This window comes from Streptomyces sp. NPDC049887, assembly GCF_040656535.1.
Classification (GTDB): domain Bacteria; phylum Actinomycetota; class Actinomycetes; order Streptomycetales; family Streptomycetaceae; genus Streptomyces.
The window spans coordinates 1-57,053 of record NZ_JBFAMM010000010.1 but is presented as its reverse complement, the minus strand read 5'-3'; the positions used below and the strand labels follow the sequence as shown (position 1 = coordinate 57,053).

Annotated in this window: 48 protein-coding genes (1 of these 48 running past the window's edge); 29 read left to right on the top strand and 19 right to left on the bottom strand. The window is 72.7% G+C overall.

All coding sequences use genetic code 11. The features are described 5' to 3' along the window. Positions 1-944 carry the 3' portion of a hypothetical protein gene (locus tag AB0J10_RS14750; protein ID WP_363061478.1) on the top strand. It extends 130 nt beyond the left edge of the window, so only the last 944 of its 1,074 coding nucleotides appear in the window; the start codon falls outside the window, past its left edge; the stop codon is at positions 942-944. A 317-nt stretch (positions 945-1,261) separates the two neighbouring features. Here AB0J10_RS14750 and AB0J10_RS14745 read toward each other — a convergent pair whose 3' ends face one another. Both AB0J10_RS14745 and AB0J10_RS14740 read right to left on the bottom strand, forming a co-directional pair. Next, a complete protein-coding gene (locus AB0J10_RS14745; protein WP_363061476.1) occupies positions 1,262-2,404 on the bottom strand; it encodes an NADH-quinone oxidoreductase subunit D in 1,143 nt (380 codons plus the stop codon). Positions 2,405-3,076: 672 nt separating this feature from the next. Continuing rightward, the gene (locus tag AB0J10_RS14740) at positions 3,077-4,072 is read right to left on the bottom strand and encodes an SAM-dependent methyltransferase (RefSeq protein ID WP_363061474.1); all 996 of its coding nucleotides are present in this window, start codon (positions 4,070-4,072) and stop codon (positions 3,077-3,079) included. 122 nt (positions 4,073-4,194) lie between these two features. On the opposite strand from AB0J10_RS14740, the gene AB0J10_RS14735 reads away from it, so the two are divergent. After that, complete coding sequence (locus AB0J10_RS14735) at positions 4,195-5,394, top strand: sensor histidine kinase (protein WP_363061472.1); 1,200 nt, start codon at positions 4,195-4,197, stop codon at positions 5,392-5,394. Positions 5,395-5,475: 81 nt separating this feature from the next. Continuing rightward, the gene (locus AB0J10_RS14730) at positions 5,476-6,153 is read left to right on the top strand and encodes a response regulator transcription factor (RefSeq protein ID WP_363061470.1); all 678 of its coding nucleotides are present in this window, start codon (positions 5,476-5,478) and stop codon (positions 6,151-6,153) included. Positions 6,154-6,412: 259 nt separating this feature from the next. Here AB0J10_RS14730 and AB0J10_RS14725 read toward each other — a convergent pair whose 3' ends face one another. Together AB0J10_RS14725 and AB0J10_RS14720 are read right to left on the bottom strand one after the other, a co-directional pair. Then, positions 6,413-7,513 carry a DUF5937 family protein gene (locus AB0J10_RS14725; protein WP_363061468.1) on the bottom strand — a complete coding sequence of 367 codons (1,101 nt, stop codon included), beginning with the start codon at positions 7,511-7,513 and terminating at the stop codon, positions 6,413-6,415. Further along, positions 7,510-8,778 carry a beta-eliminating lyase-related protein gene (locus AB0J10_RS14720; RefSeq protein WP_363061466.1) on the bottom strand — a complete coding sequence of 423 codons (1,269 nt, stop codon included), beginning with the start codon at positions 8,776-8,778 and terminating at the stop codon, positions 7,510-7,512. The genes AB0J10_RS14725 and AB0J10_RS14720 overlap by 4 nt, the downstream gene beginning before the upstream one ends. Before the next feature lie 123 nt (positions 8,779-8,901). On the opposite strand from AB0J10_RS14720, the gene AB0J10_RS14715 reads away from it, so the two are divergent. The 10 genes from AB0J10_RS14715 (at position 8,902) to AB0J10_RS14670 (ending at position 17,240) form a co-directional block, all read left to right on the top strand. Further along, positions 8,902-9,945, top strand: coding sequence for a DUF2520 domain-containing protein (locus tag AB0J10_RS14715; RefSeq protein ID WP_363061464.1), 1,044 nt, complete (start codon positions 8,902-8,904; stop codon positions 9,943-9,945). Further along, positions 9,942-10,940: a pantoate--beta-alanine ligase gene (gene panC / locus AB0J10_RS14710; protein WP_363061462.1), complete on the top strand. Its 999-nt coding sequence runs from the start codon at positions 9,942-9,944 to the stop codon at positions 10,938-10,940. The genes AB0J10_RS14715 and panC overlap by 4 nt, the downstream gene beginning before the upstream one ends. Next, entirely contained in the window at positions 10,937-12,745 is a 1,809-nt protein-coding gene (locus AB0J10_RS14705; protein WP_363061460.1) for an L-aspartate oxidase, read from the top strand. Before panC ends, AB0J10_RS14705 begins: the two co-directional genes overlap by 4 nt. Then, positions 12,742-13,767, top strand: a complete 1,026-nt coding sequence (gene nadC, locus AB0J10_RS14700; protein ID WP_363061458.1) for a carboxylating nicotinate-nucleotide diphosphorylase — start codon at positions 12,742-12,744, stop codon at positions 13,765-13,767. The genes AB0J10_RS14705 and nadC overlap by 4 nt, the downstream gene beginning before the upstream one ends. Positions 13,768-13,771: 4 nt before the next feature. Then, on the top strand, positions 13,772-14,569 hold the full coding sequence (locus AB0J10_RS14695) for a type III pantothenate kinase (RefSeq protein ID WP_017949716.1): 798 nt from the start codon (positions 13,772-13,774) through the stop codon (positions 14,567-14,569). Positions 14,570-14,740: 171 nt separating this feature from the next. Then, on the top strand, positions 14,741-15,388 hold the full coding sequence (locus AB0J10_RS14690; protein ID WP_363061455.1) for a hypothetical protein: 648 nt from the start codon (positions 14,741-14,743) through the stop codon (positions 15,386-15,388). Between the two features lie 14 nt (positions 15,389-15,402). Continuing rightward, a complete protein-coding gene (locus tag AB0J10_RS14685) occupies positions 15,403-15,591 on the top strand; it encodes a hypothetical protein (protein WP_363061453.1) in 189 nt (62 codons plus the stop codon). 115 nt (positions 15,592-15,706) lie between these two features. Further along, on the top strand, positions 15,707-16,180 hold the full coding sequence (locus tag AB0J10_RS14680; protein WP_363061451.1) for a BlaI/MecI/CopY family transcriptional regulator: 474 nt from the start codon (positions 15,707-15,709) through the stop codon (positions 16,178-16,180). 9 nt (positions 16,181-16,189) lie between these two features. Beyond that, entirely contained in the window at positions 16,190-16,729 is a 540-nt protein-coding gene (locus AB0J10_RS14675; RefSeq protein WP_363061449.1) for an amino-acid N-acetyltransferase, read from the top strand. A gap of 172 nt (positions 16,730-16,901) precedes the next feature. Then, on the top strand, positions 16,902-17,240 hold the full coding sequence (locus tag AB0J10_RS14670) for an Lsr2 family protein (RefSeq protein WP_269729046.1): 339 nt from the start codon (positions 16,902-16,904) through the stop codon (positions 17,238-17,240). Here the strand turns inward: AB0J10_RS14670 and AB0J10_RS14665 are convergent. Next, on the bottom strand, positions 17,219-17,821 hold the full coding sequence (locus AB0J10_RS14665; RefSeq protein ID WP_363061447.1) for an SCO3374 family protein: 603 nt from the start codon (positions 17,819-17,821) through the stop codon (positions 17,219-17,221). The two genes, AB0J10_RS14670 and AB0J10_RS14665, sit on opposite strands and share 22 nt — an antisense overlap. 429 nt (positions 17,822-18,250) lie before the next feature. Between AB0J10_RS14665 and AB0J10_RS14660 the strand changes: the two genes are divergently transcribed. After that, positions 18,251-20,776, top strand: coding sequence for an ATP-dependent Clp protease ATP-binding subunit (locus AB0J10_RS14660; RefSeq protein ID WP_018892500.1), 2,526 nt, complete (start codon positions 18,251-18,253; stop codon positions 20,774-20,776). Between the two features lie 177 nt (positions 20,777-20,953). Here AB0J10_RS14660 and dacB read toward each other — a convergent pair whose 3' ends face one another. Beyond that, positions 20,954-22,582 (bottom strand): D-alanyl-D-alanine carboxypeptidase/D-alanyl-D-alanine-endopeptidase, encoded by a 1,629-nt coding sequence (gene dacB / locus AB0J10_RS14655; RefSeq protein ID WP_363061761.1) that lies wholly within the window; start codon positions 22,580-22,582, stop codon positions 20,954-20,956. A gap of 78 nt (positions 22,583-22,660) precedes the next feature. Continuing rightward, positions 22,661-25,672 carry an NACHT domain-containing protein gene (locus tag AB0J10_RS14650; RefSeq protein ID WP_363061759.1) on the bottom strand — a complete coding sequence of 1,004 codons (3,012 nt, stop codon included), beginning with the start codon at positions 25,670-25,672 and terminating at the stop codon, positions 22,661-22,663. A 504-nt stretch (positions 25,673-26,176) separates the two neighbouring features. Here AB0J10_RS14650 and AB0J10_RS14645 point away from each other — a divergent pair. Further along, the gene (locus tag AB0J10_RS14645; RefSeq protein WP_363061444.1) at positions 26,177-26,782 is read left to right on the top strand and encodes a M23 family metallopeptidase; all 606 of its coding nucleotides are present in this window, start codon (positions 26,177-26,179) and stop codon (positions 26,780-26,782) included. 28 nt (positions 26,783-26,810) lie between these two features. On the opposite strand, the gene AB0J10_RS14640 is transcribed toward AB0J10_RS14645, so the two are convergent. Then, positions 26,811-27,374, bottom strand: coding sequence for a helix-turn-helix domain-containing protein (locus tag AB0J10_RS14640; RefSeq protein WP_363061442.1), 564 nt, complete (start codon positions 27,372-27,374; stop codon positions 26,811-26,813). A 229-nt stretch (positions 27,375-27,603) separates the two neighbouring features. Here AB0J10_RS14640 and AB0J10_RS14635 point away from each other — a divergent pair, with 229 nt between their 5' ends. Further along, complete coding sequence (locus AB0J10_RS14635; RefSeq protein WP_363061757.1) at positions 27,604-29,121, top strand: MDR family MFS transporter; 1,518 nt, start codon at positions 27,604-27,606, stop codon at positions 29,119-29,121. Between the two features lie 238 nt (positions 29,122-29,359). On the opposite strand, the gene cseC is transcribed toward AB0J10_RS14635, so the two are convergent. From cseC to AB0J10_RS14610, 5 genes are all read right to left on the bottom strand, one after another. Further along, positions 29,360-30,679 carry a two-component system sensor histidine kinase CseC gene (cseC, locus tag AB0J10_RS14630; RefSeq protein ID WP_363061440.1) on the bottom strand — a complete coding sequence of 440 codons (1,320 nt, stop codon included), beginning with the start codon at positions 30,677-30,679 and terminating at the stop codon, positions 29,360-29,362. Continuing rightward, complete coding sequence (cseB, locus tag AB0J10_RS14625) at positions 30,676-31,380, bottom strand: two-component system response regulator CseB (protein ID WP_363061438.1); 705 nt, start codon at positions 31,378-31,380, stop codon at positions 30,676-30,678. Before cseB ends, cseC begins: the two co-directional genes overlap by 4 nt. A 132-nt stretch (positions 31,381-31,512) precedes the next feature. Beyond that, a complete protein-coding gene (locus AB0J10_RS14620; protein ID WP_363061755.1) occupies positions 31,513-32,214 on the bottom strand; it encodes a hypothetical protein in 702 nt (233 codons plus the stop codon). Next, complete coding sequence (locus AB0J10_RS14615; protein WP_363061436.1) at positions 32,214-32,789, bottom strand: SigE family RNA polymerase sigma factor; 576 nt, start codon at positions 32,787-32,789, stop codon at positions 32,214-32,216. Before AB0J10_RS14615 ends, AB0J10_RS14620 begins: the two co-directional genes overlap by 1 nt. A 171-nt stretch (positions 32,790-32,960) precedes the next feature. Next, positions 32,961-33,896, bottom strand: a complete 936-nt coding sequence (locus AB0J10_RS14610; protein ID WP_363061753.1) for an A/G-specific adenine glycosylase — start codon at positions 33,894-33,896, stop codon at positions 32,961-32,963. A 775-nt stretch (positions 33,897-34,671) separates the two neighbouring features. Here AB0J10_RS14610 and AB0J10_RS14605 point away from each other — a divergent pair. Next, on the top strand, positions 34,672-35,490 hold the full coding sequence (locus tag AB0J10_RS14605) for a hypothetical protein (RefSeq protein WP_363061434.1): 819 nt from the start codon (positions 34,672-34,674) through the stop codon (positions 35,488-35,490). Between the two features lie 278 nt (positions 35,491-35,768). Here AB0J10_RS14605 and disA read toward each other — a convergent pair whose 3' ends face one another. Together disA and radA are read right to left on the bottom strand one after the other, a co-directional pair. Further along, positions 35,769-36,902, bottom strand: coding sequence for a DNA integrity scanning diadenylate cyclase DisA (gene disA, locus AB0J10_RS14600; protein ID WP_269729036.1), 1,134 nt, complete (start codon positions 36,900-36,902; stop codon positions 35,769-35,771). 44 nt (positions 36,903-36,946) lie between these two features. Then, complete coding sequence (radA, locus tag AB0J10_RS14595; protein ID WP_363061431.1) at positions 36,947-38,356, bottom strand: DNA repair protein RadA; 1,410 nt, start codon at positions 38,354-38,356, stop codon at positions 36,947-36,949. A gap of 260 nt (positions 38,357-38,616) precedes the next feature. On the opposite strand from radA, the gene AB0J10_RS14590 reads away from it, so the two are divergent. Next, a complete protein-coding gene (locus tag AB0J10_RS14590) occupies positions 38,617-40,374 on the top strand; it encodes a hypothetical protein (protein ID WP_363061751.1) in 1,758 nt (585 codons plus the stop codon). Positions 40,375-40,554: 180 nt separating this feature from the next. Here the strand turns inward: AB0J10_RS14590 and AB0J10_RS14585 are convergent, their stop codons facing one another. Beyond that, the gene (locus AB0J10_RS14585; protein WP_363061429.1) at positions 40,555-41,430 is read right to left on the bottom strand and encodes a hypothetical protein; all 876 of its coding nucleotides are present in this window, start codon (positions 41,428-41,430) and stop codon (positions 40,555-40,557) included. Between the two features lie 40 nt (positions 41,431-41,470). Here AB0J10_RS14585 and AB0J10_RS14580 point away from each other — a divergent pair, with 40 nt between their 5' ends. The 4 genes from AB0J10_RS14580 to ilvD all read left to right on the top strand — a co-directional run bounded on the left by AB0J10_RS14580 (position 41,471) and on the right by ilvD (position 46,021). Beyond that, positions 41,471-42,403 (top strand): Ppx/GppA phosphatase family protein, encoded by a 933-nt coding sequence (locus AB0J10_RS14580; RefSeq protein WP_363061427.1) that lies wholly within the window; start codon positions 41,471-41,473, stop codon positions 42,401-42,403. Between the two features lie 23 nt (positions 42,404-42,426). Then, positions 42,427-43,284 (top strand): sugar phosphate isomerase/epimerase, encoded by an 858-nt coding sequence (locus AB0J10_RS14575; protein WP_363061425.1) that lies wholly within the window; start codon positions 42,427-42,429, stop codon positions 43,282-43,284. Further along, positions 43,281-43,892 (top strand): TetR family transcriptional regulator, encoded by a 612-nt coding sequence (locus tag AB0J10_RS14570; RefSeq protein WP_363061423.1) that lies wholly within the window; start codon positions 43,281-43,283, stop codon positions 43,890-43,892. The genes AB0J10_RS14575 and AB0J10_RS14570 overlap by 4 nt, the downstream gene beginning before the upstream one ends. 278 nt (positions 43,893-44,170) lie before the next feature. Further along, the gene (gene ilvD / locus AB0J10_RS14565; RefSeq protein ID WP_363061421.1) at positions 44,171-46,021 is read left to right on the top strand and encodes a dihydroxy-acid dehydratase; all 1,851 of its coding nucleotides are present in this window, start codon (positions 44,171-44,173) and stop codon (positions 46,019-46,021) included. A gap of 66 nt (positions 46,022-46,087) precedes the next feature. On the opposite strand, the gene AB0J10_RS14560 is transcribed toward ilvD, so the two are convergent. Further along, entirely contained in the window at positions 46,088-48,244 is a 2,157-nt protein-coding gene (locus AB0J10_RS14560; protein ID WP_363061419.1) for a PQQ-binding-like beta-propeller repeat protein, read from the bottom strand. A gap of 125 nt (positions 48,245-48,369) precedes the next feature. On the opposite strand from AB0J10_RS14560, the gene AB0J10_RS14555 reads away from it, so the two are divergent. The 6 genes from AB0J10_RS14555 to proC all read left to right on the top strand — a co-directional run bounded on the left by AB0J10_RS14555 (position 48,370) and on the right by proC (position 53,598). Beyond that, a complete protein-coding gene (locus tag AB0J10_RS14555; protein ID WP_363061417.1) occupies positions 48,370-48,684 on the top strand; it encodes an SH3 domain-containing protein in 315 nt (104 codons plus the stop codon). Positions 48,685-48,979: 295 nt separating this feature from the next. Then, positions 48,980-49,429: a hypothetical protein gene (locus AB0J10_RS14550; protein ID WP_363061749.1), complete on the top strand. Its 450-nt coding sequence runs from the start codon at positions 48,980-48,982 to the stop codon at positions 49,427-49,429. A gap of 483 nt (positions 49,430-49,912) precedes the next feature. Next, a complete protein-coding gene (locus tag AB0J10_RS14545) occupies positions 49,913-51,016 on the top strand; it encodes an FAD-dependent oxidoreductase (protein WP_363061415.1) in 1,104 nt (367 codons plus the stop codon). Positions 51,017-51,071: 55 nt separating this feature from the next. Beyond that, positions 51,072-51,851 (top strand): ABC transporter ATP-binding protein, encoded by a 780-nt coding sequence (locus AB0J10_RS14540; protein ID WP_363061747.1) that lies wholly within the window; start codon positions 51,072-51,074, stop codon positions 51,849-51,851. After that, positions 51,848-52,651, top strand: a complete 804-nt coding sequence (locus AB0J10_RS14535) for an ABC transporter permease (protein ID WP_363061413.1) — start codon at positions 51,848-51,850, stop codon at positions 52,649-52,651. The genes AB0J10_RS14540 and AB0J10_RS14535 overlap by 4 nt, the downstream gene beginning before the upstream one ends. Before the next feature lie 137 nt (positions 52,652-52,788). Continuing rightward, positions 52,789-53,598 carry a pyrroline-5-carboxylate reductase gene (gene proC, locus AB0J10_RS14530; protein ID WP_363061411.1) on the top strand — a complete coding sequence of 270 codons (810 nt, stop codon included), beginning with the start codon at positions 52,789-52,791 and terminating at the stop codon, positions 53,596-53,598. A gap of 160 nt (positions 53,599-53,758) precedes the next feature. Here proC and AB0J10_RS14525 read toward each other — a convergent pair whose 3' ends face one another. Further along, a complete protein-coding gene (locus AB0J10_RS14525; protein ID WP_363061409.1) occupies positions 53,759-54,346 on the bottom strand; it encodes a cysteine hydrolase family protein in 588 nt (195 codons plus the stop codon). A 76-nt stretch (positions 54,347-54,422) separates the two neighbouring features. On the opposite strand from AB0J10_RS14525, the gene AB0J10_RS14520 reads away from it, so the two are divergent. Further along, positions 54,423-55,424, top strand: a complete 1,002-nt coding sequence (locus tag AB0J10_RS14520; RefSeq protein WP_363061406.1) for a helix-turn-helix domain-containing protein — start codon at positions 54,423-54,425, stop codon at positions 55,422-55,424. On the opposite strand, the gene trpS is transcribed toward AB0J10_RS14520, so the two are convergent. After that, the gene (gene trpS, locus AB0J10_RS14515; RefSeq protein WP_363061404.1) at positions 55,391-56,389 is read right to left on the bottom strand and encodes a tryptophan--tRNA ligase; all 999 of its coding nucleotides are present in this window, start codon (positions 56,387-56,389) and stop codon (positions 55,391-55,393) included. The two genes, AB0J10_RS14520 and trpS, sit on opposite strands and share 34 nt — an antisense overlap. Positions 56,390-57,053 lie beyond the last annotated feature (664 nt).

Sequence of the window (57,053 nt, the reverse complement as noted above, 5' to 3'; positions counted from 1 at the left end):
TGGTCGCGGCGGCCGCCGCCGCGGCGGTCACCGGCGCGGTCCTCATGCGCAGTTGGGACCGGTACGCGGGCCGCCGCGTCGCCGAACTCACCCGTCTCCGCGCCAGTGACGCGTGGAAGACGGAGGAGCGCATCGCCGAGCTGGAAGCCGATCTCGACGAGTCCCGCGAACTGCGGACCAGGCTCGACGCCAAGCTGCGCGCCAAGCGGGTCGAGCTGGCCGGACTGCGCAATGAGCACGCCGCCCTGCTCCGCCGGTACGCGAACGCGGAGACGGAGCGCGCCAGCGCGCTCGAGGGACGCAGGCAGCTCGCGATCGAGGCGGGCTCGCCCAAGGAGCTTCCCGCGGCGGGCTCCACGCCGACACCGTCGGCGTACCTGCGTGCGGCCAAGGCGCTGGAGGACCTGCCGCGCCGGGCCGCCGAGCAACAGGCCAGGCGCACCGTCGAGGAGGCCCGCAGGCGCGACATCGCCGAGCGCGCCCGAGAGGCGGACGAGCCGCAGGGGAAGCACGCGGCGGCCGCCGGGGGAGCACAGCACGCCCGCCCGTCGTCCGCCGTCTCCGCTGCGCGCGTGCCGGTCGCCTCGGCGATAGTCCCCTACTCCGGGCAACGCCGGCCCGCGCGCCCGCAGGGCGGTTTCGACTTCTTCGGCACCCAGGGGGCGAAGGCCCCGGAGGACGGCGCACAGGGCGCGGAAGCCGCCGGGTCCACCGGACCGGCCGTGACCGCAGGAGGCGGCAGCCGGAAGAGGCCCGTCGCGGCCCTCGAACCCGCTCAGCTCGCCTCCGTCCAGGACGAGGATCTCGCCGACGTGGTGGGCGAGGAGGCCCTGGCCCAGAGCAGGCGCACCGATGAACGCGCCGTGGGCCAAGTCATCGATCTGACCGCGCACGACGAGACGGAGCAGCTCGACGTCGCGCAGCTGCGCAGCGCGATCTCCTGATCCGGCGCGGGCCGCGCCGCCGCGCGGCCCCGGCTGCGGAAACGCCGGGCGGCTCATGCTGCCCGGCGTTCGTGGTGTCAGCGCCCCGCGGGCCGTTCGCCGTCCGGAACCGGATGCCGCGCCCGTGCCGCCGTGGCCCGGTCGCGCCCCGCCGCCGCCCGGCGACGGGTCGCGTCGGTCCGGTCCCGGCATCGGACCCGCGCCTGCGGCTCCCCGCCGAACCGCTCCGTGCGCCGGTCCCGGGGGTCTGCTTCGGCTCCGCCCCTTCGGCCGTCCGCGCCGAACTCGCCCGCTCGCCCGGCCTCGCTCTGCTCCGCCTACTTGTCGATGTCCCCGACCACGAAGAACATCGATCCCAGGATCGCGACCATGTCCGCGACCAGGGTGCCGGGCAGCAGTTCGGTGAGCGCCTGGATGTTGTTGTACGACGCCGAGCGGAGCTTGAGGCGGTACGGGGTCTTCTCCCCCTTGGACACCAGGTAGTAGCCGTTGATGCCGAGCGGGTTCTCGGTCCAGGCGTACGTGTGGCCCTCGGGTGCCTTGAGCACCTTCGGCAGCCGCTGGTTGACCGGTCCCGGCGGCAGCTGCGCGAGCCGGTCCAGGCAGGCGTCCGCCAACTCCAGCGAGTTGTGCACCTGCCACAGCAGGCACTCGAAACGGGCCAGGCAGTCGCCCTCGGTGCGGGTGACCACCTTCAGCGTCTCCTGGAGTTCGCCGTAGGCCAGGTACGGCTCGTCGCGGCGAAGATCGAAGTCGACGCCGGAGGCACGGGCGATGGGGCCGGAGACGCCGTAGGCGTGCGCCGTCCGCCCCGTCATCACACCGACCCCTCGGGTACGGCCGCGGAAGATCTCGTTACCGAGGACGAGCCGGTCGTAGACGTCCATCCGCGAACGGACCTCGGCGATCGCGCTCCTCGCCCGGCCGGTCCAGCCCGCGGGCAGGTCCTCCTTGAGTCCGCCGACGCGGTTGAACATGTAGTGCATCCGGCCGCCGGAGATCTCCTCCATCACGTGCTGGAGGTCCTCCCGCTCGCGGAAGGCGTGGAAGATCGCGGTGATTCCGCCGAGTTCGAGGGGATACGACCCCAGGAACATGAGGTGGTTGAGCACCCGGTTCAGCTCCGCGAGGAGCGTGCGCAGCCATACGGCGCGCTCCGGGACCTCCATGCCGAGCATGCGCTCGACGGCCATCACGACGCCCAGCTCGTTCGAGAACGCGGACAGCCAGTCGTGGCGGTTGGCCAGCATGACGATCTGCCGGTAGTCACGCGCCTCGAAGAGCTTCTCCGCCCCCCGGTGCATATAGCCGATCACCGGCTCCGCGCGCTCGATGCGCTCCCCGTCCAGGACGAGACGGAGGCGCAGCACGCCGTGCGTCGAGGGATGCTGCGGTCCGATGTTCAGCACCATGTCGGTGCTCTCCGCCGCGCCGCCGATGCCGATCGTCGTCTCCGTCATGGGCGACAGTATCCCTCGCGTGGGCGAGTGGTACGGAGCCCCGCCCGCGGACCGGACGGGCATGCGGCCGGTCCGCCGGCGGGAGCCCGGTCCGGCCACCGGCGGGGCCCGGTCCGAGCGGTTCGCGCCCGCTCGCCTGTCCGTCCGGTAGGAGGGGCCGGCCCGCCCTGGCCTCGAACCGTCAGGCGCGAGAGGCCGCACCCACCCGTCCGGGCGGCGTTCGAACCGTGGGGGCAGGAAGCCGGGGCATGGCCGAGATCCGGTTCCGGACCTCGGCGGATCCGTGTGGGAAGCGCGTGAGTTGTCGGGCACCTGTGGCGGTGGCGTGTCGTTGTCCGACGCCTGCGCGCCTGTGGCGGTGGCGTGTCGTTGTCCGACGCCTGCGCGCCTGTGGCGGTGGCGTGTCGTTGCCCGACGCCTGCGCGCCTGCGCCACGGCCCCCGCCGCGCTCGCCGTGTGCCCGCCCGCGTATGAGTGCTGTCCTCAGCGGCCGGGGGCCGGGGGCCGGGAGCGAGAGGCGGTTCGGTGTGAGCCGCACGGGTCGGGACGGCGCCGGTGCCATGCGTGGTCGATCCGCGGCCCGCGCACGCGCCGCCGCCGTGCGCGCGGACTCCGGCCGCGGTGTCCGGCCCGATCGCCGGAAGGGCCTTCGCCGTGCGCGCCGACCGTGCCTCAGCAGGCCGGGACCGGCTGGAGGAGCCAGGTGAAGTCGCCGAGGCCGCCCCGGGCGGTGAGCTCGGCGGCCTCTCCCGCGGAGGCCAGGGCGCGGACGTAGGCCGTGGGATCGGACGAGGCCAGGGCCAGCGGCGGCCGGGAGCCGGAGACGCCGAGACGGCGCAGGGCCTCGCGCTGGCTCACCAGCTCGGCCCCGGGACCGGCGCAGGCGTCGAGGGCCACGTGCGCCGTGATGTCGCAGCCGCCGTCCGGAACGGGACGTACCTCGCGCCCGCCGCTGAACCCGGTCAGCGTCCCGAAGGGCGGACGGTCGCCCGCGCGGTGGGCGTAGTCCACGGCGACCGCGAGTCCCGCGTCCAGCCCCGCGACCGCCGCAGCCCAGGCCTCGTCGCGCGGCCGCCCGATCTCGGCCCGCGTGCCCGGACCGGTGTTCGGCCACCAGCGGTCCAGCCAGGCCGCGTCGGCCCCGGCGACCGGGTCCCCGAGGCGTTCCTCGCCGTCAGCCCTGACCAGCACGTAGCGGCGGACGCCCGCGTCGTCCGCCTCGGCGACGTCCACCGGGACGTTGTCCAGCCACTCGTTCGCGAACAGCAGCCCGGAGACCCCGGACGGCGGCCGCTCGACCCACTCGATCCGAGGGTCGAGCCCCGCCGGACGAACGGCCCGCTCGACGGCGTAGGCCCGCACCGGGAAGCCGTCCGGCAGCGCCGCCAGCACCCCGGTCAGCAGTTCCCCGCGTCCGGCGCCGACGTCGACCAGCGAGACCTCCGCGACCCGCGTCGGCAGGCCCTCCGCCGTCTCCCGCAGCAGCCGCGCCACAGCGGCGGCGTACAGCGGGGACGCGTGCACGGAGGTGCGGAAGTGCCCTGCGGGTCCCTCCGGCCTCCGGTAGAAGCCCCGCGGACCGTACAGCGCGCGTTCCGTGGCCTCCCGCCAGGGGACCCACTGCGTGCCTTCCGCGTCCTCCGCCTCGTTCGTCGCTGGGTACGTCACGCGCCCCAGTCTCCACCTCGGGGAGCGTGCACCGGTCTCCACCTTGCGGAGTAGGCGTCCGCGGGCCGGATCGACCCTCCGGTTGACCCGGGCGCCTTTCGCACGTGCCTACGCTGGGTTACGTGCAGCGCCTCTATGATTTTCTCCGCAGGCACCCGACGGGCGTCGACGGCTTCTGGGCCGTGATGCTCTTCGGGTTCTCCATGCTGTGGGTCTTCCAGGAGCACGTCGGGGCCGAGCCGCGCATCGCACCCGCCCTCGTCGTACTCCTCCTCTGCCTGGCCGTCGCGCTGCGCCGCCGCGCGCCGGAGAAGATGCTGCTGCTGGTGGCCGGGATCGGCGTCGCGCAGCTTGCGCTGGACGTGGGGCCGAACCCGGCGGACTTCGCGATGCTCGTGCTCATCTACACCGTCGCCGCGCACGACGGACCGCGCTGGGCCTCCCACCTCGCGCTCGCCGGCGGTCTGTGCGCCGCGACGCTCGCCCAGATCCGTTGGCCCGAGCCGAGTATGAGCGCGGGCGCGAAGATCTTCTTCACGGTCGTCATGACCGTTCCGTTCGTCCTCGCCTGGGTGCTCGGCGACTCCCTGCGCACCCGCCGCGCCTACTTCGCCCAGCTCGAGGAGCGTGCCCGCCGGCTGGAGAAGGAGCGCGAGGCCCAGTCGAAGGTGGCTGTCGCCGCCGAGCGCGCCCGGATCGCGCGCGAGCTCCACGACGTCGTCGCACACAACGTATCGGTGATGGTCGTCCAGGCCGACGGTGCCGCCTACGTGCTGGACGCCGCACCGGACCAGGCCCGGCAGGCCCTGGAGACGATCTCCTCCACGGGCCGTCAGGCGCTCGCCGAGATGCGCCGGCTGCTGGGCGTCCTGCGCACCGGTGACGCCCCGGAGAGCGGTGAGTACGTACCGCAGCCGGACGTCGAGCAGATCAAGGAACTGGTGGAACAGGTCCGCGGCTCGGGCCTGACCGTCGACTTCCGGATCGAGGGCACCCCGAGGCCGCTGCCGAGCGGGGTGGAGCTCACCGCGTACCGGATCGTCCAGGAAGCCCTCACCAACACGCGCAAGCACGGCGGACCGGACGCCGGGGCGAGCGTCCGGTTGGTCTACTTCGACGACGGCCTCGGGCTGCTCGTCGAGGACGACGGCCGGGGCGCGGCCCACGAGCTGTACGAGGACGGCGGCGCGGACGGCAAGGGCCACGGCCTCATCGGCATGCGGGAGCGCGTGGGCATGGTCGGCGGCACCCTCGACGCCGGTCCGCGGCCGGGCGGCGGATTCCGGATCAGTGTGCTGCTGCCGCTCAAGTCCGCCCACTAGCCTGCCGTCACCGCCCCGTCGCCCGTCGCCCCGAGTCCCCCGTATCCGTCCCGCCCGGCCCACAAGACAAGGACCCCGCCCATGCCGATCCGCGTGATGCTCGTCGACGACCAGGTGCTGCTGCGCACCGGCTTCCGGATGGTGCTCGCAGCCCAGCCCGACATGGAGGTCGTCGCGGAGGCCGGCGACGGGGCGGAGGCCATCGAGATCCTCCGCTCCACGGCGGTCGACGTGGTGCTGATGGACGTCCGAATGCCCCGGCTCGACGGGGTGGAGGCGACCGGCAGGATCTGCGCCCAGTCCGACCCGCCGAAGGTGCTCATCCTGACGACCTTCGACCTCGACGAATACGCGTTCTCGGGGCTCAAGGCGGGAGCCAGCGGCTTCATGCTGAAGGACGTGCCGCCGGCCGAACTGCTCGGCGCCATCCGTTCCGTGCACAGCGGTGACGCGGTGGTCGCCCCGTCCACGACGCGCCGGCTGCTCGACCGCTTCTCGCCGATGCTGCCCTCCCATGGCAAGGAGCCGGAGCAGGAGGAGCTGGAGCGCCTCACCGAGCGCGAGCGCGAGGTGATGATGCTCGTCGCCCAGGGCCTGTCGAACGGCGAGATCGCCGCCCGGCTGGTGCTGTCGGAGGCCACGGTGAAGACCCATGTGGGCCGCATCCTCACCAAGCTCGGGCTGCGCGACCGGGTGCAGGTCGTGGTGCTCGCGTACGAGAGCGGCCTGGTCCGCGCGGGCGGCGGCGCCGCGTCCTGACCGGCGTGCTCCCGTGGATTGCACGGCTCGTTCGGCGGCGGCAGGACCCGGCCGTCGAACGGGTCGCCTCGGCGGCCGCCCGGCGGAGCATGCGGCGATCCCGAGGGCGTCGGCAGGGGACCGCACCGGGCGGATGCCTCCGTCTCCTCCGCTCCTGCCGACGGAGAGGCCGTGCCCCGGCGACGGCGGTGGTTGCCGAGCCGTGCCCTGACCGCCGCACTGGTCGGCCGCGTCCCCGAGCTCACCGGGCTGCGCAGCTTCAGCGCAGTACCGCCTCCAGGAAGTCGCTTCCCAGCCGTGCCACCACCCCCACGTCCAGCTGGTGCAGGACGTATCTGCCGCGCCGCCGCGTCGTGACCAGTCCGGCCCGCTTCAGCACCGACAGATGCCGGGACACCTCCGGCGCGGTGATGCCGTGGGCCTCGGCGAGCTCGCCGGTCGTGTACGGGGCCCGGCCGAGGTTCCGGCACAGCCGCATGCGCATGGGGTGGGCCAGCGCCTCCATCCGGTGCTTGAGGATGTCGACGGACGCCGGGCCGGGCAGCTCGGGCGCCCCCACCGGGTAGGCGATGACGGGCCGCCAGCCCCGGGCGTACAGCACGGTCAGGTGCGGCCAGCCGAAGTGGGACGGTACGAGCGTCAGCCCGGGCCCCACGGCGGGGTCGACCGCGGTGGTCCTTCCCACGCTCAGCTTGTCCGCGAGGACCAGTCCGCGCTCCTCGTCGTAGGAGAGTGCCGGCGAGACGTCGCGCAGCGCCTCCCCGAGGCCCTTGCGGCGCAGCAGCTCCGTCTTGCCCCGGGCGTCGGCGGCCAACCCCGGACCGACCCGGCGCCAGGTGTCCGCGAAGAAGGCCTCGTCGCAGTCCTCGAACAGGCGCCGCAGCCATGCCCGCACGGCTCCGGGGTCGTCGAGGATGCGCCGTGCGAAGCCCAGCTGCCCGGGTCCTCGGGTGGCGGCGAGTTCGAGGGCGCGCCGGGATTCGATCATGACGCCGGTGGAGTACGAGGGGGAGCAGGTGAACGCCATCGCCGCCGTCAGGAACCGCTCCTCGTCGAGTCGGTCCAGCAGGTCCAGTTCCTCGGCCAGGGTGGCACCGGTGCGGCCGTCCCCGCCGCGGATCCCGGAGAACGGCATGAACACGTCGGAGAAGGTCGACGTCCAGAGGAAGCCGGCCTCGTGCAGCCGGTCGGCGAGGTCCTGCTTCAGGCCCGCGGCGGTCGCCGTCGCCCAGCCGCGCAGTCCCGGGTGGTGCCCCGGTTCGGCCAGTACGTGCAGGGCCACGCCCAGTTCGGCGAGCGGCGAGGGCTCGAAGACGATGCACTCGGGCGGCAGGCCGGCGGTGTCGATGGTGACGGTCACGCCCGTCCGCCCCCGGCCCGTACCCGCGTCATGAAGTCGGCGAGGGCCGCCCTGACGTCGTCGGCGGTCCACGCAAGACCCGGGGAGGAGACCGTGACCTCCGTGGCGCAGACGCCGGGCGGGCCGCCAGGGGCCGGGAACCAGCGGCGGAACAGGGTCACGCCGGTCTCCTCCGCCTGCCGTACGCCCGCCTCGTCGAGCAGTTCGGCGCCGAAGGGGAGCCACACCTGGAACTGGTGGGTGTGCGGCGGATCGGGATGCACCCGGAACCAGGGCACGCCGGGTTCCTCCGCGAGTCCGGCCGCCAACGCCGCGGCGACGGTCCGCGCATGAGCCACGTACGAAGGCAGCCTCGGCAGCTCCCGCTCCAGGCCCAGCAGCGCCGACAGCGCCGCCGGGTACTGCTGGAAGACCAGGCCGCCGTAGCGGTGGCGCCAGGCTCGCGCCTCCTCCACCAGGAACTCCGGCCCGGCCAGTACCGCGCCGGACAGGCCCGCGAGGGACTTGTAGAACGACACGTACACGCTGTCCGCGAGTCCGGCGATCTCGTCCAGCTCTCGGCCGAAATGAGGGGCGCACTCCCAAAGGCGCGCGCCGTCGAAGTGCACCACCGCATCCATTTCGCGCGCCGCCTCGACGACTTCCACCAGTTCGTCCCACTCGGGCAGCACGAATCCGGCGTCCCGCAGCGGCAGTTCCAGCATCAGCGTGCCGAACGGCTCGTCCAGGCCGCGTATCTCGTCCGCCGTCGGCAACCGCGGTTCCCGGGTCGGGTGGACCGTGCGCAGCCCGCAGACCGCACCCAGCGCGCCCCGTTCGTGGACCTCGGGGTGGGCGAGCGGATGCAGCGCGACGGTCCGGTTCCCCGTGCGCCCCGCCCAGCAGCGCAGCGCCACCTGCTGCGCCATCGTGCCGGTGGGGAAGAACGCCGCGGCCGGGAGGCCGAGCAGTGCCGCCACGCGCCCCTCCAGCTCGGCGACGACCCCGTCGCCGTAGAGGTCCACGTGCTCGTCGAGGTCGTGGACGGCACCCGCGTCGGCGGCCAGGGCCGCGAGCCGTTCGCCGAGCCGGCCGTCCGCGGAGCCGTGCCACAGCAGCCGTTCGGAAGCGCGCCAGGCCGTCAGCCTGCGGCGGCGCCCGGCCCCCTCGCCGCCGTCCCCGCGTCGCTCCGGGGCGGCGGTCGGATCGGCGCCGGCCGCACCCGCCGTGCCGGCCCCCGGTCCGCCGGAGTCGAGGGGCGGCGTCCCCTCCGTGTTCTGAGTCATGCTGCGATGATCGCCCACACCGGGCGGTCCCGTGCCGTTGTCCACAGGCCCCGTCCGTCCGGCGCCGGTGCCGCCTCCACAGCCTGTGGACGAGCGGAAGCCCGGTCGAAACGCTGGCGTAGCATGGCGAGGAATCGTCCGGTACCCCCCGCGGACTGGAACGGAAGGCCGCGCGTGAACGCACCATCGCCAGCAACACCACCGGCACGGGAGCCGGTCGACCCCAGGGACCGCCCGGCCCGACTCACCGTGGGTGTCGTCGGCGCTGGCCGCGTCGGCCCCGCGCTGGCCGCATCCCTCCAGCTCGCCGGCCACCGGCCCGTGGCCGTCTCCGGGGTCTCCGACGCGTCCGTGCGCCGGGCCGCCGTGATGCTGCCCGACGTGCCGCTGGTCCCCCCGGCGGAGGTGCTCGCGCGCGCCGAGCTGGTGCTGCTGACCGTTCCCGACGACGTGCTCCCCGGACTGGTCGAAGGGCTCGCCGAGACCGGCGCCGTGCGCCCCGGCCAACTGCTGGTGCACACCTCCGGGCGGTACGGCGCGGCGGTCCTCGACCCCGCCAGGCGGGCCGGGGCGCTCCCGCTCGCCCTGCACCCCGCCATGACCTTCACCGGCACCTCCGTGGACGTCCAGCGGCTGGCCGGCTGCTCCTTCGGCGTCACCGCGCCCGAGGAGCTGAGGCTCGCCGCGGAGGCCCTCGTCATCGAGATGGGCGGGGAGCCCGAGTGGATCGAGGAGACCGCCCGCCCGCTGTACCACGCGGGCCTCGCCCTCGGCGCGAACCACCTGGTCACCCTGGTCGCCCAGGCCATGGAACTGCTGCGCACCGCCGGGGTCTCGGCCCCGGACCGGATGCTCGGCCCGCTGCTCGGCGCCGCGCTGGACAACGCCCTGCGATCGGGCGACGCCGCGCTGACCGGGCCGGTGTCCCGCGGTGACGCCGGGACCGTGGCGGCCCATGTGTCCGAGTTGCGCGAGCACGCCCCGGGCATGGTCGCCGGCTATCTGGCCATGGCACGGGCGACCGCGGACCGCGCCCTCGCACACGGCCTGCTCAAGCCCGAACTCGCCGAGGACCTGTTGGTGGTCCTCGCGGACGGCCACGACGCCGCGGACGGCCGGGGCCGCACGGACGGCCCTGACGCCGCGGACGGAGAGAACGACCGATGATCAACCCCCTGCGCACCGCGGCGGAGCTGGACGCCCTCGCCCCTGCGGCACCCGCCCGCCGGGCCGTCGTGATGACCATGGGCGCCCTCCACGACGGCCACGCCACCCTGATCCGCACGGCCCGGTCATTGGCCGGGCCGGAAGGCCAGGTCGTGGTCACGGTCTTCGTGAACCCGCTGCAGTTCGGCGCCGGCGAGGATCTCGACCGCTATCCGCGCACCCTCGAAGCGGACCTCAAGACCGCGGCGGAGGCGGGCGCCGACGCAGTCTTCGCGCCCTCGGCCGACGAGGTGTACCCGGGCGGCGAGCCCCAGGTCCGGATCACCGCCGGCCCCATGGGCGAGCTCCTCGAGGGCGCCTCCAGGCCCGGCCACTTCGACGGCATGCTGACCGTCGTCGCCAAGCTGCTGCACCTCACCCGCCCCGACACCGCGCTGTACGGGCAGAAGGACGCACAGCAGCTGGCCCTGATCCGCCGCATGGTCCAGGACCTGAACTTCCCCGTGGAGATCGTCGGCGTGCCCACCGTGCGGGAGCCGGACGGCCTCGCCCTCTCCAGCCGCAACCGCTACCTCTCGCCCGAGGAGCGCCACACCGCCCTCGCACTGTCCCGGGCACTGTTCGCCGCCCGCGACCGGCTCGCCGCGCAGGTCGCCCTGCGCGCCCGGGCCGAGTCGGCGCCCGCGTCCAACGCCCGGGCCGCCGCGTTGTCCGCGCTCGGCGAGGCCAGGGCCGCCGCCGACGCCCACGCGGTCGCCGCCGCCCAGCCCGGCGGCGGAGCCGACGCCGTGCGGGCCGCGGCACGAGCCGTTCTCGACGACGCCGCCAAGTCCTCGTCGCCCCTCGTCCTCGACTACCTCGCGCTGGTCGACCCGGCCGACTTCTCCGAGGTCGCCGACGGCCACACCGGCGAGGCGATCATGGCCGTCGCCGCACGGGTCGGCACCACCCGGCTGATCGACAACATCCCCCTGACCTTCGGAGCCGCCTCGTGACGAGCACCGGTATACGGCTGAACGCCCCGGCCCCCGGCTGGGCCATCGACGCGGACGTCGTCGTGGTCGGATCGGGCGTCGCGGGCCTCACGGCGGCGCTCCGCTGCAGGGCCGAGGGCCTGCGCACCGTCGTGGTCACGAAGGCGCTCCTGGACGACGGATCCACCCGCTGGGCCCAGGGCGGCATCGCCGCGGCGCTCGGCGAGGGCGACACCCCCGGGCAGCACCTCGACGACACCCTCGTGGCGGGCGCCGGGCTGTGCGACGGGGAGGCGGTGCGCACGCTCGTCACCGAGGGCCCGGACGCCGTGCGACGGCTGATCGCGACCGGCGCGCGGTTCGACACCGACGACTCCGGCGGTATCGCGCTGACCCGCGAGGGCGGCCACCACCGCCGCCGCATCGCCCACGCGGGAGGCGACGCCACGGGTGCGGAGATCTCCCGCGCGCTGGTCACGGCGATACGTGAGGGCGCCGTCCGCGTCATCGAGCACGCGCTGGTGCTCGATCTGCTGGCCGACGCGGCGGGCCGTACGGCCGGCATCACCCTGCACGTCATGGGCGAGGGCCAGCACGACGGCGTCGGCGCGGTGCGCGCCCCCGCGGTGGTCCTGGCGACCGGTGGCATGGGCCAGGTCTTCTCCGCCACCACCAACCCGCCGGTGTCCACCGGCGACGGCGTGGCGCTCGCGCTGCGTGCCGGCGCCGAGGTGAGCGACCTCGAGTTCGTCCAGTTCCACCCGACGGTGCTCTGGCTCGGCCCGGACTCCGAGGGCCAGCAGCCGCTGGTCTCCGAGGCGGTGCGGGGCGAGGGGGCCCATCTCGTCGACTCGTCCGGCACCCGCTTCATGGTGGGGCAGCACGAACTCGCCGAGCTCGCCCCCCGGGACATCGTGGCCAAGGGCATCATGCGCCGCATGCAGGAGCAGGGCGTGGACCACATGTTCCTGGACGCCCGCCACTTCGGCGCCGAGATGTGGGAGAGCCGGTTCCCCACCATCCTCGCCGCCTGCCGCGCCCACGGCATCGACCCGGTCACCGAGCCGATCCCGGTAGCCCCGGCCGCCCACTACGCCTCCGGCGGCGTCCGCACCGACCTCCACGGCCGTACGACCGTACCCGGCCTGTACGCCTGCGGCGAGGTCGCCTGCACCGGCGTCCACGGCGCGAACCGGCTGGCCTCCAACTCCCTCCTGGAGGGGCTCGTCTTCGCGGAGCGCATCGCGAGGACGATCGCGGAGACCCACGCGGCCGGGCCCGTCCCGCCGGCCGATTCGGACGCCCCCGCGCCCGCTGCGCCCGCATCGCCCGCCGCGGACGGCCGGCCGGGGACGGCGTCCCGTGCTCCGGCGGAGGGGGGCTCCCACGGGCCCGTACCGCTCCTGGTGCCCGAGGCCCGGCGCGAGATCCAGCGGATCATGACGAACGGCGCCGGGGTGCTGCGTTCCGCGGCGAGCCTGGACGACGCGGCGGACGCCCTGGAGGCGCTGCACCTGTCCGCGCTGCACGACGCCGAGGAGTTCGACAAGGCCGCCGAACCAGGGGTCGAGTCCTGGGAGGCCACCAATCTGCTGCTCGTCGCCCGGGTGCTGGTCGCCGCCGCCCACGAGCGGACGGAGACGCGCGGCTGCCACTGGCGCGAGGACCACCCCGGGCGGGACGACGCCGGGTGGCGCCGCCATATCGTCGTGCGCCTCACCCCCGAACGCAGCCTCGCGGTCCGCCGCACGGCGACCGAGGCTTTCCCACCCGCCCGTCCCCCCTTCGTCCCCACCCCCACCGCCGACAGGGAGCCGCAACAGTGAGCACGCCCGAAGAACGTCCGGAGCCCGTGGACGTCCCGCTGATCCAGATCGGCGCCCGCGCCGCCGAAGAGCAGGGCTGCGGCGACGACTGCGGCTGCGGCGACGAGGTGTACGAGTGCGGCCTGGACCCCGACCTCGCGGCGCTGCTGGCGCAGTCCGGCCTCGACCCCGTGCAGGTCGAGGACATCGCGCACCTCGCCATCGAGGAGGACCTCGACGGCGGCGTGGACGTGACGACCGTCGCCACCGTCCCCGAGGACGCGGTCGCCACCGGCGACTTCACCGCCCGCGAGGCGGGCGTCGTCGCGGGTCTGCGCATCGCCGAGGCGGTCCTCTCGATCGTCTGCACCGACGAGTTCGAGGTCGAGCGCCACGTCGAGGACGGGGACCGCGTCGAGCCGGGCCAGAGGCTCCTCTCCGTCACCGCCCGCACCCGGGACCTGCTCACCGGCGAGCGCAGTGCCCTGAACCTCCTGTGCCGCCTCTCGGGCATCGCCACCGCGACCCGGGCCTGGGCCGACGCGCTCGAGGGCACCGGAGCGCGCGTGCGCGACACCCGCAAGACGACCCCGGGCCTGCGCGCCCTGGAGAAGTACGCGGTGCGCTGCGGCGGCGGCGTCAACCACCGCATGTCGCTGTCCGACGCGGCACTCGTCAAGGACAACCACGTGGTCGCCGCGGGCGGTGTGGCCCAGGCGTTCAAGGCCGTCCGGGAGACGCTGGCCGAGCTGGGCACCCCGGACCTTCCCGTCGAGGTCGAGGTGGACACCCTCCACCAGGTCCGCGAGGTCCTGGACGCGGGTGCGGACCTGATCCTCCTGGACAACTTCACACCGGTGGAGACCGCCGAGGCCGTCGCGATCGTCGCCAGGCGCGCGGTCCTGGAGTCCTCCGGCCGGCTCACCCTGGCGAACGCCCGGGCCTATGCCGAGACGGGCGTGGACTACCTCGCGGTCGGGGCGCTCACGCACTCCTCCGCGATCCTCGACATCGGTCTCGACCTGCGAGAGGCCGAGGTCTGATCCGATGCTGCTCACCATCGACGTCGGCAACACCCACACCGTCCTCGGCCTCTTCGACGGCGAGGACATCGTCGAGCACTGGCGCGTCTCCACCGACCCGCGCCGCACGGCCGACGAACTGGCCGTGCTCCTCAACGGCCTGATGGGCATGCACCCGCTGCTCGGCGAGGAGCTGGGCGACGGCATCGAGGGCATCGCGATCTGCGCCACCGTGCCCTCGGTGCTCCACGAGCTCCGCGAGGTGACCCGCCGCTACTACGGCGACGTCCCCGCGGTGCTCGTCGAGCCCGGCATCAAGACCGGCGTACCGATCCTGATGGACAACCCGAAGGAGGTCGGCGCGGACCGCATCATCAACGCGGTCGCGGCCGTCGAGCTCTACGGCGGCCCCGCGATCGTCGTCGACTTCGGCACGGCGACGACGTTCGACGCGGTCAGTGCCCGGGGTGAGTACGCGGGCGGCGTCATCGCCCCCGGCATCGAGATCTCCGTCGAGGCCCTCGGCGTCAAGGGCGCCCAGCTCCGCAAGATCGAACTGGCCCGCCCGCGCAGCGTGATCGGCAAGAACACGGTCGAGGCCATGCAGGCGGGCATCGTCTACGGCTTCGCCGGCCAGGTCGACGGCGTCGTCCAGCGAATGAAGCGGGAGCTGGCAGACGACCCGGAGGACGTGACCGTGATCGCCACGGGCGGCCTGGCCCCGATGGTCCTCGGGGAGTCCTCCGCGATCGACGAGCACGAGCCGTGGCTGACCTTGATCGGCCTGCGTCTGGTCTACGAGCGGAACGTCTCCCGCATGTGAACCGGCGTGCGGGCAGGGCCGGCGTTCCGCGGCGCCGGCACGCGCCGTGCGGGCGCCCTGCCCGGCGCCCGCAGGCCGGGCCCGTACACGCGAGCGCCCCACCGCGCTCCACGCCGCGCCGCAAATGCGACGTTAAACGAATTTTGTCCGATTAGCGCGTATCGTCGGCCCATGCCCACGCCATACGGATCCCGCGGCGGCATGGCGTTCAGTGCGGACGAACTGCGTGTGCTCCGCCGCGCTCTCGCCATCGCCCTCGACCCCGACCAGTCCCGCCCCGTCGACCGGGGTGACGGCCCCGGCGCGAACACCGCCCAGGAGTGCCTGCGGCTCGCACAGTCCGTGGACGAGGCCGTCCGCGAGGCCGGCCGGCTGCGGGCGTTCCTGCTCGCCGACCTCGAGCGGTACCGCGACGCCCTCCCCGGCTCCGCGGGCGGCTATCTGGGGCTCCTCCAGGAGGCCCTCGCCGCCGGCCACGAACCCGCTCCCGAGGATCTCGCGGCTCTGCGCTCCCTGCGCCGCACGCCGCTCTCCCGGGCCCTGCTGGAGCGCTGCCAGGGCCTCGCCGAGGAGTCCGCACGGGCCCGGTCGGCGGACCGTGCCGCCGCCCGCGTGTCCTCGGTGCCCCCGTCGCGGGTCCGGCTGCACGCCCTGCCCGGCGGCCGCGCCGAGGCCGGGGACAAGCAGGAGCCCCGCCCGGCCTCCCCGAAGCCCGCCCGCCCGGCTCCCCGTCCGGACCGCCCCATCCCCACCCCGGGCGAGGTCTTCCCGCCACGCCGCCGCCCGGCGCCCCCACCGGAGAAGCGGGCCGCCGGATAGCTACTCTGGAGGGCATGGACTACGTATCCGCGCTCCTGCCCCCGGTCGTGATGGCCGCCTTCTTCACCGCTCTCGTCGTCACGATCGTGAAGAGCCAGGGCGGGCCGAACAAGGCCAAGGAGGACGCCGCCGTGGACGCGGCGATCGCCCGTGCGGAGGCCGCCGGCCGGGCCGCGTCGCCGGACCGTCCGACCGGGGCCTGAGCCGGTCCGCACCGGCTCTCGCGGGACGTACGGCTCATCGGGGCCGTACGTCCTTTTTCGTACTCGAAGTACGTCAATAGCCGGCCATTACGACATCTCCGACTATGGTGGCGATGTGCCCCGTCAATTGGGAGAGCTCGAAGACGCCGTCATGACGCGCATCTGGCAATGGAACCGCCCGGTGACGGTGCGCGAAGTGCTGGAAGATCTCCAGCAGGAACGGTCCATCGCCTACACCACGGTCATGACCGTAATGGACAATCTCCATCAGAAGGGCTGGGTGCGCAGGGAAGTCGAAGGCCGCGCCTATCGATATACCGCGGTCTCCACCCGGGCCGCCTACTCCGCCGCACTGATGAACGAAGCCTGGTCGAAGAGCGACAACCCCGCGGCGGCTCTTGTCGCCTTCTTCGGCATGATGTCGCCGGAGCAGCGCCAGGCGCTCCGGGACGCGATCCGCGTCGTTCAGCGCGACCCCGCGGAAGAGGCACCGGAACCCCAGCGGGAAGGTCCTGCGCAAGGGACGGCGGAAGGTTCTCCCGAAGGGGACGCCGAGGGCGCCGACGGCGGGGACGGGACGGGGCGATAGCGTCCGGTCATGTCGTCAGAGCAGTCGCCTCCCAATGCCGCAGCAAATGCCGTCACGGTCCGCCGGGCCAGGACCGGCGATGTGCCGGCCGTTCGCCGCCTCGTGGACCCGTACGTGAGCGATGGCATCCTGCTCGACAAAGCGACCGTGACGCTTTACGAGGACATCCAGGAGTTCTGGGTCGCGGAACGCGACTCGGACGCCCGAGTGGTCGGCTGCGGTGCCCTCCACGTGATGTGGGAGGACCTTGCCGAAGTCCGCACTCTCGCGGTGGACCCCCAGTTCAGGGGTACGGGCGTCGGTCACCATGTCCTCGGCAAGTTGCTGCACACCGCCCGCTGGCTGGGCGTGCGGCGGGTATTCTGCCTGACCTTCGAAGTCCACTTCTTCGCGAAGCACGGGTTCGTGGAGATCGGTGAGACCCCGGTCGACGGAGATGTCTACAGCGAGCTGCTGCGTTCCTATGACGAGGGTGTCGCCGAGTTCCTCGGTCTCGAACGGGTGAAGCCGAACACCTTGGGTAACAGCCGGATGCTTCTGCACCTGTGATCCCGCCTCGGCGGCAAGCGGAAGCGGGACTCGACCCGGTGCCGAACCCCTATGTCCGAATCGCGTACGTTTCCCGCGTGCCCCGGGTTCTGAACCTCTGCCGAGGGTTTGTGTTTTCCAGAGAAAAGCGGTTTCCTTTCCGCGTACTGCATTTTCGATGAAAGGAAATCCGGTGGCGCAGAAGGTTCAGGTCCTTCTTGTCGACGACCTCGACGGCGGCGAGGCTGACGAGACCGTGACGTTCGCTCTGGACGGCAAGACCTACGAGATCGACCTCACCACCGCCAACGCGGACAAGCTCCGCGGTCTGCTGGAGCCCTACACCAAGGGTGGCCGGCGCACCGGCGGCCGTGCCACGACCGGCCGCGGAAAGGGCCGTGCCGCGACCTCGACGGGCAGCAAGGACACCGCGGAGATCCGGAAGTGGGCGAAGGAGAACGGCTACAGCGTCAACGACCGCGGCCGTGTCCCCGCCGAGATCCGGGAGGCCTACGAGAAGGCCAACGGCTGAGCATTCGTGTGCGGCCCGGCCGCACACGAACGCAGCAGACGGGCCCGGTGGCAGGCGTTCGCCGCCGCGTCCACGAGCCGTACGAGGTCCGGGGCGCCCCCACCGCCCCCGGATCCGGCGCCCGGGCGCCCCACGGCGCCGAACGCCGGCAGTGACGGCTCCACCTCGCGCCCAGGCTTCGGGGGCCGCAGCCACACGGCGGCCCCCTGAGGCGCCCCGGCCGGGACCGCGCGCCCCGGGGGTGCCGGTGCGGGCACGGACCCACCCGGCCCGAGAGCGGTCAGCTCCAGGCCGATCCCGCCCCACTCCAGCCAGTCGAGCAGCCCGGGCAGCTCCTCGGCGCTGCCCGCGGCGACCAGGAGCAGAATTCTGTCTCCCGCCCTGGCGACCGGTCCGGTGCGCCCGCAGCGCCGCAACAGAGCCTTCCCGGCGTCCACCGGCACCTGCAGAGCGTCGAACCGCAGCCCGGTGATCAGCCGTACCGGTGGCCCTTCGGCCGTAGCCCAGCCAAGCTCGTTCTTGTACCACCTTGTGCTGCCGTCATCGGGCGGCACGCGAGGTGCCGGGAGAGTGAAGGCCATGACCCGGGAACTGCCGGGAGGACCCGGTGGTTACGGATCGTCGGTCAACCGTCACACACGGTGTCGACGAGAAGGCGGTGAGGCCGTGTTCGAGGGCGCAAGGATGTTCGCCCGTAGCTGAGGGAACCGGCGTTCGCGGCATGGAGTGTCCGTCCATACGGGTAAGACATCCCTAGTGGGGACGGGTGACACGCGGGCTCCGGGGTCTCACGTTCGCCATCGGCGTACAGATGGCACGGGTAACCGCCTGGCCTGCGGGAACATCGTCTCGCACCATCGGGTTGGAGCATTTGTCGGCGTTCGGGGCAGGAGGCCACAGACGGGTGTCGGCAGTTGGAATGAGCGGTCCCCGCTTGCGGGACTAAGCTGCGGAAGGACAGGGAGGGGATCGACCCCTAACTGACTGACCGCTCTGAGGAGCGATTAACGATGTTCGAGAGGTTCACCGACCGCGCGCGGCGGGTTGTCGTCCTGGCTCAGGAAGAAGCCCGGATGCTCAACCACAACTACATCGGCACCGAGCACATCCTCCTGGGCCTTATCCACGAGGGTGAGGGTGTCGCCGCTAAGGCCCTGGAGAGCCTCGGGATTTCGCTCGAGGCGGTCCGCCAGCAGGTGGAGGAGATCATCGGCCAGGGCCAGCAGGCCCCGTCCGGGCACATCCCCTTCACCCCTCGTGCCAAGAAGGTCCTGGAGCTGTCGCTCCGGGAGGCTCTTCAGCTGGGCCACAACTACATCGGCACGGAGCACATCCTGCTCGGCCTGATCCGCGAGGGCGAGGGCGTCGCCGCCCAGGTCCTCGTGAAGCTGGGCGCCGATCTCAACCGGGTGCGGCAGCAGGTCATCCAGCTGCTCTCCGGCTACCAGGGCAAGGAGGCCGCCACCGCCGGCGGTCCGGCCGAGGGCACGCCCTCGACCTCCCTCGTCCTCGACCAGTTCGGCCGGAACCTCACCCAGGCGGCCCGCGAGTCCAAGCTCGACCCGGTCATCGGGCGCGAGAAGGAGATCGAGCGGGTCATGCAGGTGCTGTCCCGCCGCACCAAGAACAACCCGGTCCTCATCGGCGAGCCCGGCGTCGGCAAGACCGCCGTCGTCGAGGGACTGGCGCAGGCCATCGTCAAGGGCGAGGTGCCCGAGACCCTCAAGGACAAGCACCTCTACACCCTCGACCTCGGCGCGCTGGTCGCCGGCTCCCGCTACCGCGGTGACTTCGAGGAGCGTCTGAAGAAGGTCCTCAAGGAGATCCGGACCCGCGGCGACATCATCCTGTTCATCGACGAGCTCCACACCCTGGTGGGTGCGGGCGCCGCCGAGGGCGCGATCGACGCCGCCTCCATCCTCAAGCCCATGCTGGCCCGCGGCGAGCTGCAGACCATCGGTGCGACGACGCTCGACGAGTACCGCAAGCACCTGGAGAAGGACGCGGCCCTGGAGCGCCGCTTCCAGCCCATCCAGGTCGCGGAGCCGTCCCTGCCGCACACCATCGAGATCCTCAAGGGCCTGCGCGACCGCTACGAGGCGCACCACCGCGTCTCCATCACGGACGAGGCGCTGGTCCAGGCCGCGACCCTGGCCGACCGGTACATCTCGGACCGCTTCCTGCCGGACAAGGCGATCGACCTGATCGACGAGGCCGGTTCCCGGATGCGCATCCGGCGGATGACCGCGCCGCCGGACCTCCGCGAGTTCGACGAGAAGATCGCCGGTGTCCGCCGGGACAAGGAGTCCGCCATCGACTCCCAGGACTTCGAGAAGGCAGCCTCGCTCCGCGACAAGGAGAAGCAGCTGCTGGCGGCGAAGGCCAAGCGGGAGAAGGAGTGGAAGGCCGGCGACATGGACGTCGTCGCCGAGGTCGACGGCGAGCTGATCGCCGAGGTCCTCGCCACCGCGACCGGCATCCCGGTCTTCAAGCTGACGGAGGAGGAGTCCTCCCGTCTGCTCCGCATGGAGGACGAGCTCCACAAGCGCGTCATCGGCCAGAAGGACGCCATCAAGGCGCTGTCCCAGGCGATCCGGCGTACCCGCGCCGGACTGAAGGACCCGAAGCGTCCCGGTGGTTCGTTCATCTTCGCCGGCCCGTCCGGTGTCGGTAAGACCGAACTGTCCAAGACGCTCGCCGAGTTCCTCTTCGGCGACGAGGACGCGCTGATCTCCCTCGACATGTCGGAGTTCAGCGAGAAGCACACGGTCTCCCGCCTCTTCGGTTCCCCGCCCGGATACGTGGGTTACGAGGAGGGCGGCCAGCTCACCGAGAAGGTGCGCCGGAAGCCGTTCTCCGTCGTCCTCTTCGACGAGGTCGAGAAGGCCCACCCCGACATCTTCAACTCCCTTCTCCAGATCCTGGAGGACGGTCGCCTGACCGACTCCCAGGGCCGGGTCGTGGACTTCAAGAACACGGTCATCATCATGACGACCAACCTCGGGACCCGGGACATCTCCAAGGGCTTCAACCTGGGCTTCGCCGCCCAGGGTGACGTCAAGACCGGCTACGAGCGGATGAAGGCCAAGGTCAACGACGAGCTGAAGCAGCACTTCCGGCCGGAGTTCCTCAACCGTGTCGACGACACGGTCGTCTTCCACCAGCTGTCCCAGGACGACATCATCCAGATCGTCGACCTGATGATCGCCAAGGTGGACGAGCGGCTGAAGGACCGCGACATGGGCATCGAGCTCAGCCAGGAGGCCAAGCTCCTGCTGGCGAAGAAGGGCTACGACCCGGTCCTGGGCGCCCGTCCGCTGCGCCGGACGATCCAGCGGGAGATCGAGGACCTGCTCTCGGAGAAGATCCTCTTCGGTGAGCTGCGTCCCGGTCACATCGTGGTGGTCGACACCGAGGGCGAGGGTGAGGAGAAGAAGTTCACCTTCCGCGGCGAGGAGAAGTCGGCTCTGCCGGACGTCCCGCCGATCGAGTCGGCGGCCGGCGGCAGCGGGCCGAACCTGTCGAAGGACGCCTGAGCGTTCCGAGTACGCGTCAGTAGGGGCTGCCCCCGGACCTTCGGGTCCGGGGGCAGCCCCTTTGCGGTGCCCCACGATCGGGCGGCGGGCCTTCGCCGCGGCGGCCTTGCGCGCGGTGGACCGACGCCGGCCGACGACGCCCGGACCGTGCCTTCCCGAGGGCCGGACCTGGACGCATCAGCAGACGTCGGGTTTCCGCCAGGTGCATTCGAGACCCGCGGGCGCCTTCCGGTCGGCGCTCCGCGGACCCGGTACGGCGGCCGCGGCGATCGTGCCGGCGGCCGTGTCGGACCCGGCCAGCGTCACCACGATCGCGTCCTCGATGCTCTTCACGGAGGACGCGAGATAGTTGTTGAGCACGATGCTGAAGACCAGTTCGCGCCCCGCGGAGTCGTCGACGTATCCGGAGAGCGCCGAGGCGCCGGTCAGGGAGCCGGTCTTGGCGCGGGCACCGAGGGCCGCCGGGGTGTTGCACATCCGGGTGCGGAGCGTGCCGCCGACGGCGCGGTCGGGGTGGCAGGCGACGGGCAGGGACGCGTGCCACTCGTCGTACCAGGGCGCGTCCCGGACCGCGAGCAGCAGTCGGGCGAGCTGGTCGGCCGGGAAGACGTTCATCCGTGACAGCCCGGAGCCGTCGACCTGGCGCAGCTTCCCGGCCTCGACGCCCTCCTTCTTCAGATAGCCGTCGACGGCCGAGAGGCCCGCGCTCCAGGTGCCGCGTCCGGACGTCTCGTAGCCCATCGTCTTGGTCAGCGTCTCGGCGTGCATGTTGTTCGACAGCTTCATGAACGGGAGCATCAGCTCCTTCAGCGGCATGGAGCTGTGGGTGGCGAGGACCTTCGCACCGGGTGGAGTGGGCCTGCCCAGGCGTGGGGCGCCGGTGACGCGTACGCCCTGCTCGGCCAGGGCGTCGGCGAAGACGGCGGCGGCGTAGCCGGTGGGCTCCCAGACCGTGACCCACTCCTTGGTGGTGGGCCCGCCGACCGGGATGTCCCCGCTGACCACGATGGTGTTGGTGCCGTGCTCGCGCTCGACGGCGAGGGTGTCGGCCTGTCCGGCGGGGACGGTGCTGCCCCGGACGTCGACCCGTACGTAGCCGGTCGGCGGGGTGAGCCTCACTCTCGGCCTGTCGCCTGGGGCGGCGCCGGGGGACGCCTCCACGACGACGGTGCCGGAGTCGTAGTCGGTGTCGGGTGCGACCGTCAGCGGCGAGATCTGGGCGGAGTAGTAGGAGGACTCGTCGTCGGCGGCCCAGGACCGGCCCAGGCGGCTGGTGTCGAACCGGGTGTCGTCGGCGACGATCCGGCCGGTGACCCTGCGGATGCCCGACTCCCTCAGCTGGGCGGCGAGTCCTTCGTAGTCGGAGGCGAGTGCGGTGGGGTCGCCCCCGCCGCGGAGGTACAGGTCCCCGTGCAGGACCGAGCCGTGGCGGCGGCCCGCGGACAGCACTTCGGTGCGGAACCGGTAGCCGGGGCCGAGCAGCGCCATCGCGGCGGCGGACGTGGCGAGTTTCGTGTTGGACGCGGGCATCAGCCGGTCGCCGGCGTCGCGTTCGTAGAGCCGTTCCCCGGTGGTGGCATCGGCGACGACGACGCTCGCGGCACCGCCGTCCATCCGGGAGTCGGCGAGGATGGCGTCGATCGCGCCCTTGAGTCCGGTGTCGGAGGGTCCTGCCCCGGCGGGCGCGCTGCCGCTGCTCCAGGTGAGGGCGGCGACGAGGCCGAGGGCGAGCGGCCAGGTCCGGGTGCGGCGGACACTGCGGAGGAAGCGGTCGCGGCGGAGGTGCCCGCGTGGGTTCGGGCTCATCACGGGTCTGCTCATGTCACAGCAGGATGGCGGACGGGGCCCTGGGTCGGAAGGAGGCGTGACGCAACGCCTCGGTCATCACGACGGTCTGACGGTCAGTGAGACCCGAGCGGCGAGGTCGTCCGCCCCCAGGAACAGGGCGGGGTCGCCGACGAGGAGGATCCGGCGCAGCCCGTCCACGGCCGTGAGCGGGGACAGGTCGACCGGCTCGTCCTGCCACAGGTGCACGACGGAGAGGGAGAGCAGGCCGGGGAAGAGCTCCGGGATGCGACGCAGGTCCGGTACCGCCCGCCTCAGCTCCACCTGGACACCCTCCGTGTCCGGCACCCTCGCCACGACGGCCAGTTGGCTGTCGTCGAGGAGGAGCGTGGTCAGGGGGCCCACGGCCGAGAGGTCGGTGAGCGCGGGACAGCGGTCGATCTCGACGTCCTCCGGCGACGCGGGTGCGCCCCTCAGCCAGGTGAGATCCGTGAGCTGCGGGTTCCGGGAGATGCGGACTGCCGGCGGCGCACAGGACCGGACGGTCGCGGTGATGAGCTCCCCGGGCAGGTCCCCCTGGAAATGCACCGCGCGGCCGCCGGCGAGGGCGGCGATCGAGCGGGCCTGCTCGACGTTGCGCACCGTGAAGTAGAGCCCCGACGGGTCGACGGCAGCGATCACGTCCCTGGCGTACTCGTCGTGGTCGTAACGGTCCCAGGCCCACACGAGCTGCGAGCGCACCCGCACCGAGGGGTGTCCGGCGTACCGGGCGAGGAAGGGCACCGCGGCTTCGGATTCGACGAGCGAGGCGGTGACGACCGTCATGCGCGCCACGTGGTCGTCGGCCGTGTGCTCGGGCGCCGGCAGCAGGTCGAGCACGAGGGGACCAGCGGCGGACAGGGCCCGGGCTTCCTCGACGGTCCTCGGAGGGATGGCCTCGGCCGTACGGCTCAGCAGCGTCTCGCGGACGGAGGGCGCGATCTCCGTGGCCTGTTCCATCGCCGCCGCCGCGACCACCAGGATCCGCAGCTGGGTGGCGCGGTCGGGGGCCGCGTCCGCCGCGGCGAGCAACTCCGTGAAGATCTCGGCGCATTCGCGCGGCCGCGCATGGGCCACGCTCATCCGGACCACGTCCTCCCACTGGTCGTCCGCCGCGTGCCGGGTGAGAACGCCGATGTGCCACTCGTCCACGATCGCCTTGGCCGCGAGGAAGTCCTGGAAGGTGCGGTGCACGAAGTCCACGGCCCCGGGGGAGGATTCACGCAGCAGTCCGCTGCGGTGCAGCAGATGACCGAAGACGGCCCGGGGGTCCCCGGCCGCGGCCGCCTCGGGGACCGCCGGGATCGCTCCCGTGACCAGCGACTCCGCCCGTGAACGGTCCATCTGCGTGCGCCCGTTGAGCGTCATCCAGTACGCCAGGCGCTGGATCAGCTGGATCTGCGGCGCTTCCGCGAGGTCGACGCCGGAGGGTGCGTCCACGTCCCGTTCCCGGTCGCGGCGGGTGAGCAGCATCGCGAGCGCCGCCTCGTAGAGGGCCTTGCGGCCGCGGGGGAGGAAGCCGCGCCGGTCGCGGTGGAGCGCGCAGATGAGTCCGCACATCAGGGGGTTGGTGGCGAGGGCGGCGAGGTCCCGCTTGCCGCGGAGGGCGTTCCGGAGCGGCTGCTCGTACGCCTGCGCGTCGGCGCCCGCAGCCCGGTGCCAGCGCTGTACGAACGCCGTGACCGCGCGGCGGCTCATGGGGGAGAGGGTGATGTCGGTGAAGCCGTCGGGGGTGAGCCAGTCGTCGCGGACGGCGGAGGGGCGGGAGGTGACGAGCCAGCGGTTGCCGGTGCCGTAGGCGCCCAGCAGGTCGCGCAGCCAGCGCCGGGTGCGGCTTCGCTCGGCCTCGGGGACCTCGTCGACGCCGTCGACGAGGATCAGCCCGCGGCCGGCGGTGAGTACCCGGTCGGCCCAGCCCTCGGGCGGGGTGAGGGGGCAGCCCACGGCCGAGAGGAAGGCGTCGGGTGCGGGCAGCCGCTCGCCGTGGCGGGTGAGGGTGCGCAGGGGCAGCACGAAGGGGACGCGGTCGCGGAGGTGCGCCATCCGCCCGTCGGGATCCTCAGCCGCGGTCCGGGCCGCGGACACGGCCAGCCACTGGACGAGGGTGGTCTTCCCGGAGCCGGCGACGCCGCGGAGCAGCACCCGGTCGTGGGTGGCGAGGGTCTGGTCCGCGGGCACGGGTTCCGCCTCCGGCCCGTCGGTGCCGCTCGTCCTCCGCGGCCACCGGCCGCCGTCGTCCGTCGGCTCGGGGCGGGCGTGCGGCACGGTGGGCCGGTCGCCGGTCGGGACGGTCTGCGAACCGGCGGCCGGCCCGAACGCGGCCGGTCCGGCGGGCCAGTCCCCGGACGGTCCGGTCCGGGCGGAGGCCTCCAGGCAGAGGTAGGCCACGTCCAGCGGCCACTCGTCCGGTGACTCGTGCAGATCGATGCCGTAGATCGTGAGGTGCCCGTGCCTCCGCGCGACGTACGGGAGGTAGCGGCGCTCGAACGCCGCGTCACCGGCGTCCGTACGGGGCACTCGCAGGATCAGCTCGTCCAGTTTCGCGATCAGCTCGGCCTGGGTGCGGCTCTGCTCGACGAGGGTGCGGGCGACGAAGGACGACCGCTGGGTGAAGAACTGCAGGATGTGGAGGCAGGCCCACTCGGTGATCGAGTCGAGGTAGAGGGCGGCGTCCGCGGACAGGCCCCCGGCCGCGCGCCGTGCCGCGGGGGTGGTGCGCAGTCGCCGGGCGAGTTCGCGATGGCCGTGGCGGACGGCCTGGACGTCGTCCATCTCCAGCTCGCCGAGGGCGAGCAGGCACCGGGACAGGGCGTCGGCGACGGCTTCGGCCTCGTCGCCGGGGAACGGCGGCTCGCCGGGCCGTGTCAGCGACTCCCGGACGAGGGTGCCCGCGAGCCTGCGGACGTCCCGCTCGGTGAGGGTGCGCTTCTCGCCCCGGAACGAGACCAGGCCCGCGAGCCGCACGGGGCGGTCGGTGAGTGCGGCGCCGCTGCCCTCCTGCACCAGGAGGCGGCGGACGAGGGGGGAGAGCACCGCCGATGCGAGGCGGGTGCCGATCAGTGCGGGCTCCATCGGGCTCTCTCCCATGACCAGAGGTGTATATCCCCTCAAAGAGGGCCTTCCGGGCGCCCTGCCCGAAGTCCGCCAGCGCCTCCGGCCGACGGGACTTTGGTCCCGAAACGGAAGGTCCTTGGTCCCACCGGCCGTGACAAGGCGCACAGGCGTTTCCGAGCCTACTAGGCGGCTTAGTGGGGTTGCGGGGCCGCGCACCGGGCTCCCCGGGCCGTACGGGGCGGGGTCGCCGGGCGCATGGGCCCTGCGTGGCTGCGGTCCGGACCGGACAACGCATCTGTGCAGCCCCCACGTGCTAATAAACCATTCTTCGTCCGTAGATTTCGGACAATGGCGGACGAGGGAGTCGCCGACGTCAAGGGCCCCGCTCACAGGTGCGAACCTACGACGAGATGTCGTAGATGGGGTGTTTGAGTCGGCTTGGGGATGCGGGTTACCAAGGTGTCGCCCCGGTGCTCAGGCATCGGGTCGCTTCCTGCCCCACAGCCCGGAGGTTCTCCCCGCATGTCGAAGCGCATCACCCTCACCCGTTTCCGTTCGTCCGCGCTCCGTACCCGTGGTGCCGTCGTGGCCGCCGGACTCGGCGCCGCGATGGTCGTCGGAGCCGGTGCCGGTGTCGCGTCCGCCGACACGGCGAAGAACGCCCCGGCCGCCGCCGAGGCGAAGCCCGCGGCGAAGAAGGCCAAGGCCAACGCCTGGGTCAAGCCGGTCTCGGGCTACACCCTGACCGCCAGCTTCAACCAGGGCGGCGCCATGTGGTCCCACAAGCACTCCGGCCAGGACTTCGCCGTTCCGGTCGGCACCCCGGTGAAGGCCGCCAGCGGTGGCGTCGTCGTCAAGGCCGGCCCGAACGGCGGCGGTGACGGTTCCGCGTACGGCAACGCCATCGTGATCAAGCACGGCAACGGCAAGTACTCGCAGTACGCCCACCTGTCGAAGATCAACGTGCACGTCGGCCAGAACGTGAACGCCGGCAAGCTCATAGCCCTGTCCGGCAACACCGGCAACTCGTCCGGCCCGCACCTGCACTTCGAGATCCGTACGACCCCGAACTACGGCTCGGCCCTGAACCCGGCGAACTTCCTGCGCGCCCAGGGCGTCACCATCTGACGATCGTCGCGACGGCTCACTCCCGGGCTCACTCCCGCGGGCCGTGATGGGCCTGCGACACCAGGTCGATGGCGACCTCGAGGACGGCTTCACGCTTCTCCTCGGGGTCGCCATCGACGTTCTGCATGAAGAACATCCCGGCGTGCATCGTGAACAGCGCGCTGACGCAACGCACCCGGTCGGTCAGGGCCAGGCCCGGCTCCTGGATCAGCCGGGTCATGGTGATCATGCGCTCCTTGAAGGTCTCGCCGATGCTCAGCTCGCGCACGGTCGCCTGGTTCTCCTGCATGAAGCGGAAGAGCGGGTGGGCCCCGACGAGCGCCTCCTGGTAGCGGCGCAGGATCTCCTGCTTGGTCTCCAGGGTGTGCGGCTGCCCCTCGGCCCAGGCGATGAGCTCGTCGATGGGGCGCGTCAGGTCCTGGAACAGGCTGATGACGATGTCTTCCTTGGTCTTGAAGTGGTAGTAGAGCGCCGCCTTCGTCACGTCGAGCCGCTCGGCGATCTCGCGCAGCGACGTCTTCTCGTAGCCCTGCTCGGCGAAGAGCTCCAGGGCGACGTCCTGGATGCGCTGGCGGGTGTTGCCTCTGGCCATGGGAGCTCTCCTGGGGCGGATACTTACTTGACGACCGGCTAGTTCCGGGTCTACCTTCCCCAGTGTAGTGAACTAGCCGGGCGGCAAGTAAGTGCACAGGGGAGTGGGACGGGTGGCGGCACAGGCAGCACATGGGGAAGCGGGGTCCGGCGGGCCCGCAACCGCCGGGGCGGGCGGCTCGGCGGACGGCGCGTCCGCCGAGCCGCGGTCGCGCAGCGTCCGCGTCGTCCTGCTCGCGCTCATGATCGCGATGCTTCTCGCGATGCTCGACAACATGATCATCGGGACCGCCATGCCGACGATCGTCGGCGAACTCGGCGGCCTCGCCCACCTGTCCTGGGTGGTCACCGCGTACACCCTGGCCACGGCCGCCTCCACCCCCATCTGGGGCAAGCTCGGCGACATGTACGGCCGCAAGGGCGTCTTCCTCACCTCGATCGTCGTCTTCCTGATCGGCTCGGCCCTCAGCGGGATGGCCCAGGACATGGGCCAGCTGATCGGCTTCCGAGCCGTCCAGGGCCTGGGCGCAGGCGGTCTCATGGTCGGAGTGATGGCGATCATCGGCGATCTCATACCGCCCCGGGAGCGCGGCAGGTACCAGGGCATGATGGCGGGCGTGATGGCCCTCGCCATGATCGGCGGGCCGCTGGTCGGCGGCACCATCACCGACCACTGGGGCTGGCGCTGGAGCTTCTACATCAATCTGCCGCTCGGCGCGGTCGCCCTCGCGATGCTCGGCGTCGTGCTGCATCTGCCGAAGCCCGACCGGACGGCCAAGGTCCGGGTCGACTACCTCGGGGCGGCCCTGCTCACGGTCGGCATCACCGCGATCGTGCTCGTCACCGCCTGGGGAGGCACGGAGTACGCCTGGGACTCGGCAGTGATCATGGACCTCATCGCGGTCGGTGCCGTCGCCCTGGTCGGCTTCGTCGTCGTGGAGACCAAGGTGGCGGAACCGATCATGCCGCTCCACATCTTCCGGAGCCGCAACTTCACCCTGATGTCGGTGATCGGATTCCTGACCGGCTTCGTGATGTTCGGCGCCGTGCTCTTCCTGCCGCTGTTCCAGCAGTCCGTGCAGGGCGCATCCGCCACCAACTCGGGGCTGCTGCTCCTGCCGATGCTGCTGTCGATGATGGTCGTCTCGCTCATCGCGGGCCGGATCACCACCAACAGCGGCAAGTACAAGATCTTCCCGATCATCGGCGGCGCACTGATGGTCGTCGGCCTCTTCCTGCTCTCGCAGATGGACACCGGCACCTCACGGCTCACCTCGGGCCTCTCCATGGCGGTCCTCGGAGCCGGCATGGGCTTCCTCATGCAGATCACGATGCTGGTGGCGCAGAACAGCGTCGAGATGAAGGACATGGGCGTCGCCTCCTCGGCGACCACCCTCTTCCGCACGCTCGGCTCCTCCTTCGGTGTCGCGATCATGGGTGCCCTCTTCACCTCCCGGGTCCAGGACGAGATGGCGGCAAGGGGCGGGTCGGTGGCGACCCAGCAGTCGGCACAGCTCGACGCCGCGAGTCTGGCGAAACTGCCGGAGCAGGTGCGGGAGGCCTACCAGTTCGCGGTGGCCTCCGGTACGCACTCCGCGTTCCTGCTCGGTTCCGCGATCGCGGTGATCGGCTTCCTGGCGGCGTTCCTGGTCAAGGAGGTGCCGCTGAAGGGCGCCGGCCCGGCCCGGACGGAGGACGACCCGGCCGGCGCTCCCGAGGGCGGCGCGAAGGTCGCCGAGGCGGTCTGACCGGGGCGCGGCGCGCGACGGCCCACCCGGTGCACGGCGTCGGGCGGGCCTGCTCCCGTGCGGTCGCGAGGTTGCTCGGGGGCGCCGGGCGCACCGCCGGGCACCGGGGAGCGCGGACCGGGTGCACAGCGGGCCGTCCGCCCGCTCGTTCGCCCGCCGCGGCCGCGGCCCAACGGGACGGCCGGCCGGACCGGTGTGCCCGGAGGGGGCGGCGCGGAGGCGTTCCGCCGGGAGGCGTTCAGTCCGGGAACGTCGGTCTGCGGAAGCTTCCCGTGTTCGTCGGCGCATGCTCCGGCAGCCAGAGGACGGCGATCGCACCTGCGGCGGCGCCCGGCGACGCGACGCCCTCCGGGGCAGCGTTGCGGAAGGTCAGCCGGGCGCCGAGGACCCGTGCCTGGCCCGCGGCGATGGTGAGGCCGAGGCCGTGGCCCGTTCCAGCGCGGTCGCTCGCGCCGGTGCGGAAGCGGCTCGGCCCCTCGCGCAGCAGCGCCTCCGGGAAGCCGGGACCGTGGTCGCGGATCCGCACCACCCGGCCCTCGACCGTGACCTCGATCGGCGGTCTTCCGTACCTGGCCGCGTTGGTCAGCAGATTCAGCAGGATCCGCTCGAGTCGCCTCGGGTCCGTACTGACCCACGACTCGTGCACGACGCTGATCCCGACCTCGGGGTCGAGCACGGCGACCCGGCGGCTGACGAACTCGCCCAGCGCGATCTCCTGGAGCTCGGCCCGCTCCGACGCCCCGTCCAGCCGCGCCACCTCCAGTACGTCCTCGACCAGGGTGCGCAGGGCCCGTGCCCGGTCCCGCACCAGCTCGGTGGGGCGGCCCGGCGGCAGCAGCTCCGCCGCCGTCAGCAGCCCGGTGACCGGTGTGCGCAGCTCGTGTGCGATGTCGGCGGTGACCCGGCGTTCGGCCTCGATGCGTTCGTTGAGCGCGTCGGTCAGCGCGTCGACCGCCCGCGCCAGCTCGTCGGTCTCGTCCCGCACGACGCCGCCGACGGCCTCCCTGACCCGTACGTCCGTGTTGCCCTGGGCCACCTTGCCCGCCGCGGCGGCGGCCTTCCGCAGGCGGCGCGAGAGCTGTCCGCCGATGAGCACGCCCAGCGCACAGCCGCCGAAGACGACCGACACCGAACCGATCACGAGGGCGCGGTCGAGGTCCTTCATGATGCCGGCGCTGCGGTCGGGTATCCGGCTGTGCAGGGACAGCACGTCGCCGTTGCCGAGCGGCACGGCCGCCCAGATGTCGGGCGCCGGGCCCTCCCCCTGTACATAGGTGGCCATCCGCCCGTCGGCGAGCAGGCCGCGCAGCGGCCGCGGCAGTTCCGGGTCGTTGAGCTTGGAGCCGAGCTTCGGCTCGGTCCTCGGCTTCGTGGTCTCGTAGATCCGCTGGGCGAAGAGCAGCCGGCTCATCTGCAGATCGCGCGACGTCTCGAGCATCGACACCCTGGCGGCGTTGTGCACGACCAGGCTCAGCGCGAACGCGATCAGCGCACCCACCGCGGCGATCGCGATGCTGATCTTCCAGCGGACGCCGGTGCGCAGGGCCGGTCTCCTCATGCCTTGAGCTTGTAGCCGAAGCCGCGGACCGTTTCGATCCGGTCCTGCCCGATCTTCGTGCGGAGCCGCTGCACATGGACGTCGACGACGCGGGTGTCCCCGCCCCAGCCGTAGTCCCAGACGCGCTCCAGCAGCTTGTCGCGCGAGAGCACAGTGCCCGGCGCGGAGGAGAACTCCAGCAGCAGCCGCATCTCCGTGGGCGTGAGACCGACCGGACGGCCGTCGCGGCGCACCTCCATGCCCTCCGTGTCGACCTCCAGGTCGCCGAAGACCAGCAATCCGCGCTCGCCCGGCCGGCCCGGCTCGCCGGAGTCGCCCGCGACCCCGCCCGCGTGGCCGAAGCGGCGCAGCACGGCACGGATCCGGGCGACCAGCACGGCACCGTCGAACGGCTTCGTGACGTAGTCGTCGGCACCGGCCTCCAGACCGAGCACCACGTCGATCGAGTCCGCCCGTGCCGACAGCATGATCACGGGCACGGTCGACTCGTCCCGGATCCTGCGGCACAGGCTGACCCCGTCGAGACCGGGCAGCATCACGTCGAGCAGCGCGATGTCGGGCCTGTCCGCGCGGAACGCCTCGAGCCCGGCCAGCCCGTCCGGCATGGCGGTCACCGTGAAGCCGTCGCGCTCCAGCGCCAGCTGGGTGGCCTCACGGATGACGTCGTCGTCCTCGACGAACAGCACATGTGTCTCGGCCATCCCTCAGCTCTCTCGGCTCTCGTCTCTCGGTCGTCGTCCGCGGCTGTCCGCAGTTCCCGGCACTGCTCGGCGGGTACCGGCGGTGCCGAGCACGCCGTCCGGCGGCGGCACGGCCGGCTCCGGGCGCACGGGTCAGTTCTCGTTCGGCACCAGGGTCGGCGGCGGCTCTTCCTCACCGCCGACGACCCGGCTGTACTCGTTCTGCACCCGGTCGTGCTCGGTGAACTTGTTCCCCGACCAGCGGTAGGTGGTCACGATCTCGCCTGAGGGGTACGTGACCGGGTCGTCCTTCGCGTAGACCTGCTGGGTGACGACGAGGTCCCCGCGGTCGATCGTCGCGTAGACGGCGGGCTCCTCCTTCGCGAAGACATTCTCGTACGTCCCGTCCGTCGCCCGGTACACGTACGTACCGATCCCCACGGCATCCCCGCACGTCATCAGGTTCACCACCACGTCCGGCGCCGTCGCGTTGTCCGTGAGGCTCCCGTAAGAGGTGTCGATCGCGTAGGCGTCGGCAGCGCACGGCCGGAGGTCGGCCTTGACCCGCTTGCTGACGTTGGGGTCGCTCTTGAGCAGCGCGATCGCGTCGACCTTCTTCACCGGAGAGGCCGTGGTGGTCGGTGCCGTCGTCGACGGCGACTGCGCCACCGGGTCCGTACGCGCCGGACCCTCGTCGCGGGTACCCATGCCGCCGGTGGAGCATCCCGCCGCGAGCAGGCCGAAGGCGGCGAGGCCGGCCATCGCCGTGCCACTCGCCGCCCACGGGCCCGGGAGCCGTCCGAAGGGGGGACCGCCCCGCGGGCCGGTCCCGTCCCCGGGCCCGGCCCCTCTGATCAGGCCGCGCAACGCTCCTGCCCCCGTTCCTCACGCCGTGCGTGCGACTGGTTGTGATCCGAACGCTCCATGGTCCGGGCGTGCAGCTCACGGCTCTCCAGCTCCTGGCGGAGTCTGGCGAGCGCCCGGTGCAGCGTGCTCTTCACGGTACCCGTCGACATGCCGAGCGCGGCGGCCGTCTCCTCGGTGCTCATCTGCTCCCAGTGCCGCAGCACGACCACGCTGCGCTGCTTGGGCGCGAGCACCTTCAGGACGTCCATGAGCAGGGCCCGGTCCGCGTGCTGCTCGGTGACGTCCTCGACGCTGGCGTCCGGCAGCTGCTCGGTGGGGACCTCCTCCAGCTTGCGGGCCCGCCACCATTCCGTACGGGTGTTGATCATGACGCGGCGCAGATAGGCGTCGGCGAGGGACTTGTCGGCTATGCCGTCCCACCGGCCGTAGGTCCGCACCAGCGCGGTCTGCAGCAGGTCCTGGGCGTCGACCGGGTCGGGGACGAGCCGTCGTGCGCTGCGCAGCAGCGCCTCCTGCCGCGTGCGGACGTACTCCTCGAACTCGAGCACCTCTGCGTGCGCCATTCCAACCGCCTCCGTTCCCCGTTCCAGCCCCGTGACAAGCCGTGTGTTCCCGTGGTCTCGCTTACGCCACAAGAAGCTACGGAGCAGTTGTCACGAGGCTGTGCGGAGAAGCCGTCGGAGGACGCACGGCCATCCATCGGTTGTGTAACAGGCGGGGCTGGCCACCGATTCTCAGGTCAGCGGCAACCGGAACCGATCATTCTCCAGGGGTTCGACCAATCCGTCCGAGACCAGGCCGTCCAGGGCGCGGGCCCGCTGGACGGGTTCGTCCCAGACCCGGTCGAGCACGGCGCGGGGCACCGGCCGCACGGCCTCCCGGAGCACCGCGAGGAGCTTGCCGCGCACCTGACGGTCCGTGCCGGCGTAGGTCTGGCCGCGGCGTGGCGGTCCGTCGTGCGCAGGTTTCCCGGCGAGGCGCCAGACGCACACCCCGGCGACCGGGCACCGCCCGCAGTCCTCGTTGCGCGCGGTGCAGACGAGCGCGCCCAGTTCCATGGAGGCCGCGGCCCAGCGGGCCGCCCTCCGCTCGTCGTCCGGCAACAACGCGCGGGCCAGCCGGCGTTCGGCCGCGGTCGTCGCGTTCGGCGGGTACTGGACCCCGGCGACCGCGCGGGCGAACACCCGACGGACGTTGGTGTCCAGGACCGGGTGACGCTGCCCGTAAGCGAACGACGCCACGGCGGCGGCCGTGTACTCGCCGATGCCGGGCAGCGCGAGCAGCTGGGCGTGCTCGCTGGGTACGTCCCCGCCGTGCCGTTCCGTTATCGCGACCGCGGCTCCGTGCAGCCGCAGCGCCCGGCGGGGGTAGCCCAGGCGGCCCCAGGCGCGCACGGCCTCGCCGGGGGCCTCGGCGGCCAGGTCCGCGGGTCGTGGCCAGCGGGCCAGCCACTGCTCGTACACCGGGAGGACCCGGTTGACGGGGGTCTGTTGCAGCATGAACTCGCTGACCATCACCCCCCACGCACCTGCCTCGGGGCGGCGCCAGGGCAGGTCACGGGCGTGCTGGTCGAACCAGTCGAGAACGGGGGCGTGGAGGTCGGCGGCGGCCTCGGCGGCGCCTGGCACACCGTCCGGGTCGGAGGGGACGTCGGTCACGGAGGAGGGCATCTCGGTCGCAGTCATGGCACCTCCGATCCTGGCATGTTCAGCGCCGGACGCGGTGTATGCGCTCCGGGCGGCCCGTGACGGGGTCCGGGTCGGAGTACACGGCCGCGTCCAGATCGGTGTATTTCCCGACCGGGGCGTGGGGCGTGAGGTGTGAGGTGCCGGGCGTGGGGCCGCGAGGCGCGGGGTGCGAGCGTCCCTGCCGGCGGGACCGCCGTCGGACCAGCGGCCGACGGAGGCGCCCGGCGAGGACGGCGGCCGCACTCAGCTCCACGACCACGGCCGGCGCACCCGGCAGCGGGCCGCGGCCACGGCGTGCGGGTGGCGAACCCGACGAGGACGCGGGAGCAGGCCACGAGAAGGCCGCGGGAACGGCGAGCCGGGCGGTCCCCGGACGTACGGGCACGAGGGCGGCCGGTCGCCGTCCCGGCGGTCGCCGAGGGGGCGCTCGGCTACGGTAGGTCGCCCGTCGCCCGTCGCCCGTCGCCCGTCGCCCGTCGCCCGTCGCCCGGGCACGGCACCGGTGACGCGCGCGGTCCCGGCGACGGCGCGGCAGGGACGCCTCTCGCCCGACGGCGGGCCGGGCGGGTCGCTGCGCACACGGCCGTCGCGGCGGCGAACCGGGGCCGGCGGTCGGGCCCGTGTCTCCCCTCGCCGCCCGGCCGAGCACTTCAAGGCGCCCGGAATCAGGGGCGCATGATGATGATCGGTACATTCGGGAACCAGGAGCGGCGGGTGGAACCGGAGTTGCCCGCCGATCTCTCGTACAGTTCGGTACGTGGGATCTCTGCGCAATCCGGTCGGGCCCCTTCCCTCCTCCATCTACTGGCGACGGAGGGCGGTCGCGCTGTTGCTGCTCGCGCTGCTCGCACTGCTGATCGCCTGGGCCGTCAGCTCCGGTGACCCCGGCGGCCGGACGGGCGACGACGGCAAGCCGGGCGGCGCCGGGCCGGCGCCCTCCATCACGCCCGGCCCCAGCGGTTCGGGCCCCGCGATCAGTGAACAGCCGGGCGGCCGCGACGAGTCGGGCGGCACCGGTGAAGGCACCGGCGGTGACACGGGCACGGGTACGGACCCCGGCGGCGACGGCAAGAACGGCGACCCGGGGGCGGGCGGTGCCGCGAACGGCGGCGCGGCGAACGGCGGCGGATCCGGCCCGGCCGAGCAGGTCCCGGCAGGTTCCTCACTGCCCGACTGCGCCCCGGGCGCGGTCGAGTTGACGGTGCGCAGCGTCAAGCCCGCCTACGCCCCCGGAGAGCGTCCCCGGTTCGAACTCGCCGTGCACAACACCTCGTCCGTGACCTGCAAGGCCGACCTCGGCCCCAGGAAGGCGGTGTTGACCGTGTCCGCCATCAACGACGGCGAGAACGACAAGGTGTGGTCCTCGAAGGACTGCCCGACCGCGGGCGGTTCCCTGCTTCTGAAGGTCCCCGCGGGCCGGACCGTGACCCACACCGTGGACTGGGACCGGCGCAGGAGCGCCCCGCAGTGCGCGACCCCGCCGGCCGCTCCCGCGGCCCCCGGCTCGTATCTGCTGGAAGCCGCGTTCCCGGGCGCGTCGGTGGCTCCGGCGTCGTTCCGGCTGGAGAAGGACTGAGGGCCGTCCCGCGATCCTCGCGCGCCCGCCCGGGGACCGCGGGACAGCCCTGGGGCTGGGCGCATCCGGGAGGGCCGGGCCCGGCGGACCGTCGCCGGGTGTCGTCGGCCCCGGCCGGGGCCGGCAGTTCGTCGGTCCGGGCCGGTTCCGGCCGGAGCGGGGCCGGAGCGATCCCCGGCCGGGCGAGGGCCGGTCCGGCGTAGCGGGAACGGCGGGGCTGCGTGCGGCCGCTGTCCCTGGCTCGCCGTCCGCCGGTCGTGGCCATGCCCGCCGGGCCGTCAGACGTAGCGCTCCAGGATGGACGACTCGGCGAGGCGTGACAGCCCCTCACGGACGCTGCGGGCTCGGGCCTCTCCGACGCCGTCGACCGTCTGGAGGTCGTCGACGCTGGCCGCCAGGAGCTTCTGGAGGCCGCCGAAGTGCTCGACGAGCCGCTCGATGATCGCGCCGGGCAGCCTGGGCACCTTGGCCAGCAGCCGGTAACCGCGTGGGGACACCGCGGAGTCGAGCGTCTCGGGCGAGCCGCTGTACCCCAGGGCGCGCGCCACGATGGGCAGTTCCAGCAGTTCGGCGTGGGTCAGGTCGTTGAGCTCGGCGAGCGCCTCGTCGACCGTGCGGGAGCGCTTGGCGGTCGGTTCCGGGACGTAGTCGCGGATGACGAGCCCGCGCTCCGGTTCCACGCCGGCGATCAACTCGTCGAGCTGGAGCGCGAGGAGCCGGCCGTCGGTGCCGAGCTCCACCACGTACTGCTCGATCTCCGTGGCGATACGGCGCACCATCTCCAGCCGCTGTGCGACCGCCGTGACGTCCCGCACCGTCACCAGGTCCTCGATCTCCAGGGCCGAGAGCGTGCCGGCGACCTCGTCCAGCCGGAGCTTGTAGCGCTCGAGGGTGGCCAGCGCCTGGTTCGCGCGGGACAGGATCGCCGCGGACTCCTCCAGGACCCGCCGCTCGCCGTCCACGTAGAGCGCGATGAGGCGCATCGACTGGGAGACGGAGACGACGGGGAAGCCGCACTGCTTGGAGACGCGGTCCGCGGTCCGGTGCCGGGTGCCGGTCTCCTCGGTCGGGATCGACGCGTCGGGGACGAGCTGCACACCGGCTCGGTGGATCTTGGTGATGTCCTTGTCGAGGATCAGCGCGCCGTCGAGCTTGCACAGTTCGCGCAGTCGCGTGGCCGTGAACTCGACGTCCAGCACGAAGCCGCCCGTGCACATGGATTCGACCGATTTGTCCATTCCCAGGACGATGAGGCCGCCCGTGTTGCCCCGAAGAATGCGCTCGAGACCGTCACGCAGGGCGGTGCCCGGGGCGACCGCGCTGAGCGAGGCGCGCATCAGCGCGTCCGTGCCGGATCCCCCGGGGCCTCCGCCGGACTTTCCGGGTGCTGAGCCCCGGTCGTTGGCTGCCACTGCACTCCTCCGGCTCGTACGGGCGGGCGAGACCAGGGCAAAGTCTACCGGCGCGCGTCGTCCGCCCGTGGGGCCTCTGCCCTACGCCCGCGCGGGAGCACTCTCAGCGCGTCCCCCATGTCGGCGACTTCCGTGACCTTCATACCAGGCGGAACCCTGCCCGGATCGGACGGGACCAGTGCGTGCGTGAAGCCCAGGCGGTGCGCCTCGGCCAGCCGGCGCTGGACGCCGGTGACGCGCCTCACCTCGCCCGCGAGCCCCACCTCGCCGATCGCCACCAGGTTCTTCGGCAGTGGGGTGTCACTCGCTGCGGAGGCCAGTGCCAGGGCGACCGCGAGGTCCGCCGCGGGCTCGGAGAGCCTCACACCGCCGACCGTCGCGCTGTAGATGTCCCTTTTGCCCAGGGCGCTGATCCTGCCCCGCTGCTCGAGCACGGCCAGCATCATCGACACCCGGGAGGTCTCCAGCCCGGAGGTGGTGCGCCGGGGTGAGGGGATCTGCGAGTCGACGGTCAGCGCCTGCACCTCGGCGACCAGGGGGCGGCGGCCCTCCAGCGTCACCGTGAGGCAGGTGCCCGGTACGGGCTCGTCGCGCCGGGTGAGGAACAGCCCACTGGGGTCGGCGAGTCCGGTGATGCCCTCGTCGTGCAGTTCGAAGCAGCCGACCTCGTCCGTGGCCCCGTACCGGTTCTTGACGCCCCGCACGAGGCGCAGTCGCGCGTGCCGGTCGCCCTCGAAGTGGAGCACGACGTCGACGAGATGCTCCAGCAGTCGGGGACCGGCGATCGCGCCGTCCTTGGTGACGTGGCCCACCAGCAGCGTGGACATGCCCCGCTCCTTGGAGGCGCGGATCAGCGCTCCCGCGACCTCCCGGACCTGTGCCATCCCGCCGGGGGCGCCGTCGATCTCGGGGGAGGCCACCGTCTGGACGGAGTCCAGGACCAGCAGGGAGGGCTTGACCGCGTCGAGGTGCCCGAGGACGGCGGAGAGGTCGGTCTCGGCCGCGAGGTACAGGTGGTCGTGCAGCGCGCCGATCCGGTCGGCGCGCAGCCGCACCTGGCTCGCGGACTCCTCGCCCGTGACGTAGAGCGTGCGGTGGTCGTCCCCGGCCGCCTTCGCCGCCACGTCGAGCAGGAGCGTGGACTTCCCGACGCCCGGCTCACCCGCGAGGAGCACGACGGCGCCCGGCACCAGCCCCCCGCCGAGGACCCGGTCCAACTCGTCGACGCCGGTCGTGCGGGCCGCCGCCTGGCGGCCGTCCACCTGGCCGATGGGCACGGCGGCGTTGGTGACCCGGCCGGCGGCGGTCGTGCGGACCGCGGGCGCCCCTTGCTCCTCCACCGTGCCCCACGCCTGGCACTCGGGGCAGCGGCCGAGCCACTTGGCGGTCGTCCATCCGCATTCCGTGCAGCGGTAGGACGGCCGGTCCTTGGAAGTCTTCGTACGGGCAGCCATGCGGGAAACCGTAGCGGCGAGCACCGACAGCGCGCCCACGGACGCCCGGTCGGGGAGTCCGCCGCCCGGGACGGCCCGCGGGAGCGGTGACGGTCGCACATGCGGTGCGCATAAGCCAGGTTGATAACCACAATCACCCGCACCGTGGCAAATGCACATGTTCTCTTTCGAGGGATCGCTTCACCCGTATGGATTAAATGTGCTCAAGTCGCGCGAAGGGTGTGCACTCGGCTGCCTACGGTCGCCGGGTGACGAGCAGCATGCTGGAGCCCCCCGCGCAAACCACCGGCGCACACCGCGCGCACCGCCGTGCGCGGCCGACGCTCGGGCAGACCCCGCCCGCACGCCACGAGCCCCATCTGGACGGGCTGTTCACCTACTGCCTGTCCGTGCTGTGCGACCACGGTGCCGCGACGGCGGTGCTGGGGGAGGTCCTGGCCGTCGCCGAGCGGCACCACGGGCGCGCCCCCGCCGACGAGGAGCGGCACAAGGCCTGGCTGTACGCACTCGCCCGCTGGGCCTGCCTGCGCGCGCTGGGCGAGCAGCGCCGCCGCAGGCGTCAGGGGCCGGGGGTGCACGCCGCCCGGCCGGGCGCGCACGCGGCGCGGACCGGCGCGCCCGCCCGAGGGGCCGCCCCGGAGGACCAGGACGAGCCCATGGTGTCGCCCGAGACCGAGGAGCGGCACCGGGCAGAGCTCGCCCGGCTGGCCTGGCCCGAGGCCGCGGGCACCACTCCCGAGCAGCGGGAGGCGCTGGAACTGGCCGTGCGGCACCGGCTCGGTTCCCGTGAAGTCGCCGCCGTGCTCGGGATGGAGCCGGCCGGCGCACGCGAACTGCTCTCGTCCGCCGCCTGCGAGGTGGAGCGCACGCGTGCCGCGCTCGCCGTCGTCGAGACCGGCAACTGCCCCTCCGTCGCCCGGCTCACCGAGGACCGCCGGGTGCTGCTCTCCGCCGCGCTGCGGCGTGAGCTCGTCCGTCACGTCGACGACTGTCCGCGCTGCCGCCGCGCGGCGGAGCGGGCGGGTGCCGCGGGGCCGTGGCCGGGGTCGACGACGGTCACACCCGCCGCACTCCCCCTGGTCGCCGCGCCCCGTGCCGAGGCGCACGCGGCCTTGCTGCGCCTCCCGCGCGCCCGTGCCGCGGCGCCCCGTTTCGGCCGCGACGGCTTCCCTCTGGATCCCAAGGACCATGCCGCCCGGCGCGGCCGGCTGCGGGCCCGAGCCGTCACCACCACCGTGGTCGCCACCGTCGTCGCCGCGCCCGTGCTCGCCCTGGGGGCCGCCTACCGGGGCGCCCCCCTGACCGGCGAGGCACGCGAGGACTCCTCGGTCTCCGCGAGCGAGGCCGACGTGGCGCAGCCTGCGGGCGGCGTGCCGTACGACCGGTACGAGAACGCCGGCAACGCGCGTCGGGACGCCGCGGCCCCCCGGTTCGCCGGCGGGCTGCCGGGCCCCGGGGCCGGCGGTGTCACCGTCGAGGTGATCAGTCCGGGGCTCCCGCCCGGCTCCGCCGGGGCGGCGGGACTGGGCTCCGGCCGGCTCTCCGTCGAGGCGCGACCGCACGGCGGGTCCACTCTGCTCACCCTCACCGCCTCCGGCGGCGCCCCGGTTTCCTGGTCCCTGTGGACGGATGCGCCGTGGCTCTACGCGGACCGCACCTCCGGCACGCTGGCTCCGGGGCAGTCGACCGTCGTCCGCGTCCATGTCGACCACGCCGCCGAACCGGCCGGTCCGTGGAGCGCCCGTGTCGGTGTCGACCCCGCCGGAACGGTCCTGCAGATCCGGGGGGAGGGTGCGCCGCAGACCCCGCCGTCGTCGGAGCCGCCGCCGTCGTCCGAGCCGCCTCCGCCCGAACCTCCGCCGTCGTCCGAGCCGCCTCCGTCGGAGCCTCCGCCGTCGTCGGAGCCGCCTCCGTCCGAACCTCCGCCGTCGTCCGGGCCGCCGCCCTCCGAACCCCCGCCGTCCTCGACCGACCCCTCGCCGCCGCCGCTGAGCGAGGCTCCGGCCACGCCGGGCTGACGAAGCGTTTCTCCCGGTACCGGGTGCGAGGAGCCGTGGACCAGGCGGGATCGCCCGGTGCCGGGCCGCGCCTCCGCAGGGAGGGCAGCCCTACGGTCGCCGTCCGGCCCGGTCGTCGTCCGCCTCGGCAGCGCCGAGGGCCGCGGCCCGGAACCCGCCGGGGTCCGCGACCCCGCGGCGTCAGCCGGCGGGCCGCCGGGCGGCCGTGCTCCCGCCGGAGTTCGTCGACGCGGGATCCGCCGGGTGCGGAGCCATCAGCGGAAGCTGCGAGGCCAGCCGCGCCTCGCACAGCTCCACGAGCACGTCGTACGCCGCCTTGCCCATCAGCTCCGTCAGCTCGGGCCGGTAGGTCACATAGACCGGATCCCCCGCGCCGTGCGCCGAGGTCGCCGACGTGCACCACCAGTGCAGGTCGTGGCCCCCGGGGCCCCAGCCCCTGCGGTCGTACTCGCCGATCGAGACCTGGAGGACCCGAGTGTCGTCCGGCCGGTCGATCCACTCGTACGTGCGGCGGATCGGCAGCTGCCAGCACACGTCGGGCTTGGTCTCCAGGGGCTCCCGGCCCTCCCGCAGCGCCAGGATGTGCAGCGAGCAGCCCACGCCGCCCGCGAAGCCCGGCCGGTTCTGGAAGATGCAGGAGCCCTTCCAGCGCCGCGTCTGCCGGTCACCGTCCTCGTTGACCTCGGCCCAGCCGGACGTGCGGCCGATGTCGTGGAACTGCCAGACCTCGGGGGTGAGGCGTGCCACATGCTCGGCGACCCGCTTCTCGTCGTCCTCGTCGGAGAAGTGCGCACCGAGCGTGCAGCAGCCGTCGTCCGCGCGTCCTGCCTGGATGCCCTGGCAGCCGCTGCCGAAAATGCAGTTCCAGCGCGAGGTCAGCCACGTCAGGTCGCAGCGGAAGAGCTGTTCGTCGTCCGCCGGGTCCGGGAACTCGACCCAGGCCCGCGGAAAGTCCAGGCCCTTCTCGTCCGGTTCGGCCGGCGAAGGGCCGTGAGAGGTGACGGTGGGCTTCTTCGGCTGGGCTTTGTCCTGCTTCGCCTTTTTCGTCTTTGGCACGACTCCAGCGTATGCGCGTCGCCGCAGTAGCGTTCCGTACATGAGACTCGGAGTCCTCGACGTCGGTTCGAACACAGTGCACCTTCTGGTGGTGGACGCCCACCCCGGCGCCCGGCCGCTGCCCGCCCACTCCCACAAGGCGGAACTGCGCCTGGCGGAGCTGCTCGACGGCGACGGGGCCATCGGCCCCGAAGGCGTCGACCGGCTCATCGGCACGCTCAATGACGCCTTGCAGGCAGCCGAGGACAAGGGCTGCGAGGACGTGCTTCCGTTCGCGACCTCCGCCGTGCGGGAGGCCGCCAACGCCGACGACGTCCTGTCCCGGGTGAAGGCGGTGACCGGCGTCGACCTCCAGGTCCTCACCGGCGACGAGGAGGCCCGGCTGACGTTCCTGGCCGCCCGGCGCTGGTTCGGCTGGTCGTCCGGGAAGCTGCTGGTCCTCGACATCGGCGGTGGCTCGCTGGAGATCGCCTGCGGCATCGACGAGGACCCCGACATCGCCGTCAGCCTGCCGCTCGGCGCCGGCCGGCTGACCGCCGGGATGCTGCCCGGCGATCCGCCCGACCCGGAGGACGTCCGCGGGCTGCGCCGCCACGTGCGGGCGCAGATCGCCCGTACGGTCGGCGAGTTCAGCCGGTTCGGCCGGCCGGACCACGTCGTCGCCACGTCCAAGACCTTCAAGCAGCTGGCCCGGATCGCCGGCGCCGCCCGTTCAGCCGAGGGCCTTTACACCCAGCGCGAACTGAGTCGAACGTCACTGGAGGAGTGGGTTCCGAAGCTCGCCGCGATGACTGCCGCGCAGCGCGCCACCCTGCCCGGCGTGTCCGAGGGCCGGGCCGGCCAGCTGCTGGCAGGAGCGCTGGTCGCGGAGGGTGCGATGGACCTCTTCGGCGTCGACGAGCTGGAGATCTGCCCCTGGGCGCTCCGTGAGGGGGTGATCCTGCGGAGGCTGGATCACCTCCCCACCCTCTGATGCGGGCCCGTAATCTGTCCCACGTGGCAGAACCAGTGGTGCGCATCCCGGATGCGAAGGTCGCCCTGTCGACGGCCTCCGTCTATCCGGAGTCGACGGCGACGGCCTTCGAGATCGCCGCGCGCCTGGGCTACGACGGCGTCGAGGTCATGGTCTGGACCGATCCCGTGAGCCAGGACATCGAGGCGCTGCGCCGGCTCTCCGACTACCACGAGATGCCGATACTGGCCGTCCACGCGCCGTGTCTGCTCATCACCCAGCGTGTCTGGTCCACCGATCCCTGGGTGAAGCTCCAGCGTGCCCAGGCGGCCGCCGAGAAGCTCGGCGCGTCGACCGTCGTCGTCCACCCGCCGTTCCGCTGGCAGCGGCAGTACGCCCGGGACTTCGTCTCCGGGATCTGGCGGATGGCGAACGAGACGGACGTGCGCTTCGCCGTCGAGAACATGTACCCATGGCGCTACCGGGACCGCGAGATGCTCGCGTACGCCCCGGACTGGGACGTCACCAAGGAGGACTACCGGCACTTCACGATCGACCTCTCCCACACGGCGACGTCCCGCACGGACACCCTGGCCATGGTGGACCGCATGGGGGACCGGCTCGGCCATGTCCACCTCGCGGACGGCAAGGGCTCGGCGAAGGACGAGCACCTGGTGCCGGGCCGGGGCGACCAGCCGTGCGCGGAGCTGCTGGAGCACCTGGCCGGCAGCGGCTTCGACGGCCATGTCGTGATCGAGGTGAACACCCGCCGGGCGATGTCGGCCGCCGAGCGCGAGGCCGACCTCGCGGAGGCGCTGGCCTTCACCCGGCTGCACCTGGCCTCGGCGAGCGCACCGTCGCGGGGCGGCCGCTCCGGCACGGCGGAGCCGGGCGGATCATGACCGGCGGGGAGCCCAGACGGCGCGGCCGGCCCGCGCGCGCCGAGGCCGAGACCGGCCCCGGCGCCCGGGAACGGATCCTCGAAGCGGCCCGCGAGGAGTTCGCCGAGCGCGGCTACGACAAGACCTCCGTACGGGGCATCGCCAAGGCCGCCGGGGTGGACCCCGCGCTCGTCCACCACTACTTCGGGACCAAGGACGAGGTCTTCGCGGCCGCCATCGAGGTGTCCTTCGAGCCGGCGCTGGTGCTGCCGGCGATCCTCGGCGAGGGCAAGGACGGCGTCGGCGAGCGGCTGGCCCGCTACTTCGTCGGGGTGTGGGAGAACCCGGTGAGCCGGGCGCCGCTGCTCGCGATCCTCCGCTCCGCGCTGACGCACGAGGCCGCCGCGAAGGTGCTGCGCGGCTTCGTCCTGCGGCGGATGCTGGAGCGGATCGCGGCCGATCTGGACGTGCCGGACCCGAAGTTCCGTGCCGAGCTGGCCGCCTCGCACATGATCGGCATCGCCATCCTGCGCTATGTGGTCCAGGTGGAGCCGCTGGCCACGGTGGACCCGGAGGAGATCGTCTCGATGGTCGCGCCGACGCTGCAGAGGTACCTCACCGAGGCGTGAGTCCGGCGCCGGGGGCGTCGGGGCCGGGCGGCCCGCGGCCCGAGGCGGTTCCGGGAGGGCGGGCCGGCCGGTCCCGGCCGTGCCCGATGCACCGCCCGAACCGGGCGGCGGCGTGGTCGGCGTCCCGGCTGGTGGACGCAGGCGCGTACCGTTCGTACGGACGCCCGAGAGCTGACCGAAAGGCGGACCCTCGTCCCGCATTCCGGACGAGGCGTCCAGATCTTGGAGCATCGGCGTACGCTCGAGGAAGCCAGAACTGTCTGAAGGAGCGAGCGACGATGCCCGAGCTGAGGTCCCGCACAGTCACCCACGGCCGCAACATGGCGGGCGCCCGCGCCCTTATGCGGGCCTCGGGCGTAGCGAGCGCGGACATCGGCAAGCCGGTCGTCGCGGTCGCCAACTCCTTCACGGAGTTCGTCCCCGGGCACACCCACCTCGCCCCTGTCGGCCGGATCGTCTCGGACGCCGTCCTGGCGGCGGGCGCGGTGCCGCGCGAGTTCAACACCATCGCCGTCGACGACGGCATCGCGATGGGCCACGGCGGCATGCTGTACTCGCTGCCGTCGCGCGACCTGATCGCGGACTCCGTGGAGTACATGGTCGAGGCCCACTGCGCCGACGCCCTGATCTGCATCTCCAACTGCGACAAGATCACCCCGGGCATGCTGATGGCCGCCATGCGCCTCAACATCCCGGCGGTCTTCGTCTCCGGCGGCCCGATGGAGGCCGGCCAGGCCACCCTCGTCGACGGCACGGTCCGCAAACTCGACCTGATCAACGCCATCGTCGACTCGGTCAACGAGAACGTCTCGGACGAGGACGTGCTGCGCATCGAGGAGAACGCCTGCCCCACCTGCGGTTCCTGCTCGGGCATGTTCACCGCCAACTCGATGAACTGCCTGACCGAGGCCATCGGCCTCTCCCTGCCGGGCAACGGCTCGGTCCTCGCCACCCACACCGCCCGCCGCGCGCTGTACGAGAACGCGGGCCGCACCGTCGTCGAGATCACCAAGCGCTACTACGAGGAGGGCGACGAGTCGGTCCTCCCGCGCAACATCGCCACCCGTGAGGCCTTCGAGAACGCCATGGCCCTCGACATCGCCATGGGCGGCTCGACCAACACGATCCTCCACCTGCTCGCCGCCGCCCAGGAGGCCGAGCTCGACTACGACCTGACGGACATCGACGCCGTCTCGCGCCGGGTGCCGTGCCTGGCCAAGGTCGCGCCGAACGTCGCGCCGGGCGGCACGTACTACATGGAGGACGTCCACCGGGCCGGTGGCATCCCCGCCATCCTCGGCGAGCTGTACCGGGGCGGGCTGCTGAACGAGGACGTCCACACCGTCCACTCGGCGTCCCTGGCCGAATGGCTCAAGACCTGGGACGTGCGCGGCGGCTCCCCGTCCGCCGAGGCCGTCGAGCTGTGGCACGCGGCCCCCGGCTGCGTCCGCTCCGCCACCGCCTTCTCGCAGTCCGAGCGCTGGGAGTCGCTGGACGTCGACGCCGAGGGCGGCTGCATCCGCTCCGTCGAGAACGCCTACTCCAAGGACGGCGGCCTCGCCGTCCTCAGGGGCAACATCGCCGAGGACGGCTGCGTCGTGAAGACGGCGGGCGTCGACGAGTCGATCTGGACCTTCGAGGGCCCGGCCGTCGTCTGCGAATCGCAGGAGGAGGCCGTCGACAAGATCCTCTCCAAGGTGGTCAAGGAGGGCGATGTCGTCGTCATCCGCTACGAGGGCCCGCGCGGCGGCCCGGGCATGCAGGAGATGCTCTACCCGACCTCCTTCCTGAAGGGGCGCGGTCTGGGCAAGGCCTGCGCGCTGATCACCGACGGCCGCTTCTCCGGCGGCACCTCGGGCCTGTCCATCGGCCACGCCTCCCCGGAGGCCGCGTCCGGCGGCGCGATCGCCCTCGTCGAGGACGGCGACCGCATCCGTATCGACATCCCGAACCGCTCCATCGAGCTCCTCGTCGACGACGCCGCGCTCGCCGCCCGCCGCGAGGCTCTGGGCGGCGTCTACGCGCCGAGGAACCGCGAGCGCAAGGTCTCCGCGGCGCTGCGGGCGTACGCGGCGATGGCGACGAGCGCGGACAAGGGCGCGGTGCGGGACGTCGACAGGCTCGGCTGACGCACCGCTCCACCGCGCCTGCCCCGTCGGTCCACCGGCCGGCGGGGCCTCGCCGTACCCGGCCGCCTACCAGTGCGCGGGGTCAGCGGGGTCCACGGCGAACACGCTCCCGTCAGGAGCGGTCGCGAACACCCTGCCGGAGGCGGTGACGGGAGCAGGCAGGGTGGACGCGTAGGGGAGACGCCCCGTGCCCATCCGCGGACCCGTCTGGCCGAGCTGCACACCGCGCTCGGCGTCGACCGCCAGCAGCCGCCCGTCGGCACCGCTCAGATAGACCCGGTGCCCGTCGGCGACCGGCCGCGAGGACCGGGCCACGTACGTCTCCAGCCGCCAGCGCTGGCGCCCTTCGTCCGCGGTGTCCACGGCGAGCAGCGAGCCTCCCGCACCCGCCAGGTAGACCGTGCCGCCGGCCACCGCGGCCTGGGCCTGGTCGACGTCGACCGGCAACGTCACGCGGCGGACCTCGCGGGTGGTGGTGTCGAGGCGTACGACCGCCGTGGTGAAGTCGTCGGCATCCGCCGCCAGGAGGAAGAGCGCGCCCTCCGAGACCGACGGCACCGGAGACAGCGAGCCGTTCAGGCGCTCCTCCCAGCGCACACCGCCGTCACGGGTGCCGACGGCCCGGACGACGGTGGCGGCGCCGTCGGCCTCCGGGGTGACGGCGAAGACGGTCCCCGAGCCGGGCGGACCCGGGACCCACTGGGTGCCCGGTGCGCCCCGCCTCTTCCGCCACAGCTCCTCGCCGGTCGCGCCGTCGAGTGCCCGCACGATCCCGTCCGCTCCCGCGAGGAGGACGCATCCCTCGGCGTGGCCGACCGTGGCGGAACCGATGGACGCCGTCCATCGAGTGGCGCCCGACTCCGGGTCGAGCGCTTCGAGACGCCCTCCGCCGGCCGTGGTGACGTGCAGCAGTCCGCCGGAGAACACGGGGGCCCAGAGGTCGTGGCCCGCCTCCCCGTCCGGCCCCGCTCCGGCCGTGGGGGCGACGGCCCTGCGCGTCCACAGGGGCTTGCCGTCGGCCGCGGCGAGACGGGTCGCCAGGACGCCCGGCGCCGAGCAGTACAGAGATCCGCGGTGGGCGGAACACGCGGGGGTCCGCAGGGCGTCGGCGCCCTTCGACAACGAGGTCTGCCAGGCGGTGAAGGCAGGCGCGCCGCGGTGGGCGACCGGCGCGCCGGCCGGCCGGGCGCCTTCGTCCGTGGCGAGGCGGATTCCCGCGTACGCGCCCGCGAGCAGTCCGACGGCGAGGCCGCCGACGGCGGCGTACCGGACGAGACGGCGGCGCGGCCGGGAGGCGGATCCGGCGTCTTCCTCCTCTCCGGGGGAGGAGGATCCACCGGCGTCCCGACCGGCCGCGGACGTTCGCTGCAGCGGTATGAGGGCCGTCGCCACTTCCCCCACCGGGGTCCGCAGTTCGGCCATCACCTCGTCGGGCGCGGGCCGTTCGGCAGGGTCCTTGGCCAGGCAGCGGGTCAGGAGCGGTGCGAGTTCGTCCGGCACTCCGGTCAGGTCCGGCTCGTTGTGCACGACCTGATAGGCGACGACGTACGGGCTGCCGGAGTCGAACGGCCCCCGTCCCGTCGCCGCGTGGACGAGGACGGCGCCCAGCGCGAACAGGTCGGCGGCGGGCCCGACGTCCCGTGGCCGCTGGAACTGCTCCGGTGCCATGAACGGGGGAGTGCCGATCAGCTTCCCCGTCTCCGTGCGCAGATCACTGTCCGAGGGACGGGAGATCCCGAAGTCGATGACTTTCGGGCCGTCGGCGGCGAGGAGCACGTTGCTGGGCTTGAGATCGCGGTGGACGACACCCGCGCGATGGATGTCGCGCAGCGCCTCCGCGAGCCCGGCGCCCACCCTGCGCAGCTCGTCGAGGCTCAACGGCCCGTTGCACTTGACGCGTTCGGCAAGCGTCTGCCCCTCGATGAACAGCGTCGCCATCCAGGGGCGCCCGGCGTCGGGGTCGGCGTCCACGACGGGCGCGGTGAACGCACCGCTCACCCGGCGGGCCGCGCCCACTTCCTGCCGGAAACGGGCCCTGAACTCTGGGTCCGTGGCGTGTTCCGCATGGACGACCTTGATGGCGAGGCGCAGCCCGGACGCCGAGGTGGCCAGGTGCACCACGCCCATGCCGCCCGAGCCCAGACACCGCTCGAGGCGGTACTGCCCGGCGTACTCAGGATGTTCCGCTTCCGGGACGGGCCCGGTGCTGCGCAGCGGCGGCATCGCCCACCCCCGTGTTCTGTCCGCAAGCGCGACTCCCGGAGCCTAGTCGATGGCACGTACGAGTCGGCGGCGGCTTGCTAGCCTGCGGGGCGCAAGCATGTCTTTCGAGCACGGGGGAGGCCTTCATGGCCGTCGAGGGAAGCGAGAGCGTGGAAGAGGCGGAGCCCCGGGCCCTCGCCGAGCCGCGCGCCACGAGACGCTACGCGGTGGCTCCCGGCCACCGCCTGAACGTCCGCAGCGGGCCGGGAACCCAGTACCGGATCGTCAGGGTGCTGCAGTACGGCGCACGGGTGCCGATCAACTGCCAGAAACCGGGAGAGACCGTCACCGGCCCGTACGGCACGTCGAACCTGTGGGACAACATCGCCAACGGCCAGTTCGTGTCCGACGCCTATGTGAACACGGGCAGCGACGGTTACGTGGCCGTGCGCTGCGCCTGACCGGCCGTCGGGGGCCCGGGCCGTCGGGAGACGGTGAGGGGGCGTCGCGGTGGTGCCGTGGGCATGGGTGGACCCGGGCGGCGACGGGTCGTGCCCTGCGCCGGACCGTTCGGGCGGCCCGCGCCGGCCGGGACCCGGCCGTGCGCAGGGGCCCGGGCCGCCGGGGATAATCGGGTGCGTGAGCGAGAACCGCGAGGACAGGTCCCACCGCAGTCGCACCTCCGGCTCCGCGGCCGGCCCCGGCGGCGAGTCCGGCGCCGGAAGCGGTGGCCGCGCCGGGCCGCAGCCCGAGGAGATCAGGTTCTTCGGCACCACATGGGTCGACCACGACGGTGGCTACGGTCTGCGCCGCGCCGCCGTGGCGGTCGGCTCGCTCGCCGCGGCGGTCGCCGGGTGCCTCGTCCTGCGGTTCGCCTACCAGGGCCTGGAGATCGCCCGGGTCGGCGCTTTCGTCGACCTTCTCGTGATCGTGACGTTCGCTGTGTGCAGCGCCGTCGCCTTCCGCAGGACCTGGGAGGGCTTCTCGCGCCGTCCGGCCGATCCCGCGCGGGAGGAGTCACTGCGCAGCCTGCGGATGATCGGCTTCATCGGAGGGCTGCTCGCCTACTTCCTGCGCTCGCTCACCGAGGCACCGGGCGAGAAGCTGCGTCGCGGGGAGTACGAGACGGCCCTCGCGCAGTACGAGAAGCGCCGCGGCTCGCGCACCGGGAACCCGGCGGCCCGGAGGAGGCCCAGGCGCGGGTGACCGGAAGGTGCGGAGGAAACCCGGGCGTGGGTGACCGGACCGTGCCCTGATGGGGCGCATGTGCCACCGGCGGGAGCGCGGGCGTCCTTCGCGGCCTCCGCGCCGGACTCACGCCGATGTTCCGCCGGCCGCCGTACCGACCTCGCCGGAGCCCGCTCCGCACCCGTACCCGTCCGCGCATCCGGGCAGCCGCTCGTCCTTCGCGGCGACACCGGGGCCCGGAGCCGCCGCACCCGTGCCGGCGGGCGAGCGCGTCCTGTCCCCGGAGCGTCTCCGGGACGCAGTTGGCCGAGGAGCGTTCGCCGTGGACCGGGCTGTCACGATCGCCGCCCGCTGACGGCGCCCGGAGCACCGGGAACACCGGGATCGACGTCGTCGTGGGTCCCGGCACGCCGCGTCGCCCGCGGTTCGGTGCATCGGCGGCCCGCTGACCGCCTCTCCCCTTCCGTGTCACATCCGGCGGGGCCGGGCCGTCCCACCTGTATGACGACACGCAACAGCGAGAACCGCCCCCGCGTCCTGGTCCTCGGCGCCGGTTACGCCGGGCTCATGGCCGCCCTACGGCTGGCCCCGCACGCCCGGGTGAGTCTGATCGACCCCAGCGACCGGTTCACCGAACGCGTACGGCTCCACGAACTGGCCGCGGGAGTCCGCCCCGATGTGAGCCATCCGCTCTCCGATTTTCTGCGCCCGGCGGGGATCGAGCACATCGTGGCTCGGGCCACCGGGATCGACCCGGCCACCCGCACGGTCACGACGGACGACGGCCGGAGGCTCCCGTACGACCGGCTCGTCTACGCCCTGGGCAGCCGGACCGCACCGGCGGGCGAGCGCGCCCACACCGTCGAGACCGCCGCCGGCCTGCGCAAGCGCCTCCAGGACGGTCCGGGCTCGGTGGCGGTCGTCGGCGGCGGGCTGACCGGGATCGAACTCGCCGCGGAACTCGCCGAGGCGCGGCCGGAGTGGCGCGTGAGCCTGCACGCGGAGGGGCGGGTCGGCTCGGGATTCGCACCGCGCGCCCGTGACCACGCCCTGGGCGTGCTGAGGGCGCGGGGCGTACGGATCGAGGAGGGCCGGCGGATCGCTGATCCCGGGTCGGTCGACGCCGACGAGGTGGTCTGGGCGGCTTCGATGGTCCCGAACACCGAGCTCGCCGAGGCGGCCGGTCTCCCGCTGGACTCTTCGGGCCGGGTCCGGGTCGACGGCGCCCTGCGCTCCCCGGCGCACCCCGAGGTGTACGTCGCGGGGGACGCCGCCGCGGCGAGTTCGGCCAGGGCGGGCGTCCTGCGGATGGCGTGTGCGACGGCCATGCCCATGGGCTCGCACGCCGCCGCGTCGATCATCTCCGAGTTCCGCGGACGGGAGCCGCGCACCTTCGACTACGGCTTCCTGACCCAGTGCGTGAGCCTCGGACGCCGGGAGGGGCTCGTCCAGTTCGTCCGTCCGGACGACAGTCCGCGCGACCGCTTTCTGACGGGGCGTCCGGCCGCCCGGATCAAGGAGCAGGTCGTCCGCTCCACCGTCGGCCTCCTGCGGACCGCGGCCCGTCGTCCCTGGATCGTTCCGCTGACGCCGGGCATGTCCTGACTCCTCGCCTCGCACCTTGACGGGCTCCCCCTCCGGATGGATTATTCATCGCATGATGAATAACCCTCCGGAGGGTACTCCGGCACCGGCCGTCCACGCGCGCGCCCTGACCGTCGTCCGTGGCTCCCGAACCGTTCTGCGCCACCTCGACTTCGAGGTGCCGCCAGGACAGATCACCGGACTCCTCGGTCCCTCCGGCTGCGGCAAGTCCACCCTCATGCGGGCCGTCGTCGGCACCCAGGCCAAGGTCACCGGCACCCTCGACGTCCTCGGCCGGCCCGCCGGCCACGCCGCGCTGCGCTCCCGCATCGGCTACGTCACCCAGGCCCCGTCCGTCTACGACGACCTGACCGTCCGCCAGAACCTGGACTACTTCGCCGCGATCCTCGACCCCGGCCGCGCCGCCGCCGAACGCCGCCGGCGCCATGTCTCCCAGGCCATCACGGATGTCGACCTCGCCGCGCACGAGGGCTCACTCGCGGGCAGGCTCTCCGGCGGTCAGCGCAGCCGCGTGTCCCTCGCCGTCGCCCTCCTCGGCGCCCCGGAGCTGCTCGTCCTCGACGAACCCACCGTCGGCCTCGACCCGGTCCTGCGCCGCGACCTCTGGGACCTCTTCCACCGCGTCGCGGACGAACGCGGCACCACGATCCTCGTCTCCTCCCACGTCATGGACGAGGCCGAGCGCTGCCACCGGCTCCTCCTGCTGCGCGATGGCGAACTCCTCGCCGACGACACCCCCGACGCCCTCCGCCGCCGCAACGACACCGCCACCGTCGAAGACGCCTTCCTCCACCTCGTCGACACGGCCAACGCCCTCCAGGAGACCACTCGATGAACGCCCACCCGTCGTCAGCACCCGCACCCGCGTCCGCGCCCGTGTCCGCGCCGCGCCCAGCGCTCTCCCCGTCCCGCACCCTCACAACCGCCACCCGGGTCCTGAGGCAGTTGCGGCACGATCCCCGTTCCATCGCCCTGATGCTCCTGGTGCCGTGCCTGATGCTCTTCCTGCTGCGCTACGTCTTCGACGGGAGCCCGCAGACCTTCGACGCCATCGGCGCCTCGCTGCTCGGCATCTTCCCGCTGATCACGATGTTCCTGATCACGTCCATCGCGACGCTGCGCGAGCGCACCTCCGGCACCCTCGAGCGCCTGCTCGCCATGCCCCTAGGGAAGGCCGACCTCATCGCCGGCTACGCCCTTGCCTTCGGCCTGCTGGCCGTCGTCCAGTCCGCCCTCGCGACCGGGCTCGCGGTCTGGTTCCTCGGACTGGACGTCGTCGGTTCCACCTGGCTGCTGCTCCTGGTCGCGCTGCTGGACGCCCTGCTCGGCACCGCCCTCGGACTGTTCGTCTCGGCCTTCGCCGCTTCCGAGTTCCAGGCGGTCCAGTTCATGCCCGCCGTGATCTTCCCGCAGCTCCTCCTCTGCGGCCTCTTCACCGCCCGCGACAACATGCAGCCCGTCCTCGAGGGCATATCCAACGTGCTGCCCATGTCGTACGCCGTCGACGGCATGGACGAGGTCCTCCGCCACACCGACGTCACCGCCGACTTCCTCCGTGACGTCCTCGTGGTCTCCGCCTGCGCCCTCCTCGTCCTCTCCCTGGGCGCTGCCACCCTCCGCCGTCGCACCTCGTGACCGCCCCTCGGACACCGCCGACACCACAGGGGACCCGGTGCAAGGATGTCCATGTCCGTGGAGGAACCCGGCAGCGAACGGCCACGGACACGGACGACCACCATGTGCACACGCACCACCCCGGCGAGGTGACCCGCATGACCCAGACAGTCGCAGTCCTCGGCACCGGCAAGATCGGCGAGGCCCTGCTCAGCGGCATGATCCGGGCCGGCTGGCCCGCATCCGCCCTGCTGGTCACCACCCGCCGGGCCGACCGCGCCGAGGAGCTCCGCACCCGCTACGGCGTCGAAGCCGTCACCAACGCGGACGCCGCCAAACGCGCCGACACCCTCATCCTGGCCGTCAAGCCGCAGGACATGAGCAGGCTTCTCGACGAGCTCGCCCCCCATGTCTCGGCCGACCGCCTCGTGATCAGCGCCGCCGCCGGCATCACCACCGCCACCATCGAGAGCCGGCTCGCCGCCGACACCGCAGTCGTCCGTGTCATGCCCAACACTCCCGTCCTCGTCGACGAGGGCATGTCCGTGATCTCGGGCGGCAGCCACGCCACCGCCGAGCACCTGGCCCACACCGAGGAGATCTTCGGCGGAGTCGGCAAGACCCTTCGGGTCCCCGAGTCCCAGCAGGACGCCGCCACCGCCCTCTCGGGCTCAGGCCCGGCCTACTTCTACTTCCTCGTCGAGGCCATGACCGACGCCGGGATCCTCCTCGGCCTGCCCAGGGCCCAGGCCCACGACCTGATCGTCCAGGCCGCGATCGGCGCCGCGGTGATGCTGCGCGACTCCGGCGAGCACCCGGTCAAGCTCCGCGAGGCCGTCACCTCTCCCGCGGGTACCACCATCAACGCCATCCGCGAACTCGAGAACCACGGCGTGCGCGCCGCCCTCATCGCCGCGCTGGAAGCGGCCCGCGACCGCAGCCGCGAGCTCGCCTCCGGCAACGGCTGACACCCGGGCGGACCCCGCCGGGCCCCCGGACCCGCGACGGCGGTCGCGGTACCCGCCTTCCGGCCGTCGGGGCGTACGCGGCCCTGCCCGACGGCCGGATCGCCGTCCCGACGGCCCGGCGTACGCGTGCGGGCGCGTGCGCCCGCACGCGAGCCGGTCCTCACTTCCCGGCCGCCGCCACCAGATCCTCCGTCGTGACCACCGTCGCGAACCCACCCCCGTGCAGCGACACGGCGGTGGCCCGCGCCAGCTCATCGGCCCCCAGACTCCAGCCGAACGGCCCCACGAGGTCGAAGGTGTACGTCGCGTCCAACGCGAACAGCACCTCGTACCCCAGGTTCCCGCCCATCCGTGCCGTGGTCTCCGCGCACATGTTGGTCTGGATCCCGGCCACCACGAACTGACGCACCCCCTGGGACCCGAACCACGCAGCCAGATCCGGGGTGCCGTAGAACGCCGAGTTCACGGTCTTCGTCACCAGCAACTCCGGTCCGTCGCCCTTCCCCCTCCTCTGTTCCACATAGTCCTTGAACCCGTTGCCCGCGTGGTCCCGCCGCAGCGGCGACCCCGGCTTCGACGAGTCGTGCCGTACGAACACGACCGGACGGCCGCTCGCCTGCCACACATCGATCAGCGAGGCGATGTTCTCGTCCGCCCGTGGGTTGTTCCGCCGCCCCCAGAACTCCTCCTCCTCGAATCCCCTCTGCACATCGACGACCACCAGCGCTGCGTTCTCCGCGATCTCCATGCCCGCCATGCTGCCCCGGCGCCGTAACCTGCCACAGATGCACAGAAGTCGGCGATCGATGGTTTACTGCCAACCCATGGCGTCTTCGAGGACAGCAACTCCCCAGCGCATCGCCCTCCTCGCCTTCCCGGGGGTACGGGCCTTCGACGTCTCCGTCATCAACGAGGTCTGGGGCGTCGACCGGACCGACCGCGGCGTACCCCCCTTCGAACTCCGCCGCGCCGCAGCCGACCGCACCCCCGTGCCCATGCGCGGAGGTCTGAGCCTCGCCCCCGACCGCACCCTCGCCTGGCTCCGCCTCGCCGACCTCGTCGTCGTGCCCGGCCTCGACGACCACCTCACCCCCGCCCCCTCGCCGGTCCTCGACGCCCTCCGCCACGCCCACCACCGGGGCACTCCCATCGCCGCGCTCTGCGGAGGCGCCTTCACCCTCGCCCAGGCGGGCCTCCTCGACGGCCGTCGCGCGATCACCCACTGGAACCTCACGCACCTCCTCCGCGAGCACCATCCCCGGGTCACCGTCGTCCCCGACGCGCTCTTCCTCCACGACGGCAACATCTGGACCTCCGCCGGCACCGCGGCCGGTATCGATCTGTGCCTCCACCTCGTCCGCACCACCCACGGCGCCGAAGCCGCCGCCGCCATCGCCCGCTCGATGGTCACCGCGCCCTTCCGCACGGGAACCCAGGCCCAGTTCATCGAGCACCCCACGCCGCGGGCCGATCGAGACGCCGACGCTCTCGCCACCGTCCGCGACTACGCCCTCGCCCACCTCGCCGAGCCGCACACCGTCGCGTCACTCGCCGCCCGCGCAGGAATGTCGCCCCGGTCCTTCGCCCGTCACTTCCAGGCCACCACGGGAACCACCCCCCTCCACTGGCTGATCGCCCAGCGGGTGGCAGCCGCCCAGAAGCTCCTCGAACTCACCGATCACCCCATGCCCGAAGTCGCCCGTCGCACGGGGTTCGGCAGCGAGGTGACCATGCGCCAGCACTTCGCCGGCCACCTCGCCACCAGTCCGCGCGACTACCGGACGGCCTTCCGTCAGCAGACCGGAAGCAGCCCGATCGCCCGATAGGCGCGATCGACCAGAGGACGGGCCAGCCCCCGGGCCCTCGCGGCCCCCGCCCTCAGCACCTCGTCCACATGAGCCGGATCGGCCGCAAGCTCCGCATGCCGCTTCCGCAGCGGCCTCAGCAGCTCCACCACCGCCTCGGCCGTGTCCTTCTTGAGCGCGCCGTACGACTCGTACCCGCCGGCAAGGGCCTCCGGGTTCCCGTCCTCACAGGCCGCGAGGATCTCCAGCAGATTCGACGCGCCGGGTCGGCTCCCGCGGTCGTAGACGACGTCATGACCGCTGTCGGTCACAGCGCGCATGATCTTGCGGCGGACCACGTCCGGATCGTCGAGCAGATAGACGATGCCCGCTCCGCCGTCCGTGGACTTCCCCATCTTCGACGCCGGGTCCTGCAGATCCATCACGCGCGCGGCCACCTGCGGATGGGTGGCCCTCGGAACCGTGAAGACGTGCCCGTACCGGTGGTTGAACCGCATCGCCAGATCGCGCGTCAGCTCCACGTGCTGCGCCTGGTCGTCACCGACCGGAACCTCGTCCGTCCCGTACGCCAGGATGTCCGCAGCCATCAGCACCGGATAGGTGAGCAGGGAGAGCCGTACGCTCTCCCCCGCAGCCCGCGCGCGGGCGCCCTTCTCCTTGTACTGGATCATCCGCCGCATCTCGCCGTCGGTGGCGGTGCACTCGAGCAGGTAGGAGAGCCGGGCGTGCTCGTCCACGTGACTCTGCACGAACACCGTGCAGAGCTCCGGATCCAGTCCGGCCGCCAGGAGCAGTGTCGCCGCCTGCCGGCTGAGTCTGCGAACCCGCGCCGGATCGTGCTCGACGGTGAGGGCGTGCAGGTCCACGATGCCGAACAGGGCGTCTGACCGGTGCTGGTCCGTACCGGCCCACCGGCGCACGGCTCCGAGGTAGTTCCCCAGCGTCAGATGTCCCGTCGGCTTGACCCCGCTGAAGGTCCGCGTCATGTGTCGTCTCCCTCTCGTGTCGGAGCCGCCGCGACCGGTGGCCGGCCCCTCGGAGGGAGGAACAAGAACGGCCGCCGAGGCGGCGGCCGGGGATGCGCGCGTGTGGGTCGGCCGCCGTCAGGCGGTCCACCACTGAAGGGTGCACGCGTGCGTAGTCATGCCCAGAGCGTACGTCGCAGCAGCGAGGTTGACACGCGAATCGCCGATCCGTATAGTTCTTCGAGTTGTCCGACGTGAGCACCGACCTTGGTCGGCCCCGGACAGCCACTCCGCAAGACCCACTCCAAGCGAGCGACATACTGTCGCCTCGCTTTCCGTGCGCTTTTGCGAAATGAGGAATCCGCGTTCGAACGAGCGCGCCCCGATTAGCGTCGGAGACAGTGATTCCGCTAAAGTCTCACTCGTCGGAACGGCCCGGTGGCCGGAAAGACAACCCCCTCTGACTGGGAATCAGGCCCGAAAGGATCTGATAGAGTCGGAACCGCCGGAAAGGGAAAACGCGAAAGCGGAAGAACGGCCCGGCAGCCCACTCCAGCGGGTGGCGGAAACGGAAATCGGATCTGCTAGGCTGGAAACACCGAAGGGAAGCGCCCGGAGGAAAGCCCGAGAGAGTGTTCTGCGGGTGAGTACGAAGGAAGCGTCCGTTCCTTGAGAACTCAACAGC

What these genes read in the sequence shown, in the direction of transcription:
- AB0J10_RS14745 (WP_363061476.1), bottom strand. Translation starts at nt 2,404, where the DNA reads ATGACGGAGACGACGATCGGCATCGGCGGCGCGGCGGAGAGCACCGAC.
- AB0J10_RS14730 (WP_363061470.1), top strand. Translation starts at nt 5,476, where the DNA reads ATGCCGATCCGCGTGATGCTCGTCGACGACCAGGTGCTGCTGCGCACC.
- AB0J10_RS14720 (WP_363061466.1), bottom strand. Translation starts at nt 8,778, where the DNA reads ATGACTCAGAACACGGAGGGGACGCCGCCCCTCGACTCCGGCGGACCG.
- AB0J10_RS14715 (WP_363061464.1), top strand. Translation starts at nt 8,902, where the DNA reads ATGGCGAGGAATCGTCCGGTACCCCCCGCGGACTGGAACGGAAGGCCG.
- panC (WP_363061462.1), top strand. Translation starts at nt 9,942, where the DNA reads ATGATCAACCCCCTGCGCACCGCGGCGGAGCTGGACGCCCTCGCCCCT.
- AB0J10_RS14695 (WP_017949716.1), top strand. Translation starts at nt 13,772, where the DNA reads ATGCTGCTCACCATCGACGTCGGCAACACCCACACCGTCCTCGGCCTC.
- AB0J10_RS14690 (WP_363061455.1), top strand. Translation starts at nt 14,741, where the DNA reads ATGCCCACGCCATACGGATCCCGCGGCGGCATGGCGTTCAGTGCGGAC.
- AB0J10_RS14685 (WP_363061453.1), top strand. Translation starts at nt 15,403, where the DNA reads ATGGACTACGTATCCGCGCTCCTGCCCCCGGTCGTGATGGCCGCCTTC.
- AB0J10_RS14675 (WP_363061449.1), top strand. Translation starts at nt 16,190, where the DNA reads ATGTCGTCAGAGCAGTCGCCTCCCAATGCCGCAGCAAATGCCGTCACG.
- AB0J10_RS14665 (WP_363061447.1), bottom strand. Translation starts at nt 17,821, where the DNA reads ATGGCCTTCACTCTCCCGGCACCTCGCGTGCCGCCCGATGACGGCAGC.
- AB0J10_RS14660 (WP_018892500.1), top strand. Translation starts at nt 18,251, where the DNA reads ATGTTCGAGAGGTTCACCGACCGCGCGCGGCGGGTTGTCGTCCTGGCT.
- dacB (WP_363061761.1), bottom strand. Translation starts at nt 22,582, where the DNA reads ATGAGCCCGAACCCACGCGGGCACCTCCGCCGCGACCGCTTCCTCCGC.
- AB0J10_RS14650 (WP_363061759.1), bottom strand. Translation starts at nt 25,672, where the DNA reads ATGGAGCCCGCACTGATCGGCACCCGCCTCGCATCGGCGGTGCTCTCC.
- AB0J10_RS14645 (WP_363061444.1), top strand. Translation starts at nt 26,177, where the DNA reads ATGTCGAAGCGCATCACCCTCACCCGTTTCCGTTCGTCCGCGCTCCGT.
- AB0J10_RS14640 (WP_363061442.1), bottom strand. Translation starts at nt 27,374, where the DNA reads ATGGCCAGAGGCAACACCCGCCAGCGCATCCAGGACGTCGCCCTGGAG.
- cseC (WP_363061440.1), bottom strand. Translation starts at nt 30,679, where the DNA reads ATGAGGAGACCGGCCCTGCGCACCGGCGTCCGCTGGAAGATCAGCATC.
- cseB (WP_363061438.1), bottom strand. Translation starts at nt 31,380, where the DNA reads ATGGCCGAGACACATGTGCTGTTCGTCGAGGACGACGACGTCATCCGT.
- AB0J10_RS14615 (WP_363061436.1), bottom strand. Translation starts at nt 32,789, where the DNA reads ATGGCGCACGCAGAGGTGCTCGAGTTCGAGGAGTACGTCCGCACGCGG.
- AB0J10_RS14610 (WP_363061753.1), bottom strand. Translation starts at nt 33,896, where the DNA reads ATGCCCTCCTCCGTGACCGACGTCCCCTCCGACCCGGACGGTGTGCCA.
- radA (WP_363061431.1), bottom strand. Translation starts at nt 38,356, where the DNA reads ATGGCTGCCCGTACGAAGACTTCCAAGGACCGGCCGTCCTACCGCTGC.
- AB0J10_RS14590 (WP_363061751.1), top strand. Translation starts at nt 38,617, where the DNA reads ATGCTGGAGCCCCCCGCGCAAACCACCGGCGCACACCGCGCGCACCGC.
- AB0J10_RS14580 (WP_363061427.1), top strand. Translation starts at nt 41,471, where the DNA reads ATGAGACTCGGAGTCCTCGACGTCGGTTCGAACACAGTGCACCTTCTG.
- AB0J10_RS14570 (WP_363061423.1), top strand. Translation starts at nt 43,281, where the DNA reads ATGACCGGCGGGGAGCCCAGACGGCGCGGCCGGCCCGCGCGCGCCGAG.
- ilvD (WP_363061421.1), top strand. Translation starts at nt 44,171, where the DNA reads ATGCCCGAGCTGAGGTCCCGCACAGTCACCCACGGCCGCAACATGGCG.
- AB0J10_RS14560 (WP_363061419.1), bottom strand. Translation starts at nt 48,244, where the DNA reads ATGCCGCCGCTGCGCAGCACCGGGCCCGTCCCGGAAGCGGAACATCCT.
- AB0J10_RS14555 (WP_363061417.1), top strand. Translation starts at nt 48,370, where the DNA reads ATGGCCGTCGAGGGAAGCGAGAGCGTGGAAGAGGCGGAGCCCCGGGCC.
- AB0J10_RS14545 (WP_363061415.1), top strand. Translation starts at nt 49,913, where the DNA reads ATGACGACACGCAACAGCGAGAACCGCCCCCGCGTCCTGGTCCTCGGC.
- AB0J10_RS14540 (WP_363061747.1), top strand. Translation starts at nt 51,072, where the DNA reads ATGAATAACCCTCCGGAGGGTACTCCGGCACCGGCCGTCCACGCGCGC.
- AB0J10_RS14535 (WP_363061413.1), top strand. Translation starts at nt 51,848, where the DNA reads ATGAACGCCCACCCGTCGTCAGCACCCGCACCCGCGTCCGCGCCCGTG.
- proC (WP_363061411.1), top strand. Translation starts at nt 52,789, where the DNA reads ATGACCCAGACAGTCGCAGTCCTCGGCACCGGCAAGATCGGCGAGGCC.
- AB0J10_RS14525 (WP_363061409.1), bottom strand. Translation starts at nt 54,346, where the DNA reads ATGGAGATCGCGGAGAACGCAGCGCTGGTGGTCGTCGATGTGCAGAGG.
- AB0J10_RS14520 (WP_363061406.1), top strand. Translation starts at nt 54,423, where the DNA reads ATGGCGTCTTCGAGGACAGCAACTCCCCAGCGCATCGCCCTCCTCGCC.
- trpS (WP_363061404.1), bottom strand. Translation starts at nt 56,389, where the DNA reads ATGACGCGGACCTTCAGCGGGGTCAAGCCGACGGGACATCTGACGCTG.